The sequence below is a fragment of the Achromobacter aloeverae genome, assembly GCF_004121055.1.
Classification (GTDB): Bacteria; Pseudomonadota; Gammaproteobacteria; order Burkholderiales; family Burkholderiaceae_B; genus Bordetella_C; species Bordetella_C aloeverae.
The window spans coordinates 399,355-455,647 of the sequence record NZ_PYAL01000002.1; the positions used below are offsets into that span (position 1 = coordinate 399,355).

At 65.5% G+C, this 56,293-nt stretch carries 52 protein-coding genes (2 of these 52 running past the window's edge); 19 read left to right on the plus strand and 33 right to left on the minus strand.

Annotated features, from left to right (window positions below):
* On the minus strand, positions 1-1,193 hold the 5' portion of the coding sequence (locus tag C7R54_RS08725) for an MATE family efflux transporter (protein ID WP_129150407.1). Its footprint begins 139 nt before the window's first position; only the first 1,193 of its 1,332 coding nucleotides appear in the window; its start codon is at positions 1,191-1,193; its stop codon lies off the left edge, out of view.
* Positions 1,194-1,401: 208 nt separating this feature from the next.
* Here C7R54_RS08725 and C7R54_RS08730 point away from each other — a divergent pair, with 208 nt between their 5' ends.
* Together C7R54_RS08730 and C7R54_RS08735 are read left to right on the plus strand one after the other, a co-directional pair.
* A complete protein-coding gene (locus C7R54_RS08730) occupies positions 1,402-1,869 on the plus strand; it encodes a MarR family winged helix-turn-helix transcriptional regulator (protein ID WP_129149806.1) in 468 nt (155 codons plus the stop codon).
* A 29-nt stretch (positions 1,870-1,898) separates the two neighbouring features.
* Complete coding sequence (locus tag C7R54_RS08735; protein WP_129149807.1) at positions 1,899-2,858, plus strand: LysR family transcriptional regulator; 960 nt, start codon at positions 1,899-1,901, stop codon at positions 2,856-2,858.
* Positions 2,859-2,887: 29 nt separating this feature from the next.
* Here C7R54_RS08735 and C7R54_RS08740 read toward each other — a convergent pair whose 3' ends face one another.
* From C7R54_RS08740 to proC, 5 genes are all read right to left on the minus strand, one after another.
* Complete coding sequence (locus tag C7R54_RS08740) at positions 2,888-3,766, minus strand: isocitrate lyase/PEP mutase family protein (RefSeq protein ID WP_129149808.1); 879 nt, start codon at positions 3,764-3,766, stop codon at positions 2,888-2,890.
* Positions 3,767-3,833: 67 nt separating this feature from the next.
* Positions 3,834-5,150, minus strand: coding sequence for an MFS transporter (locus C7R54_RS08745; protein ID WP_129149809.1), 1,317 nt, complete (start codon positions 5,148-5,150; stop codon positions 3,834-3,836).
* 23 nt (positions 5,151-5,173) lie between these two features.
* Positions 5,174-6,019: an amidohydrolase family protein gene (locus C7R54_RS08750; protein ID WP_129149810.1), complete on the minus strand. Its 846-nt coding sequence runs from the start codon at positions 6,017-6,019 to the stop codon at positions 5,174-5,176.
* Between the two features lie 281 nt (positions 6,020-6,300).
* A complete protein-coding gene (locus C7R54_RS08755) occupies positions 6,301-6,855 on the minus strand; it encodes a DUF924 family protein (protein WP_129149811.1) in 555 nt (184 codons plus the stop codon).
* 165 nt (positions 6,856-7,020) lie between these two features.
* Positions 7,021-7,872, minus strand: coding sequence for a pyrroline-5-carboxylate reductase (gene proC, locus C7R54_RS08760; protein ID WP_377814266.1), 852 nt, complete (start codon positions 7,870-7,872; stop codon positions 7,021-7,023).
* Between the two features lie 141 nt (positions 7,873-8,013).
* Here proC and C7R54_RS08765 point away from each other — a divergent pair, with 141 nt between their 5' ends.
* Complete coding sequence (locus tag C7R54_RS08765; protein ID WP_129149812.1) at positions 8,014-8,667, plus strand: GntR family transcriptional regulator; 654 nt, start codon at positions 8,014-8,016, stop codon at positions 8,665-8,667.
* Positions 8,668-8,720: 53 nt separating this feature from the next.
* Here the strand turns inward: C7R54_RS08765 and C7R54_RS08770 are convergent, their stop codons facing one another.
* The 7 genes from C7R54_RS08770 to C7R54_RS29415 all read right to left on the minus strand — a co-directional run bounded on the left by C7R54_RS08770 (position 8,721) and on the right by C7R54_RS29415 (position 15,982).
* The gene (locus C7R54_RS08770) at positions 8,721-10,247 is read right to left on the minus strand and encodes an efflux transporter outer membrane subunit (protein WP_129149813.1); all 1,527 of its coding nucleotides are present in this window, start codon (positions 10,245-10,247) and stop codon (positions 8,721-8,723) included.
* Between the two features lie 8 nt (positions 10,248-10,255).
* Positions 10,256-11,185 (minus strand): HlyD family secretion protein, encoded by a 930-nt coding sequence (locus tag C7R54_RS08775; RefSeq protein ID WP_129149814.1) that lies wholly within the window; start codon positions 11,183-11,185, stop codon positions 10,256-10,258.
* Positions 11,178-11,372: a DUF1656 domain-containing protein gene (locus C7R54_RS08780; RefSeq protein ID WP_129149815.1), complete on the minus strand. Its 195-nt coding sequence runs from the start codon at positions 11,370-11,372 to the stop codon at positions 11,178-11,180. Before C7R54_RS08780 ends, C7R54_RS08775 begins: the two co-directional genes overlap by 8 nt.
* Entirely contained in the window at positions 11,362-13,494 is a 2,133-nt protein-coding gene (locus tag C7R54_RS08785) for an FUSC family protein (protein ID WP_240039440.1), read from the minus strand. The genes C7R54_RS08780 and C7R54_RS08785 overlap by 11 nt, the downstream gene beginning before the upstream one ends.
* A 121-nt stretch (positions 13,495-13,615) precedes the next feature.
* On the minus strand, positions 13,616-14,554 hold the full coding sequence (locus tag C7R54_RS08790) for a LysR family transcriptional regulator (RefSeq protein WP_129149816.1): 939 nt from the start codon (positions 14,552-14,554) through the stop codon (positions 13,616-13,618).
* Between the two features lie 145 nt (positions 14,555-14,699).
* The gene (locus tag C7R54_RS08795; RefSeq protein WP_129149817.1) at positions 14,700-15,719 is read right to left on the minus strand and encodes an EthD domain-containing protein; all 1,020 of its coding nucleotides are present in this window, start codon (positions 15,717-15,719) and stop codon (positions 14,700-14,702) included.
* Complete coding sequence (locus tag C7R54_RS29415) at positions 15,716-15,982, minus strand: hypothetical protein (protein ID WP_338026139.1); 267 nt, start codon at positions 15,980-15,982, stop codon at positions 15,716-15,718. Before C7R54_RS29415 ends, C7R54_RS08795 begins: the two co-directional genes overlap by 4 nt.
* A gap of 127 nt (positions 15,983-16,109) precedes the next feature.
* Here C7R54_RS29415 and C7R54_RS08805 point away from each other — a divergent pair, with 127 nt between their 5' ends.
* The gene (locus tag C7R54_RS08805; protein ID WP_129149818.1) at positions 16,110-17,096 is read left to right on the plus strand and encodes a LysR family transcriptional regulator; all 987 of its coding nucleotides are present in this window, start codon (positions 16,110-16,112) and stop codon (positions 17,094-17,096) included.
* Here C7R54_RS08805 and C7R54_RS08810 read toward each other — a convergent pair.
* Complete coding sequence (locus C7R54_RS08810; RefSeq protein WP_129149819.1) at positions 17,054-18,193, minus strand: alkene reductase; 1,140 nt, start codon at positions 18,191-18,193, stop codon at positions 17,054-17,056. The genes C7R54_RS08805 and C7R54_RS08810 overlap by 43 nt on opposite strands.
* Positions 18,194-18,196: 3 nt before the next feature.
* The gene (locus C7R54_RS08815; RefSeq protein ID WP_129150412.1) at positions 18,197-19,534 is read right to left on the minus strand and encodes an SGNH/GDSL hydrolase family protein; all 1,338 of its coding nucleotides are present in this window, start codon (positions 19,532-19,534) and stop codon (positions 18,197-18,199) included.
* A 111-nt stretch (positions 19,535-19,645) separates the two neighbouring features.
* On the opposite strand from C7R54_RS08815, the gene C7R54_RS08820 reads away from it, so the two are divergent.
* Entirely contained in the window at positions 19,646-20,584 is a 939-nt protein-coding gene (locus tag C7R54_RS08820) for a LysR family transcriptional regulator (protein WP_129149820.1), read from the plus strand.
* 85 nt (positions 20,585-20,669) lie between these two features.
* On the opposite strand, the gene C7R54_RS08825 is transcribed toward C7R54_RS08820, so the two are convergent.
* From C7R54_RS08825 to C7R54_RS08835, 3 genes are all read right to left on the minus strand, one after another.
* Positions 20,670-21,308 (minus strand): arylsulfatase, encoded by a 639-nt coding sequence (locus tag C7R54_RS08825; protein ID WP_129149821.1) that lies wholly within the window; start codon positions 21,306-21,308, stop codon positions 20,670-20,672.
* Positions 21,309-21,483: 175 nt separating this feature from the next.
* A complete protein-coding gene (locus C7R54_RS08830; RefSeq protein ID WP_129149822.1) occupies positions 21,484-21,987 on the minus strand; it encodes an NUDIX hydrolase in 504 nt (167 codons plus the stop codon).
* 189 nt (positions 21,988-22,176) lie between these two features.
* Positions 22,177-23,106 carry a LysR family transcriptional regulator gene (locus tag C7R54_RS08835; protein ID WP_129149823.1) on the minus strand — a complete coding sequence of 310 codons (930 nt, stop codon included), beginning with the start codon at positions 23,104-23,106 and terminating at the stop codon, positions 22,177-22,179.
* 206 nt (positions 23,107-23,312) lie between these two features.
* Between C7R54_RS08835 and C7R54_RS08840 the strand changes: the two genes are divergently transcribed.
* The 3 genes from C7R54_RS08840 to C7R54_RS08850 are packed head-to-tail and all read left to right on the plus strand — an operon-like array spanning position 23,313 to position 25,648.
* Positions 23,313-24,017, plus strand: a complete 705-nt coding sequence (locus C7R54_RS08840) for a haloacid dehalogenase type II (protein WP_129149824.1) — start codon at positions 23,313-23,315, stop codon at positions 24,015-24,017.
* A 2-nt stretch (positions 24,018-24,019) separates the two neighbouring features.
* Complete coding sequence (locus C7R54_RS08845) at positions 24,020-25,216, plus strand: CaiB/BaiF CoA transferase family protein (RefSeq protein WP_129149825.1); 1,197 nt, start codon at positions 24,020-24,022, stop codon at positions 25,214-25,216.
* Between the two features lie 9 nt (positions 25,217-25,225).
* Positions 25,226-25,648 carry a PaaI family thioesterase gene (locus tag C7R54_RS08850; RefSeq protein WP_129149826.1) on the plus strand — a complete coding sequence of 141 codons (423 nt, stop codon included), beginning with the start codon at positions 25,226-25,228 and terminating at the stop codon, positions 25,646-25,648.
* Between the two features lie 12 nt (positions 25,649-25,660).
* On the opposite strand, the gene C7R54_RS08855 is transcribed toward C7R54_RS08850, so the two are convergent.
* Positions 25,661-27,325, minus strand: coding sequence for an MFS transporter (locus C7R54_RS08855; RefSeq protein ID WP_129149827.1), 1,665 nt, complete (start codon positions 27,323-27,325; stop codon positions 25,661-25,663).
* A gap of 494 nt (positions 27,326-27,819) precedes the next feature.
* Positions 27,820-30,915, minus strand: a complete 3,096-nt coding sequence (gene ydiJ, locus C7R54_RS08860) for a D-2-hydroxyglutarate dehydrogenase YdiJ (protein ID WP_240039441.1) — start codon at positions 30,913-30,915, stop codon at positions 27,820-27,822.
* 96 nt (positions 30,916-31,011) lie between these two features.
* On the opposite strand from ydiJ, the gene C7R54_RS08865 reads away from it, so the two are divergent.
* Positions 31,012-31,911 carry a LysR substrate-binding domain-containing protein gene (locus C7R54_RS08865; protein WP_129149828.1) on the plus strand — a complete coding sequence of 300 codons (900 nt, stop codon included), beginning with the start codon at positions 31,012-31,014 and terminating at the stop codon, positions 31,909-31,911.
* Here the strand turns inward: C7R54_RS08865 and C7R54_RS08870 are convergent.
* From C7R54_RS08870 to C7R54_RS08900, 7 genes are all read right to left on the minus strand, one after another.
* A complete protein-coding gene (locus tag C7R54_RS08870) occupies positions 31,871-32,716 on the minus strand; it encodes a helix-turn-helix transcriptional regulator (RefSeq protein WP_129149829.1) in 846 nt (281 codons plus the stop codon). The two genes, C7R54_RS08865 and C7R54_RS08870, sit on opposite strands and share 41 nt — an antisense overlap.
* Complete coding sequence (locus tag C7R54_RS08875) at positions 32,713-33,963, minus strand: low temperature requirement protein A (RefSeq protein ID WP_204524303.1); 1,251 nt, start codon at positions 33,961-33,963, stop codon at positions 32,713-32,715. The genes C7R54_RS08870 and C7R54_RS08875 overlap by 4 nt, the downstream gene beginning before the upstream one ends.
* 190 nt (positions 33,964-34,153) lie before the next feature.
* A complete protein-coding gene (locus tag C7R54_RS08880; protein ID WP_129149830.1) occupies positions 34,154-34,987 on the minus strand; it encodes a sulfite exporter TauE/SafE family protein in 834 nt (277 codons plus the stop codon).
* Positions 34,988-35,102: 115 nt separating this feature from the next.
* Complete coding sequence (locus C7R54_RS08885; RefSeq protein WP_129149831.1) at positions 35,103-36,107, minus strand: Bug family tripartite tricarboxylate transporter substrate binding protein; 1,005 nt, start codon at positions 36,105-36,107, stop codon at positions 35,103-35,105.
* Between the two features lie 138 nt (positions 36,108-36,245).
* Positions 36,246-37,580 (minus strand): NAD(P)/FAD-dependent oxidoreductase, encoded by a 1,335-nt coding sequence (locus tag C7R54_RS08890; protein WP_129149832.1) that lies wholly within the window; start codon positions 37,578-37,580, stop codon positions 36,246-36,248.
* 57 nt (positions 37,581-37,637) lie between these two features.
* Positions 37,638-39,644, minus strand: coding sequence for a hydantoinase B/oxoprolinase family protein (locus tag C7R54_RS08895; protein ID WP_129149833.1), 2,007 nt, complete (start codon positions 39,642-39,644; stop codon positions 37,638-37,640).
* A complete protein-coding gene (locus C7R54_RS08900) occupies positions 39,641-41,692 on the minus strand; it encodes a hydantoinase/oxoprolinase family protein (protein WP_129149834.1) in 2,052 nt (683 codons plus the stop codon). The genes C7R54_RS08895 and C7R54_RS08900 overlap by 4 nt, the downstream gene beginning before the upstream one ends.
* 112 nt (positions 41,693-41,804) lie before the next feature.
* Here C7R54_RS08900 and C7R54_RS08905 point away from each other — a divergent pair, with 112 nt between their 5' ends.
* Positions 41,805-42,452, plus strand: coding sequence for a helix-turn-helix domain-containing protein (locus tag C7R54_RS08905; RefSeq protein ID WP_129149835.1), 648 nt, complete (start codon positions 41,805-41,807; stop codon positions 42,450-42,452).
* Positions 42,453-42,548: 96 nt separating this feature from the next.
* Positions 42,549-42,800, plus strand: a complete 252-nt coding sequence (locus tag C7R54_RS08910) for a hypothetical protein (protein ID WP_129149836.1) — start codon at positions 42,549-42,551, stop codon at positions 42,798-42,800.
* Here the strand turns inward: C7R54_RS08910 and C7R54_RS08915 are convergent.
* Positions 42,788-43,678, minus strand: a complete 891-nt coding sequence (locus tag C7R54_RS08915; RefSeq protein WP_129149837.1) for an AraC family transcriptional regulator — start codon at positions 43,676-43,678, stop codon at positions 42,788-42,790. The two genes, C7R54_RS08910 and C7R54_RS08915, sit on opposite strands and share 13 nt — an antisense overlap.
* 199 nt (positions 43,679-43,877) lie before the next feature.
* On the opposite strand from C7R54_RS08915, the gene C7R54_RS08920 reads away from it, so the two are divergent.
* The gene (locus tag C7R54_RS08920) at positions 43,878-45,092 is read left to right on the plus strand and encodes an MFS transporter (protein ID WP_129149838.1); all 1,215 of its coding nucleotides are present in this window, start codon (positions 43,878-43,880) and stop codon (positions 45,090-45,092) included.
* A 95-nt stretch (positions 45,093-45,187) separates the two neighbouring features.
* On the opposite strand, the gene C7R54_RS08925 is transcribed toward C7R54_RS08920, so the two are convergent.
* Both C7R54_RS08925 and C7R54_RS08930 read right to left on the minus strand, forming a co-directional pair.
* Positions 45,188-46,579, minus strand: coding sequence for an MmgE/PrpD family protein (locus tag C7R54_RS08925; protein ID WP_129149839.1), 1,392 nt, complete (start codon positions 46,577-46,579; stop codon positions 45,188-45,190).
* 34 nt (positions 46,580-46,613) lie between these two features.
* Positions 46,614-47,606, minus strand: coding sequence for a Bug family tripartite tricarboxylate transporter substrate binding protein (locus C7R54_RS08930; RefSeq protein WP_129149840.1), 993 nt, complete (start codon positions 47,604-47,606; stop codon positions 46,614-46,616).
* Between the two features lie 203 nt (positions 47,607-47,809).
* On the opposite strand from C7R54_RS08930, the gene C7R54_RS08935 reads away from it, so the two are divergent.
* The 4 genes from C7R54_RS08935 (at position 47,810) to C7R54_RS08950 (ending at position 51,072) form a co-directional block, all read left to right on the plus strand.
* On the plus strand, positions 47,810-49,000 hold the full coding sequence (locus C7R54_RS08935; RefSeq protein WP_129149841.1) for an MFS transporter: 1,191 nt from the start codon (positions 47,810-47,812) through the stop codon (positions 48,998-49,000).
* A 39-nt stretch (positions 49,001-49,039) separates the two neighbouring features.
* Entirely contained in the window at positions 49,040-49,519 is a 480-nt protein-coding gene (locus C7R54_RS08940) for a VOC family protein (RefSeq protein ID WP_129149842.1), read from the plus strand.
* 10 nt (positions 49,520-49,529) lie between these two features.
* Positions 49,530-50,444 (plus strand): LysR family transcriptional regulator, encoded by a 915-nt coding sequence (locus C7R54_RS08945; RefSeq protein WP_129149843.1) that lies wholly within the window; start codon positions 49,530-49,532, stop codon positions 50,442-50,444.
* 211 nt (positions 50,445-50,655) lie between these two features.
* Positions 50,656-51,072: a hypothetical protein gene (locus C7R54_RS08950; protein WP_240039442.1), complete on the plus strand. Its 417-nt coding sequence runs from the start codon at positions 50,656-50,658 to the stop codon at positions 51,070-51,072.
* A 22-nt stretch (positions 51,073-51,094) separates the two neighbouring features.
* Here the strand turns inward: C7R54_RS08950 and C7R54_RS08955 are convergent, their stop codons facing one another.
* Complete coding sequence (locus tag C7R54_RS08955) at positions 51,095-51,853, minus strand: siderophore-interacting protein (RefSeq protein WP_240039443.1); 759 nt, start codon at positions 51,851-51,853, stop codon at positions 51,095-51,097.
* Positions 51,854-52,033: 180 nt separating this feature from the next.
* Here C7R54_RS08955 and C7R54_RS08960 point away from each other — a divergent pair, with 180 nt between their 5' ends.
* Positions 52,034-52,654 (plus strand): TetR/AcrR family transcriptional regulator, encoded by a 621-nt coding sequence (locus C7R54_RS08960; RefSeq protein ID WP_129149844.1) that lies wholly within the window; start codon positions 52,034-52,036, stop codon positions 52,652-52,654.
* Here C7R54_RS08960 and C7R54_RS08965 read toward each other — a convergent pair.
* Positions 52,638-53,492 (minus strand): LysR family transcriptional regulator, encoded by an 855-nt coding sequence (locus tag C7R54_RS08965; protein WP_129149845.1) that lies wholly within the window; start codon positions 53,490-53,492, stop codon positions 52,638-52,640. The two genes, C7R54_RS08960 and C7R54_RS08965, sit on opposite strands and share 17 nt — an antisense overlap.
* A 178-nt stretch (positions 53,493-53,670) precedes the next feature.
* On the opposite strand from C7R54_RS08965, the gene C7R54_RS08970 reads away from it, so the two are divergent.
* Complete coding sequence (locus C7R54_RS08970; protein WP_129149846.1) at positions 53,671-54,786, plus strand: NADH:flavin oxidoreductase/NADH oxidase; 1,116 nt, start codon at positions 53,671-53,673, stop codon at positions 54,784-54,786.
* A 27-nt stretch (positions 54,787-54,813) separates the two neighbouring features.
* Here C7R54_RS08970 and C7R54_RS08975 read toward each other — a convergent pair whose 3' ends face one another.
* Positions 54,814-56,190: an aminotransferase-like domain-containing protein gene (locus C7R54_RS08975; protein ID WP_129149847.1), complete on the minus strand. Its 1,377-nt coding sequence runs from the start codon at positions 56,188-56,190 to the stop codon at positions 54,814-54,816.
* A 97-nt stretch (positions 56,191-56,287) separates the two neighbouring features.
* On the opposite strand from C7R54_RS08975, the gene C7R54_RS08980 reads away from it, so the two are divergent.
* Positions 56,288-56,293, plus strand: the start of a protein-coding gene (locus tag C7R54_RS08980; RefSeq protein WP_129149848.1) for a PaaI family thioesterase. The gene runs 477 nt beyond the window's last position; only the first 6 of its 483 coding nucleotides appear in the window; the start codon lies at positions 56,288-56,290; its stop codon lies off the right edge, out of view.

A 56,293-nucleotide genomic window follows, 5' to 3' on the forward strand; every position in this document is an offset into this window, starting at 1 on the left:
GCGCCGGCATAGAGCGCCAGCCGCAAGGCGCCCGCCAGCAAGGGCCACTTCAGCCGCCGCGCGCCCTGCGAGGCGAAGTACAGGGAGAAGCCCAGCCCGAAGAAGCCGAAAAAGGGGCCCACGATGCGCAGGTAATGCGCGCCGGTTTCCAGCATCAGCGCATCGGTGCCGAACAGGCGCAGCCATGCGTGTGGCCAGATCGCGGCGAGCACGCCGACGATTTCGGCCAGCGCGAAGGCCATCGCGCCGCCGGTCAGCGCGATGCGGCGCGCGCGCTCGGCCTGGCCCGCGCCCAGGTTGGCCCCGACCAGGGCCACCATGGGCGCCCCCAGCCCGAAGCCGATGGGCATGAGCAGGTACTCCAGGCGGGCCGCCGTCGCATAGCCGGCCAGCGCCTGCGTGCCGGCGTAGGCGCTGACGATGGCCGTGCTGATGGCGATGAGGCTGTTGGTCAGGACCGGATTCAGGCAGGCGATGCCGCCGACCGCCAGGATGCCGCGCATGGGCGCCCAGTGCAGCGGGCCGCGTTGCAGTCGCGCCAGGTTGCGGCCGCTGACGCAATACCAGCCCAGCACCAGCGTGCCCACGGCGTAGTAGGCCACCAGCGCCCACGCGCCGCCGGCCACGCCCAGGGCGGGCAGCGGGCCGATGCCGAAGATCAGCGCGCCGGCCGCCGGGATCAACAGGAAGGCGCCGCCGCAGATGACCGCGCCCGGCACCAGCATATTGCCCGTGCCCCGTATCACGCTGGCCAGCGCGTTCATCGTCCACATGAAGGGCAGCCCGGCGAAAAGCACCCGCCCATACGTCCTGGCGTATTCGAGCGCCGCGCCGGTGGCGCCCAGGCGCTGGAACAACGCGCCGCCGAGCGCCAGGAAGATCGCCGTGAAGGCGATGCCCACCAGCGCATTGAGCACCACGGCGTGGCGCGCCTGCGAGTCGGCCAGGGCGCCGTCGCCGGCGCCGAGGGCCCGTGAAATGGCCGAGGAGATGCCGCCGCCCATGGCGCCTTGCGACATGTTCTGCATCAGCATCAGGATGGGAATCACGACCGCCACGCCGGCCAGCGCGTCGGTGCCCAGCTTCGCGAGGAACCACATCTCCACCAGGCCGGTGGAGGACTGCGCCAGCATCATCAGCAGGTTGGGCCAGCCCATGCGCAGCAGCGTCGATGCGATCGGCGCTTCCAGCATGCCGCGCAAGCGGGCGTTGTCGATCCGGGGAGCCGCGGCAAGGGCGGGGGGAGAGCAGCTGGGAGTAGCCGACATGAATGCCTCGTTTGCTGGGGTATGGAAGGCTGGCGCGCGAATTACTGGCGTATGCAAGTATTTCGGCAAATGTACTGGCATATGCCAGTATCGGTCAAGGTGCGGTAAAGTAGGGGCTTGCCTGGAGATACTCATGCCTCGGTCGCCCGCCTCGACCATCAAGGACCCGCTCGTCTGCAATGGCGCCGCGCTGCGCAAGGCCACGCGCCGGCTCACGCAGCTCTATGACGCCGTGCTGGCGCCTTGCGGCCTGACCATCGTCCAGCGCTCGGTGCTCGTGCACATCGACCGGGGCAATGAACCCACGCAGTCGGAACTGGCGCATGCCATGGTGCTGGACCTGTCCGCGCTGGCGCGCAGCCTCAAGCCCCTGGAGCGGGACGGCTACCTGGTGCAGACGCGCGACGAGCGCGACGGCCGCAGCCGCCGCGTCGCGCTGACGCCGCGCGGCAAGGCCAAGCTGGCCGAATCCAATGTGTTGTGGCGCAAGGCGCAGGGCCGTTTCGAGGAGGTCTATGGCGCCGAGCGCGCGGCGGCCTTGCGCCAGTCCCTGGCGGACATTTTTTCGGATGAATTCGCTGAAGCCTTCAGTCGGACCTGAAGCACGGGCGACGCACGGATAACGCACGAATGAAGCACTATACGGTCGCGCAGATGGAGGCCTTCCTGGCCATCGCCGAGTGCGGATCCTTCCGCATCGCGGCGGAGCGCCTGGGCATCACGCAGCCGTCGATCTCCCTGCGCATACGGGACCTGGAGGCCGCGCTGGGATGCGCGCTGTTCGTCCGCGGCAAGGGCGGCGTGCGCCTGTCCGAGGCAGGACAGATCGCCCAGCAGTACGTGCAGCGTGGGTTCGACGTGTTGCAGGAGATGGAGCGACGCCTGAGCAGCGGCGATCCGCTTACGGGATCATTGCGCCTGGGGTCGTCGAACACCTTCGCCCTGAGCTGCCTGCCGGCGCTGTTGGCCGAGCTGGAGCGGCGCCATCCCACGCTGCGCGTGGAACTGACCATCACCAACAGCGCCGCGCTGCGCCAGCAGCTGGACGCCCAGAAGCTCGATATCGCCTTCCTGGTCGACGCGCCGTCCGACCCGCTGCATGTGGTGGAGCCGCTGGCGTTGTGCGAGATCGCATGGTTTTCGCGACCGGCGTCCGCCGGCGCGGCGCGCACGCTGCGCGCGAGCGACTTGCGCGAGCGGCGCATCGTGACGATGCCGCCCGCCTCGCCATTCCATATCATCATCAGCGAGTGGTTCGCACGGGCCAAGGTCCCGCTGCCGACGCTGGATATCTGCAACGACATGGCAACGCTGGTGCGCCTGGTGCGCCTGGGCGTGGCGGCCAGCGTGCTGCCGGTGTGCCTGGTGGAGCAGGATGTGTCCCTGGGCGGCATCGTGCGGCACAAGACCGTGCCGGCGCTGGCGCCGCTGGTTATCTACGCGGCGCATCGGGCCAAGGCGCGCGGGCGCGCGGCCCGCGTCATCATCGACATCGCGCGGGATGTCGTGGCCAATGCGGGGCCGTACGTCACTCCGATTACGGTAACTCCGATTGCGGCGCCCCAGGCTACGCCGGTCGCCGCGACCTAGGCGGCGACCCGCGCAACCTCGGCGTCCCCTCAGGACCCCGCGTACTGCTTTTCCAACTGGTCGTAGTACGGCTTGTCCACCAGGCGCTGGCGCTCGTTGAAGGGAACGACCAGGTTGGGATCCTCTTCCAGCATGCCGGTCCTGGACAACGCGCCGAAGGCTTTCTGCATGCCCAGCACCGCGCCCTGCAGGGCGGCGTTGGCGTACAACACGATGCCATAGCCCAGTTCGCCCAGGCGATCGCGCGACAGGGCTGGGGTCTTGCCCCCGATGACGATGTTCATCAGCAGGGGGCGCGGCAGCAGCTTGGGCAGTTTTTCGACCTGTTCCAGCGTGGTGACGGCTTCGACGAACAGCACGTCGGCGCCGGCCTCGGCGAACGCATGCGCGCGCTCGATGGTGGCTTCGAAGCCATGCACGGCGCAGGCGTCGGTGCGTGCCACGACCAGCAGGTTGGGATCGTGGCGGGCGTCGACGGCGGCGCGGATCTTGCCCACCATCTCCGCGGTCTCGATGACGGCCTTGCCATTGAAGTGCCCGCACTTCTTGGGGCTGACCTGGTCTTCCAGCTGGATGGCATCGGCGCCCGCGCGCTCGAACGCGCGCACGGCGAAGGCCACGTTGACGGCGTTGCCGTAGCCGGTGTCCGCGTCGATCAGCAGGGGCAGGTCGACCGCGTCGCGCACGCGGGCCGTATGGTCGGCCATGTCGGTCAGGCCGATGAAGCCCAGGTCGGGCACGCCCAGGTACATATTGGTGACGCCGGCGCCGCTGAGGTACAGCGACTGGAAGCCGGCATCGGCGGCCACGCGGGCGCTCAGGGCGTTGAAGGCGCCGGGCATCAGCAGGCCCTGGCGGCGCTCGACGAGCGCGCGGAAATCGGCGCGGCGTTTGGCGGAATCGGACATGGTGTTCTCCTCGAAGGTGTACTTGCTTGTTGGTCGTCGGTGGTTGGAAGGATGGCGCGGCCCGATGCTACGACGCCGTGGCGGCGGCGGTCCGCGCCTGCTTGCGGAAGTGATGCAGGGGAAGCACGAGCAGCACGGTAATGACCAGGATCAGCCCCATGACCCCGAGGCCGGTGGAAAAACTGCCCGTCTTTTCCTTGGCCCAGCCGATGACATAGGGGCCGGCGAAGCCGCCCAGCGCGGCGATGCAGTTAATGTAGGCGAAACCCGCCGCCGCGCCCATGCCCGTCATGATGCGGCCGGGAATGGCCCAGAAGATGGCGCGCGCCGCGGTGACGCCGACCAGCGCCACGGTCAGGCTGGCCATCGCGCTTACGCTGCCGTGGGCGAATACCGCGAAGCCCAGGCCGATCGCGCCCACGGCGCAGCTGCAGGCCAGGTTGCCGAGCGAGTTGCCGCTGCGGTCCGAATGGCGAGCCCACAGCAGCATGCCGATGCTGGCGAAGGCGTACGGGATGGCCGATACGAGGCCGATCTGCAGCGGCGTGGAGAGGAACTGCTTGAGTATCAGCGGCAGCCAGATGCCGACGCCATAGGAACCGACAGTGAATCCGAACTGGATCAGGGCCAGCAGATGGACACGCGGGTCGCGCAAGGCGGCGGCGAAGTCCTTGCGCGGCTTTTCGCGTTGCTCGCCGGCCAGCATGTTCTTGATCAGGCCGCGCTCCTGCTTCGTCAGCCAACGGGCGGTGTCGGGGTTGTCGGAAAGCACGAACAGCGCCCAGATGCCGATCAACGCGGTCGGCGTGCCTTCCAGCAGGAACATCCACTTCCATCCGCTCAGCCCCCAGACGCCGTCCAGGTACAGCAGCGAACCGGACAGCGGGCTGCCGATCAGCGACGACAGCGGAATGGCGAGCAGGAACCAGGCCAGTATGCTGGTGCGGTAGCGCGCGGGAAACCAGCTCGACAGGAAGAAGGTGACGCCGGGAAAGAAACCGGCTTCGGACAGGCCCAGCAGCAGGCGCGCGCCGTAGTAGCTGTAGGGGCCGACGACCAGCGCCATGACGGCGGAGCAGATGCCCCAGGTGATCATGATGCGGGCCAGCCACAAGCGTGCGCCGTAGCGGAACAGCAGCATGTTGCTGGGGACTTCGAACAGGCAGTAGGCCAGGAAGAAGATGCCGGCGCCGAAGCCGAAATGGCTTTCGCTCAGGCCGATGTCCTTGTTCATGGTCAGCGCGGCGAAGCCGATGTTGGTGCGGTCCAGGTAGTTCAGCAGGTAGCCGAGGATCAGGACCGGCAGGAAGCGCCAGGCGATTTTCTTGATGACGGCGCGTTCCGCGTCCACGTCGCCGGTGGTGGCGTCGATAGGGGTATGCATGTCTTGTCTCCGGGCCCGCGATCCTAGAAGCCGAACAGGCGGCGCGGCGTGTCGCGCCAGATGACGGCGCGCTGCCTGGCGTCCGGCACCCATAGTTCGAAATCCGCGAGGCATTGTTCGTAGCGCTGGGTGTCCTCGTGCGAAACCCAGGGCCAGTCGCTGCCCCAGAGCAGTTGTCCGGGGCCGCCCGCGCGCAGCAGTTCCAGCGCATAGGGCTGGGGCGCGCGTCCCCCCAGGCGATAAGGCGCGGACAGCTTGACCCAGGTGTCGCCGGCGCGCACGCCTTTGAGCACTTCCTGGAAGCCCGGGCTGGCGATGCCGGCGTCCGGTTCGGGCGAACCGAAATGGTCGACGACCACGTCCGCGCCGCCACGGCGGATGGCGGGCAGGATGGCGGCCATCTTGTGGCCCTCTACATACAGTTCGATGTGCAGGCGGTGGTCGCGTGCGCGGGCGAACAGGCGCTGGTATGCCTCGCCGGCCGGATCGGGCAGGGTGTCGCGCCGCAGCCAGTTCAGGCGCAAGCCGCGTATGCCGGCGCGGTACAGCGCGTCGAGATCGTCGTCCGAAATGTCGGGCGCCACGATCGCCGTGCCGCGCAGGCGGTCGGGATAGCGCCGCAGGGCGTCGAGCAGCAGGGAGTTGTCGGTGCCGTAGAAGCTGGGTTGCGTCAGTACGCCGTGCGAGATGCCGTGCTTGTCCAGCAAGGCAAGGAAGTCCTCGGCGGTGATGTCCTGCCTGGGTTCCGAGTGACGTCCTTCAACCAGCTTGGCGTCGCGGACCATGATGTGGGCGTGGCAATCGACGCGCCGCACGTCGCCGGCCAGGGGACGTGACGTCGCGGCCGAAGCCGGGGTATTGCTTTGCATGGGGCCTGTCTCTTTGTTGTCGCGTATGTCCCATGGCAAGCGCGCTTCGGGGCGGCGCGCGTCCGGTGTCCACGGGGAGTATCGAGGACAGACTGTAAGTACCCATGGCTCATTTGTCCAATTGGTACTTCTTGGAAAAAATCATAGGAAATTTTAATACCTGATCTGCTTCGATGGCTCGGGGCGGGGCCTTGGCGCGGCCCACTCGCGGTCGCCGAGGCGAGCGGGCCAGGGTACGGAGGGGTGTCGTGGTTCGGGCCGCGGGTGCCGGCGACCGGCTTCTAGCCCGCGAAACCGCCGCCATCCAGGAAAGCCTGCTCTTCTTCCGTCGTGACCCGCAGCAGCATCGGATTGCGATGGGGGAAGCGGCCGAAGCGGCGAATGATGTCGCGGTGGCGTTCGGCGTAGGTCCGCTCGCCCTGCGGCAGGGCCGCGTGCAGGGCAACCGACAGCTCCTGGTCCGCGAGGTCTTCGGAGTGCTCGAAAGGCAGGTAGAAGAACAGGCGCAGTCGCGGGTCCACGTGGTCCGGATGCCCTTGGGCCAGGGCCTCGCGGGCGTAATGGCGGGCCAGGGGATCGGTGGCGTACATATGCGCGGTGCCGCGGAAGGCATTGCGTGGGAATTGGTCCAGCAGGATGAGCAAGGCCAGCGCGCCGGTCGGCGTCCGGTTCCAGTCATCGAGGTCGCGCCGCGCGGCGGCCAGGTGCAGGGCGATGTAGCCGTCGTGGAAGCGGCGGTCGAAGTCCGCGTCCTTCCTGAACCAGTAATGGCGGCCGCGGCGCCAGAAATCCACGATGTCGGTGGCGGCTGCGGGAACGGCGGTGGATGTATTCATCGGCGTGGAGGATGCGCGCGGCGTGACGAGGACCGGCCGGAACTGGCCAGCCGGAAATACGCGCGCGGGGCAGGGCACGCGGTCGCGGGCATACAGTCTACCGCGTGTCTAGCTCGTGTCTAACGGGGGTCTAACGCGGGTCTGACGCCTGCCTACCGTGGCCGCTCAGTTTCCGCCCAGCTCGCGTGCCCGGGCCTGTGCCGCGCGCATGGCGGCCTGGAAATCCGCGCCCACGTGGCGATCTTCCAGGACCTCGATGGCGGCCTGCGTGGTGCCGCCCTTGGACGTCACCATTTGCCGCAAGTCCGCCAGCGCTTGACCGTCCCTGTGCCGCGCCAATGCCGCCGCGCCCGCGAAGGTTTCCAGGGCCAGCTTGCGTGCCAGGGCGGGCGCCAGGCCAGCCTGCGCACCGTATGCTTCCATGGCCTCCAGGAAATAGAACACATAGGCGGGCCCGGACCCGGAGATCGCCGTCACGACATCCAGATCGCTTTCCTTGTCCACCCAGGCGTGCGCGCCGATGGCCGACGCCATGGCCTGGGCCAGCAGGCGGTCCGGCATGGACACGGCCGGCGGCGCGTACAAGCCCGTCATCCCTTGCCCGACGAGGGCCGGCGTATTGGGCATGGTGCGCACGACGCGCGGGGTCGACAGCCAGTCCGACAGGGTCCCGCACGTTACCCCGGCCGCCACGCTGATATGCAGGGGATCGTTCCAGGCGGCGCGCGCGGCCGTCGCCGCCTGCGCCATGTATTGCGGCTTGATTGCCCACACGACGATGCCGCTGGACCGCTGTGAGGCACTGGGGCTTTCGTGGCCCTGCACCCCCAGTTCCTGCTGCACGCGCTGGCGGGTCGCCTCGTCGGGATCGATGACCTGGATACGGGCTGCGGGCAGGCCGTCCCGCAGCAGCCCGCGGATGATCGCGGTGGCCATATTGCCGCCGCCCATGAAGGTGGTCATGGGCAGTGCCGCGATGGTCGGGGGCGCGGGAGCGTTGGGGGCGGCGGTTTGCATGGCTGGGGGAGACCTCGAACAGGAAGGCGGATAGGAAGGTGGGCGGCGCCGGCACCTTGCCAACGCAAATTGGATCCAATAATAGATTATTGGATCCAATAGTACAATCCGGGACGAACGAGATGCCAGCGGACCAGGCCCATGCGAGCTAGCAGCAATACCAGCCAAGCACTGCACCAGACCATACGCGACACCTTGCGGGAGGAGATTCTTGCGGGTGCCCTGCCGGGCGGGACGCAACTGCGGCAGGACGCCTTGGCGCAGCGTTTCAACGCCAGCCGCCTGCCCGTCCGGGAAGCGCTCAAGCAATTGGAGTCGGAAGGACTGGTGACTTACCAGATGCACCGGGGCGCGGTGGTCGCCAGCATGGACCTGGAGCAGCTCTGCGAGCTGCTGGACATACGCGTCGCATTGGAGTGCCACGCCGCCAGGCTGGCGGTGCCAAACATGGTCGAACGCGACTTCACCGCGATGGAGCGCATCCTGACGGAATACTCGGCGGCAGCCAGCGTGGCGCAATGGGCGGAGTACAACCGGCAATTCCACCTGGCGCTGTCAGCGCCGGCCAATAATCGACGTTTGCTGCGGCTCATCGAGGAGTACTGCCTGAATACGGATCGCTACATGCATGTCGCGATGTCCCAGGTGATGGGCAAGGAGCAGCCGCAGCGCGACCATTACCGCTTGTTGGAATACTGTCGCAAGCGTGACGCGGCACGCGTGGCGGCCCTGCTGGAGTCGCACATCCTGGACACCAGGCGCGAGCTGATGGCGTCGGTGCGCGGGGCGCGATGACGCACGGACTGCTCACAGCCCATGGTGGACTCCTTGAAACGAAGGGACGATGCTCATAAACCAGCAGCCGTTTCGACTACCGGATGGTGTCCGGGTGGTGCGGAACTGACGGTCGCGTCGGTATCGGAGTCGTCCTGCCAACCCGCGCCCAGCGCCTTGTAGAGTGCGATGGCGCCGCTCACTTCCTTCCCCTGGCTTTGGGCCAGTGCGTCACGTGCTTGATTGGCCGCGCGCTGGGCGGTAAGCACCGGAAGATAGGCGGTCAGGCCATTGCGATAGAGCCGCGTTGCGCGATCGAGCGCCTTTTGGCTGTCAGCCACCGCCGCGGCCAGCGAGGCTTGTCGACCACGTTCGCTGTTCAGCGTCGTCAGGGCGTCTTCCACATCGCGCAGCGCCAGTCGCACGTCGCGCGCATAGGCCAGCCGCGCCTCAGCGGCGCCAGCCTGTGCCGCCGTAACGCCAGCTTTTGCCCGGCCGCCTTCGTAGAGCGCCTGGCTCGCCTCCATACCTGCTGACCACGCCAGGCTCGCGCCAGAAAACAGGTCGTGCAGCAGACTGGCCGTGGTACCGAAATTAAACGGAATGGTGAAGTGTGGAAACCGAGCGGCCTCGGCCACCCCGATCAGCGCCGTAGCGCTGGCTAGCCGCCGTTCGTCTGCTTGCAAGTCGGGACGCTGGCGAATCACCTCCGAAGGCAATGCCAACGGCAGCGCCGGAGCCACGAGCAGCGTCGGCGCGGATTCGATCAGTGTGGCCCGCCAATCACCAGGGAACCCGCCCGCCAGTACCCCGATGGAGTGGCTCAGGCGCGCGATCTCGGCTTCCAATACGGGAGGCTGCGCTTCGACAGCTTCACGCTCGGCACGGGCCTGGGCGACCTCGGCAGACGTACCCAGGCCGCGCTGCAATGCCCGCTCGGTCAATTGCTCGCCCTCGATCAGATAGCGGATATTGTCGCGGACGATGGCGGCACGCGCCTGCGCCGTGCGCAGTTCGGCATAGTCGGCGGCCAGTTCGGCCAGTAAGCTCACCTGAAAGGCATGGCGGTCGTCTGCCAAGGCATCGACACCTGCATCGGCCGCCTCGACTGCCCGCCGGGTGCCCCCGAATACGTCCAGTTCCCAGCTCGCATCCAAGCCGGCACGCCAGGTGCGGGACCGGCCGATGCCCGGCGGCCAGTCCAGTGCCTTGCTGGAACGCAGAGCCTGCGCTGTCCCTCCCGCTGAAACGGTCGGTCCGAGCTCGGCCGCGACCTGGATGCGCTCGGCGCGCGCCTGTTGCAGCCGCGCTTGTGCAATGCCGAGATCCTGGTTGTTGGCTAACGCCTGTTCGACCAGCCGATCCAGCACCGGGTCCTTGAATGACTGCCACCATGTTTGCAGGCGCTCACGGTCCGCCGACGCGAAATTGCCGTGAGCTTCGTTCCATTGGGACGGCGTACTGACCTTCAGGGGGCGGTAATCGGGACCGACCGTCGTGCAACCGGACAGCCAGGTTGCCAGGAGCGCCGCCGCAAGGGTAGCCGACCGGCTGCTGCCCGGACCTGTATGGCGGGAAAAATGAGGGAATGTGCGTGCCATAACCGGGATTACATCCAGCGATGCAAAAGCGAGGTCAAGCGCCCTTGGGGAACGGTGCTTTGTCCGGACTGGCCGACCTCAATGCTGCATGTCATACCGGCCACTAGCACGATACTGGCAGGCACTTGATCGATTTCGACCCGGACCGGGATACGCTGGGCTAGACGCACCCAACTGAAACTCGGCTCGACGCTGGGCAAGCCTTGAGCATCAGCCTGTTCGTTGGCGTCGGTGATGCCGCGCCCGATACTGGCAACACGCCCGTGTATCAGTTCTTCAAAACCCATCAAGCGAACCTGCGCTGGCGCTCCGGGATGGATGCCATGAAGCTTGGTTTCTTCGAAATATCCAGTGATCCAGAAGCTATGTGCGTCAAGCAAGGCGATGTTCGGATGTCCGGCCCCTGCATAGTCGCCCCGGCGTAGCCGTAAATGCGTCACATAGCCGTCCACGGGTGCCCGCAAGGTAGTGCGCTCCAGATCCAGATGCGCAACGTCCAGCGCGACCTGTGCGCGGCGTTGCTCGGCTTGGGCGATGGCGACGGCCTGGTTTGCACGATGAATGTCTTCGCGTGGCACCAGATCGTCCATGCCCTTGCGGCGCTGTGCGTCGTCGCGCTTCTGACCCAGCGCAGCCGTTGCTGCCGCGAGTTGCGCCTCGGCTTGGGCCACGGCGAGTTGGAAGCGCTCGGGGTCGATGCGATAGAGCACGTCTCCGCGGTTGACGTATTGGTCATCGACCACCGGGACGTCGATCACGGTTCCGTTGACTTCGGGAGCGATGCCTACGACCTGCGCGCTTACGCGGCCGTCGCGGGTCCAAGGCGCGAGCACGTAAGCCCGCCAGAGCGCACTGACCAGCATCCCCGCAGCGGTGACTGCCAACAGTGTCAAGGCCGCCTTCGCGGCAGGTTTCAAGAAGGAGATAGTGCTAGACATACAGGATGAGGATCGAAATCAGGCAAAGGGAAAGAGCAAACTCAAACAGGGCGGGATGCCAGATCCAGCGCAGAAGACCGCTGCGGGCGAGCAGGAAACGCAGCCACAGAAAAAGCGGTACGGTGATGCAGGCATAGACAAAGAACGGCGGCAGATAGACGCCGGCCAGGGCGACTTCACTGAGCATGGGCAGAACTCCGAGGCAGCGTGGAAAAATAGCCTGCGTGGCCTTCGAGCACCTTGGCTACGTCGACCAGCGCGGCGGCTAAACGGTGCGGCTCGCTGCTACGGGCGTCGTCGGTCACGAACTGTCCAAGGCTGCGTGCGGCGCGGCGTGCATGCCCAGCGGCCCGGTCAGGGGAATCGGCCCTGCGAGCCATCCTGTGCAATGCGATCACCACCACCAGACGCAGGGGCGATGCGGAAGGTGTGCGCCGCAGCCATTGGTGCAGGCGCAATAGTTCGCGGCCCAGGTGCAAACTTGCCAGCGCTTCGTCGAGCGCATGGTCCATCGCGGCGGGCCTGGATTTGAGCAGGGCACCGAGCTGTGCCAAGCGATGTTGCTGGCGTAGCTGCCAGAGGCGATGGCCGGTCTTGCCACCGCGCAACACGGCAAGCGCTTCGTCGCGGATTCGGCGGCGCAACCGTTCAATGTCACGAACCGGATTGCGCGGCCAGAAAAGCTTGAACCCTAGAAATGTCAGCGCGGTGCCGGCCAACCATGCCAACGACCAGTTCAGGAATAGCGTAAGGTCATAATGCATTGGGTTGTCCGCGGCGATTAACGTATTAAGCCCAACGAGATAGGCAAGCCCCGCCAAGGTATGGGCGGGAATGCTCGTGGCATAGATGCCAGGTAGCCAGAACAGGGCCAGTGTGATCAATAGCAGCGGCATTCCCTCGATATGAGGCAGCACGAAAAATGCGCACAGGAACGCAGTGGGAATGGCGTAGAGCGTTCCTTTCAAGAATTGAAATGCGCCCGCAGCGGGATTTGGCGAAGGAGAAAGCAATGCACAATAAGGAGCGGCGATCAGCAGCATGATGTCGCCGGCGGGCCAACCGCTCGCGATCCACAGTGCACCGGCTGCGACGATCACCAGCATCGCCCGCGAGCCATTCTGTAGCGCCGTTGCCGTGTCTCGATGAAAGTGCACAGGGGAGCTTCCAGCACCTCGACGTGATTGATGCAGCGAGGCGATGCCTTCCAGTGCGGTCAAATAGTCGTCGATCTGTTCGACCAGCCGGTCACCGGTAATGAGAAGCGCGGCTTCTCCGGCCGGTTCGTCCAGGGGCAACTCGGCAAGCGTCTGACTCACTTGCATGCGGGCATGGCGCAGTTGTCGTATCGCCGTCTCGATGCCTTGCACGCCACCGGCGACCTCCTGTTCTACTTTGTTCCATGCATTTTGCAGTGTCGGCTGCAAGGCACGAAGCGCTTGCATAGTTGCGCTGTGCGGCCGTAGCCGCGGTGCGCCGCCAACCACCGCGGCGAATAGGGATGCCATCGCATGTCGCACGGCTGCGGCGCGCTGCGCCAAGTCGGCCGACTCGGCTTTACCCAGGGCCAGCAAGTCATCCACGTCATAGATTTCGGCCATGAGGCCGCGTTGCGCTGGCGCGACCCGTGGCGGTGCGCTGGTGCCGTTATCGCCTTCCGATGTTCTCCACTGTGACGCGATAAAACTCGCTGTCGCGGCGGCAAGTCGATTAAGCAGCGATTCGAGCTTGCCGCGCACGCTGCGTCGACTGAATAGTGCGGACACCAAACTCACGCAGATAACTCCGATCGCCACGGTGGAGGCTCTACCCACAGCCTGCTCGAAAGCATGTTCTGGATGTTGCATGACGCCAAGGGTCGCCAAGCCGATCGTGTAACCCGCTACAGCTGCGCCGTAGGTCCGGAAGTGACGCAGCAGACTCATGGCCGCAACGCAAATGCCGAGCCAAAAGCCGTCGGCCAGCACGAATAACCATGGCATCTGCGCGAATGCGGCAGTCAGGGCCAAAGCCGCGAACATTCCAATAAGTGTTCCGAACAACCTCCATCGGCCCTTACCGATAATCGCTCCTTGTACCGGGTTTAGTACGAGCAGAACGGTAGTCGCCGCGGAATACGGCATGTCCAACTCAAGTAAATAGGCTATCGTCAGCGCCAGCCAGGCCGCCAGAATAGAGCGCAGGACATAGGTCGCCCGCGGGGTGAGGAGGTCCAGCCGCGCGGGTCCGTGGGCAAGCCCGGCGAGCAGCCGCTTACGGGTCGATATAGGGGCGTCCGGGGACGCCGGCGGCACTGTTTCCGGACGCACGTAAGCTCTTTTCTGAAGTGATGGTCCGCCTACTTTAGGCCGGGCACTTCGTTCAGAAAAGTGACTTTATTTGAATCGATGATTGCATATCACGCACTGGTCGGACACGGTGGGTGCCACGCTATGTTTGCGCCGTACTGCACATCGAATCCATGGGCTCGCCGTCGTCGCACAGTTCCCGGATCTTCCGGCGCAGCCACTGATGCGCGGGATCGTTCTGAAAGCGCGGATGCCACGCCTGGGTGAATAGCACCGTTTCCAGCGGTACCGGCAGATCAAACAATCGGACCCGGAGGCCAGCCGCGACCGCGCTGTGCGCCAAATGCCCGGGTAGCGGCAACAGCAGGTCGGAATCCTGCAAGGCGAAGAGGGCCGTAAAAGGCGCGGATACGACCAGAGCAACATGGCGGCGCAACCCCTGGGCTTCCAGGGCGGCGTCGATCGGGCCTGCCGACTTGCCGCGCCGGGATACGCCGATGTGGCCCCATCGGGTCAGCCGCTCGGCCGTGATGTCGTCGTCGAAGATAGGATGATTCTCGCGGGCGATGCCGACGAAGGTGGTGGTGAACAATGGCTGTACACGGATTTCCGGCCCAAGCTTGCGCGACGCACTGATGAAGAGGTCGATGCGCCCGCTGCGTAACGCCTCATTGTCAACATCATCTTTCTCAGGCGAAAAGCGCAGCATGGCGCGCGGCATGTCAGTCGCCACCGCTTCCAGTAATCGCCCCGAGTGAATACCCACGAACACGTCGTTGGCGCGCACGTTGAAGCGACGCTCAAGTGTCTTCAAATCAACGTCGGCGGTGGGCCTGAGCACCTGGCTAGCCTGTTCGACCGCTGCTCGGACTTGTTCACGCAGCGCCAGGGCCCGGGGAGTGGGCACCAGTTTGCGCCCTGCCTGCACGAACACGGGATCACCGAGTGTTTCACGAATACGGCCCAAGGTACGGCTCATGGCCGGCGGACTCAGGTTCATGCGTCGGGCCGCGCCGACTACGCTGCCTTCTTCCAGCAGGGTGTCCAGCGCAAGCAGCAGGTTCAGATCGGGGTGATCCATCGCGCGCCTTGTTTGGATTGCACAGAATAGAATCCTCTCTCTTTACCAGTGCCGTGATTGGTAGTCAAACATGCCGTGTGGCCCAGGCTTTGGGCGTGTTACTACGTTGCTATGGTTGGTTGGGGAAAGTCAGTATCGCCTTCGGTTAATCGGTGCTTAGACGTGTCGCCGACTCCAGCGCAATCCGGTTGACCAAAACGATGCCGATGGTTGTCCACCATTCGCCAGCCGCCAGGTCCATCATTCGCGCTTCGTCCTTGGCAATGGTCGTTTGTTCGGAACTGCGCAAGAAATCCTCCAAGTCACCTACGCTGGCGAAGTTCATTAGCGTCACGCCGTCGATGGCGCTTGCCTGCGGGTGATACAGCGGCTGACCCGGTTCGGTCGGTCCAATGTTGTGCAGCTGCACGTAGCGCCTGGCCCAACGCCCGGATTGCGCCGCTGCAAGTGGTGCATGATCGTGCAGCCACCATCTCTGGAAATCCTGGCGGCTGATCGATTGGTCGCGCACATGCAGTTTGACCAGCGTGATGGCCTCATTGCCCATGGCACTGGGCGCGATCACGTACTGGCGCGACAGCACTGGGGCAATGTCGCGGAAGATGGCCTGGTCTTCGGGCAGGATTTTCTCGCGCACGCGGGCGGTGCCCAGGACCACGGCAACATCCTCTGGACTGGCGAAATTCAGATAGGCGATGCCATCCCAGCGCGGACGGCGGTAGGCTTCGATCCGGCCAATAACAGTAGGCCACAGCTTGCCTTGTGCATCGACGGGCGCGCGGTATGGTGGCGCGTCGGTATGACTGGGCCCTGGTGCAAAGCGGTGTAGTTGGTCATAACGCAGCAAACGATCCAGGCTTCGGTCGTCCGGCGCTTCGGCATGGACGAAGCGCACGCCATGCACCTTGCGCCAATACTCACCCCAATGCTCGAAGTTGAGGTTCGGGTTCCCCTCGAAGGCATTGTCAGCGGCGTCAGCGGCTGGATCGGCGATGACGTTGCCAGCATGGTCCAGTACATGGCCATCGGCGCGTCGACGTTCGGTCAACGGTGTATTGTCGGCCCGCGAAAGCAGGGAAAACAATACTGTCAGCGGTCGGTCGCCACCAGGCCGCGGTTGAAGATAGGGGGGGCGGAACAATTGCTCCTCGACAGTCTTGGTCATCGGGAATGATCTCCAGAAGGACGATGAAGAAAGGAAACGGCCAGCGCAGTGCCGCCGGCCAGCGCAGAAAATCCATAGAGGCCAGGCGCGCCGGCAAGTGTCCATGTGGTGCTGCCTATGGCGGCACCCGCTGCCATGCCGACCATCGCTCCCGTCATCAGCAAACCGTTGAGCCGGCTGCGTGCTTGTGGATCCAGTCCGTTGGCCAGAAGCCACACGGCACCATTCATGCGGGACGACATTGAGGGAGCCAACAAAGGCATCTAGACACTCGTTTTTATCTCGTGGGCACGACAACCCACTCCAAGCGCATAATATTGGCGAATCACAATCGGATATATGCTCTATTAATCGCAATTGAGTTGAGTAAAAGTCGTCGATGAGTGCGCTATGAAAACGCCTGATCCTTTTCGCGGCATCCGCGTCTTCATGCAGGTGATCCAGGCCGGTAGCTTCACGCTGGCGGCCGAACGGTTGGACATGAGCAAATCGGGGGTCGCCAAAAGCATTGCCCGTCTCGAAGCCGACCTGGGGGTGCGACTTTTCCAGCGCACGACAAGGCGCCTGAGCTTGACTAATGAGGGCCGGCAATTCAGCGATGGTTGCGCGCGGGCGATAGCCGAGCTGGAGAACGCGCAGATGCAGGTCACGACGCGACAGCAGGAACTGGCGGGACGCTTGCGTGTCGACTTGCCTGTGGTTTTTGGCCGGCGCTGGGTACTGCCAGCGCTGCTGGAAATCGCCGCTGCCTATCCGGCACTCGAACTCGACGTGACCTTGAGCGATCGCCGGGTCGATCCGGTCGAGAATGGCATTGACTTGGTGATCCGCATTGGATCATTGCAAGACAGCGCCACGCTGATCGCCAAGCCGCTGGGCGTGCAACAGGCCGTTTTGGTGGCGCATCCCGACTATCTAGACCGGCACGGCCGGCCGCAAACCCTGGACGATCTGCACCATCACGCCTGCATCACCTTTGGCAGCGGCGGGCAGGCGCGGCCTTGGCACTTTCTGGATCGCCACGGCCATAGTCTGTCGTTGACCGTCCATGGGCGGCTGGGCCTGAACCATAGTGAAGCCATCTTGGACGCAGCCCTGGCTGGGCATGGAATCGCGCTGCTGTCGGACTGGCTGGTGGCCGAGCACTTGTCCGCGGCGCGATTGAGGCGAGTTTTGCCCCTGGTAAGTACCCAAGGCTTCCCGATTCATGCGGTATGGCAGAAAAACCAACTTCTGTCGGCTAGAGTGCGCCATGTTGTCGATTTGCTGGAAAAGCGGTTTGTACCCAAAGCGCCTTGGCATGTCGGAGCGCTTGTAGATGGCGTCGCTCTGCCTCAGCGCACTTCCTCTCTCGTAGCGGGTGGCTCGCCGCCTTGAATTGCGATCGGATAGTCGGTATAGCCTGCGGCGGCACCGCCGAAGAAGCGCCCCGAGTCGGGCGTTGCAAGAGACCAGCCGTGGCGCAGGCGTGCAGGTAGATCAGGGTTGGCGACGAAGGGCCGGCCGAAACCGATCAAATCTGCCCAACCATTGCGCAGTGCGATCTGCGCGCGCTCCAGCGTGTATTTGCCTGCATAGATAAGCGTGCCACCGTAGATGAGTCGTAGCGCCTCCTTGAAGGCCGCGGGCATGTCGGGAGCATCCTCCCAATCGGCCTCGGCGATGTGGAGGTACGCGACACCGATGTCATTGAGTATCTTTGCCGCCCCCAGGTAGGTGGATTGCGGCGTGTTGTCCACGGCGCCCTGCAGCGTGGTCAGCGGCGCCAGCCGGACGCCAACGCGATTACGCCCGACGACCTCAACCACTGCCTCGGTGACTTCTTGCAGGAAGCGCAGCCGATTGACTAACGAGCCGCCGTACCCATCCGTGCGCGTATTCGCCTCGGAGTCGATGAATTGGTTGATGAGGTAGCCATTGGCCCCGTGCAGTTCCACGCCATCGAAGCCCGCCTCCAAGGCATTGCGTCCGGCGACAGCAAAATCCTGAACGACTTGGGCAATCTCCGCTTCGGGCAGCGCACGGGGAGCTGAATGTTGCACCATACCGCCGATGCCCAATCGCGGCCCTTTCCGTTCGGGGTCGATGAACACCTTGACGCCGTCGGCCACCAGCGGCGAGGATGACACCGGCGCCGCGCCGCCGGGTTGCAGCGAGGTGTGAGAAATGCGGCCGACATGCCAGAGCTGGGCGAACATGCGTCCGCCGGCGGCATGGACGGCGTCAGTGACGCCGCGCCAGCCCGCCACTTGCTCTGGCGTATGGATGCCTGGCGTCCAAGCGTAGCCCTGGCCCTGCTGACTGATCTGCGTGCCCTCGCTGACGATCAGGCCGGCCGAGGCGCGCTGGGCGTAATACGCCGCCATCAGCGCGGTGGGCACATTGCCCGCTCCCGACCGCGAACGGGTCATAGGCGGCATGACGATGCGGTTGGGTAGTTCCAGGTGTCCCAGGCGATAAGGCGTGAATAGCATGGTTCAACGCTCCCGTGGGATCTTGGGAACAACATCGCCGCGCGAGGTGTCGAGTCCCGGCAACAAGGCAGCGAGATCGACGGCTTCGGCCATCGCGCGGTTGCCTTCGTCGCCGGGGTGTAGATGGTCGCCGGAATCGTAGCGCGCAGCGATCCTGGCTGGATGGAGGGGATCGCGCAGTACCGCATCGAAGTCGATTACTGCATCGAATACGCCGCTATGGCGTATCCAATCGTTCACTTGCCGACGCAGGGCGTCCTTGTCGGGACGGTAGTAGTTGTCCAGCGGCGTGCCAGGCAATGCTCCCTCGAACGGTGTCAGCGTTGTGCCGATCACGCGTACACCATGACTGTGGGCTTGCTCGACCAATTGCCGATACCCCGCGGTCAAATCGTCCAGTGTCGGCCGGCGCGCTTCTCGTGCAAAAGCGGTTCCCGGCCATGAAATATCGTTGATGCCGAGCATCACGATCACGCTGCGGACACCAGGTTGTCCAAGAACGTCTCGGTCCAACCGTGCCAGCGCATTGACGCCCATGCCGTCGGACAGTAGGCGCGCGCCGGAGATGCCGGCATTGACGACGGCAACGCCGTGCGGAGCTAATCGAGCGGCCAGGAAGTCCGGCCAGCGGCTGTCTTTGTCGAGGGTGGCGGTCGCGCCATCGGTGATCGAGTCACCGATTACCGCGACCGCCCGAGCGGACTGCTCGGTTTCGACCTGAATGCCAGTCAGTAGCGGCCGGGCCGTGGTGCTCTGTATGGCGGCGTCATCCCTCTGCGTCAGCGCCAAGGTCGTGCTCTGGTCACCGGGCGCGATCCAGCCGGTTTGTCGGCCATCCCAATGAAATGTGCTCATTGGTGTCGCATTCGGCAAATAGAGACTTACCGCCACTTGTGCCAACGCTGGCATAGGCAAGGCTACGGCATCGCTGACCAGTGACGCGCCGGGAAAAATGCTCGCACCCTCCCGGCCGCCAAACGTCACGGTACGCAAGCTGCCGGCCACCACTTCGCCTCCTTGCTTGGGCTGTGCGACCGTAGCCTTGCCCACGGTAAGCGGCTGGCTGCCGTAGGTGTTGGACAACACGATACGCAGGCGTTGTCCGCCCAAGCTGATGCGCGCTACCTGACGCACGGTCTGGTTGTGCAATACCGGTGGGACATTTACGGGAAACAGGAAATCCGCTCCCCAGATCGGTTGCGGGCTGGCTTGCCAGGTGGCTACCCAGGCTGGGGGGCCCGCTATTGCGGATGTGGCGGCCATGGCGCTGCCGCCTGCCAAGGCCAAGGCCAAGGTCAGAACTGCCGAGGTGGTTGGTGCCGGCGTCGTATATTTCGTCATTACAGTGAATTCATAGTCCGTTAATGTAGAAATGATGAATTCAAAGACTAGATTGGGATAGACTTCCGATAGGAACATCATCTGTGAATCGAACTCATCGAGGAGACGGTCATCGCCCGCCTGGAAGTCAACCGATCAGGTGAACTGGAAGTGTTCGTGCGTGTCATCGAGCTGGGCGGCTTCTCTGCTGCCGCCCGAGCCTGTGGCATGACGCCCTCGGCCGTCAGCAAGTTGGTGGCACGCTTGGAGCAACGCTTGGGCACGCGCCTGGTGAACCGCTCCACTCGACAGCTTCAACTCACGCCAGAAGGTTGTGCGTTCTACGAGCGCGGCGTGCGTATCCTGGCCGACCTGGACGAAGCTGAACGCTGCGCGAGCGAACGCACGGCACCCCGCGGTCGCTTGCGTGTGAACGCCAACGTACCCTTCGGGCATCACTTCTTGCTGCCGTTAGCGACCGAGTTCCTGGAGCGTCATCCTGATGTGACACTGGACATCGTGCTGACCGACGACGTCATCGACATTCTGGAGCAACGTACCGATGTCGCTGTTCGTGCCGGCCCGCTGAAAAGCTCGAACCTGGTTGCACGCAGGCTAGGCGGGACGCGCATGATGATCGTAGGCGCACCAAGCTACCTTGCTCGGCACGGCATGCCAGCCACACCAGAAGAACTGCTTTCACACAATCGCTTGGGTGCAAACTACGTGCGAGCGCAATCCGGCTGGCCGCTTCGATATGCGGGTGAGGAAGTCTCGCTTCCAGTGACGGGCAATGCGCAGGCCAGCGATGGCGAAGCATTGCGCCATCTAGCTCTGGCTGGTCTAGGGCTGGTACGTCTGGCCGCCTTCCAGGTGCGCGACGATATTGCAGCCGGACGGCTGCTGCCAGTGCTCGAAGATTGCAACCCAGGCGATGTCGAGGAAATCCACGCAGTCTATGTTGGCCAAGGTGGCTACCTGCCGCTGCGCGTGCGTGCCTTTTTGGATTTTTTAGCCGAGCGGGTAAGTATCAGCCGGCAAAAGTCCATGCCATCGTCGAGCAGCGCGTAGCGCCCGCCAGCGCCACAGGCTGTGCCGGTAGTGGCGGGTCACGCGCTGCGTGTCGCGCTGGCCCCTCAACGACAGATCCTGCGCGCTACGCCCCAGCGGTGCGGACTGCATCCAGCGCGGCCTTTGCGCCATGCATCGGCCGACACTCGTTCCCTGCCAGACCTTCAGCTCCCGCCATCCAGGGGTGGGCATAGATCACCACATCATAGCCATCGGCATGGGCTTGCCCCGCCGCCTGCGCGCATGTCGACATGCAGGCGGCGTGTTTTCCCTCCTGATAAAGAGCCCAGGCTCCGGGGACCAGCTGGACTGTCACACTGGCGCCAGTGTTGGCCGCGTAGCGCTCGAAGAGTGTCCGGTTCGGTGCAATGCTCGATTCGACCGCACACAAAACGGCAAGTTTTTTCCCGGAACGCGACGCAGCCTCTGCCAACGCAGCGTCTGCCCGGATAAAGCGGCACGGGGATGCAGCCATGGTGTCGACCGCGGGACCAAGCGTCGCGCAGGTCACGATTACCGCATCGGCGTCGCTCGCCAGCTCCCGCAGAACGCCATGGACCAATTTGTGCGCGCCGCCGCTCGACGGTGCCTGCTGCTCCATCGCCTGTCGCAGGTCCGCGCGAACGACATGACGAATTTGATCTGGCGACCACCCGGCCTTTGATGCTGCAAGTCCAAAGACCGCTTCGTTACTTTCCATCGTATGCAAAAAAGATATTCTCACGGGAGCTATCCTCTCGAAGTAGGTTTCAGCGCGGATATTTCCATTGTCTCCGTGTCGCATCAAGGCCATTGACCATACTGGTATCTTCAGTTCCTACCATGTTTGGGATGCGGCAACGCCTGGACGGCCAAAATGAGTCAATACGCCGCGTTTGACCGCAGCATTGCTCTATTCCTCATGGGAGTTTTTTGGGCGGCGCGATTGCACCCTGCGAAGTGACCATCCGTTGGAGGCGCGCACCTTCGTGCGCGACTCGCGCCACGTCCAGGCTGAGGGCCAGGTTCGTGGAATCCAACGAGTCGAGTGGAAACCAGCGGGCATCGAGCGCGTCGTCGCCTGCGAGCGGCTCGCCGCTTACGTAGCGGCACAATGCCGCGATGAGCAGGTAGTGCTTGCGCAGCTTTCCAGAAGCGTCGTGGTCGAAGACGTCGACTGCCGTGTAGATGCGCGGTCGGTCCGCGTGTATGCCGGTTTCTTCCAGAAGCTCGCGTACCGCGGCCGCCTCGATGGTTTCGCCGAAATCGATCTTCCCGCCCGGAAAGCCCCAGCGTCCTGCGTCGGGTGGATTGGCGCGTCGCACCAGCAGGACGCTGTCCGAACGGAGAACCACCGCGATCGTGGCGGCAATCGGACGGGCAACCTGGGCGGGCAGGGCAGGGGGAGAATCAGGTGTAGTCATCACGATCTCGCTCGCCAGTTGTGGCGCGGCCTTTAATGCTACACGTCCGCCGCTAGTCAGGAGTCAGGCGATGCCAGATGATCTGCCGGTCGCCGATGGGCCCATGTCGTTGCTGGCGCGAGTACATACCGACAATCGGCGGGCGAGCGCTTTTGTGCTGATGCGTGCGCAAATTCGTTCGTATCGACGTTATTGCCGGATCCGGGCCGCCACATCCAGAATGACTTGCTTCATCCAGATATGGACCTTGCTGTAAGCATAGCGATGTTGGGAGTAGATTCGCCATTCGAATTCGGGCGCCTCGAAAGGCAACGGCCGGCAAACGATACCGTGCTTCGTCAACTTCTCGCCAAAGCGTTCAGAGACAACACCCAGCAGATCTGTCTCGCGGAGCATCTCTGGAACCAGGAGCCACTGGGGGACGTTGACGGTAATGTTCCGGCTCAAGCCTTGGGCCGCAAGTTTACTGTCCACGAAACGCAGGTCGGTCGGGCTCATGGCAACCCGAAGATGGCTCGCCTCCAGAAAACGCTTGAGTGTCAATCGACCTGCGCTTAAGGGATGTCCCTTGCGCATGGCGCAGACCATGCGGTCCGGTAGCAATGGCTCGGAGACAATGGACCGGTCATGCGCGAGTTCGAAACTGACGGCGAAGTCCAGCTGATCTTCCGAAAGTGCACGAATGGAACGCTCTGGAGCCATATGAAGCACATCCAGAACGACTTTTGGCGCTTCATCGGCGAGGCGGCGCATGCAGCCGGGCAGCAGGAGAGTTCCCACCAGGTCGGACATTCGAATCGTGAATGACCGTTCCGACGTCGCTGGTTCGAAGAACGCGTCGCTCTGCATGAGTCGCTCGGTCTGCATCAGGATCTGGTGCACGGATTCGCGCAGTTCCAGTGCCCGATCCGTCGGTTCCATCCCATGCGGTGTCCGAACCAGCAGTTCGTCCTTGAAAAGGGTCCGAAGCCGATTCAGTGCATTGCTCATCGCTGGCTGACTCATGGCCACGCGGGCGGCGGCGCGCGTTACGTGACGTTCTGTTATCAAGGCGTCGAACATCACGAGCAAATTCAGATCGACGGAGCGCAGGTTTATTCGCACGTCGCCACCATTCATATCATCAATGATGCATATGACTATAGCATCGGCCGGACACGGCGACCATGCGCCGGACGGGCTGGCAAGTCGACCGCGGTGCGACAGGCCGCCTCATTGGCGCCGCGAATAGCGGCATTCCAATCATCCATTGGACCGATGGTGACGGGGATCCTAAAGTTGGATCCGAGCAATGCAGCTCCCCATTCATATTTCGGAGTACATCAATGGCAACCGTGGACGCTCTCAAGAAGAAGATCAAGGTAGTGATGTTCGACCAGTACGGGACCGTGGTCGATATGCAGAAGGGATTGACCGAAATTGCCACGCCATTTCTCAAGGGGAAGGGCTGGACGGGCAATCCGGGTTCCTTCGTCACCTGGTGGCGCCGTACACATTTCGAAAACTCCATGATCGATGCGCTGCTGCACAAAGAGCACACGCCGTATCGCGAAATCGGGCACCGCGCTGTTGCGTACACCTTGGATCGCGCGGGAATTTCCTACACCGACGATGAGGTCCGGTACTTGGTTGGCTGCATTGAAAAGCTGAAGTGTTTCCCGGACGTGCCGGAGGCCCTGGCGCGATTACAGACCAGATACAAGATTGTGGTGCTGTCCAACGGCGATCCTGACATGCTGGAAGCGGCCAAGGCCTACCACGGCGTTCCCTTCGATAACGTCATCTCGGTAGCGGAGGCAAACTCCTTCAAACCTCATGTCGCGACTTATACGAAAGCGGCGGAAATCATTGGGGTTCGCATGGACGAAGTGCTGTTTGTCGCAAATCACGCATTCGATTGTCTGGGTGCGAAAGCTGCCGGCATGCACAGCGCCTTCATCGATCGACGCAAGCGGCCCTTTGGCGGCACGCCGCATCAGCCCGACCTTTGGGTCGATGACATGAAGTCGCTCGCCGATCGGATGGTTTAATCATGGGGCCGCTCGCTGGAGTTCGCGTCCTTGACCTGACGCGCGTAGTGTCCGGCCCCTTCTGCAGCATGCTGCTTGGAGATCTGGGCGCGGACGTGATCAAAGTCGAGGAGCCCGAGCGTGGCGATGACAGCCGCGCATTTGGTCCGCCGTTTATCGGCGGGGAAAGCGCGTATTTCCTTTCCGTCAATCGCAACAAGCGCAGCTGCGCCGTGAACCTGCGGGACGAGGAAGGACAACGCATCGTTCAGCAACTCGCCGAACACTGCGATGTGTTGATCGACAATTTTCGCCCAGGCACGATGGAGAGGCTGGGGCTCGATCATCACCGCCTGCGCGTACGCAACCCACGGCTGGTCAGCTGCTCCATTACGGGCTTCGGCCGCACAGGGCCGGACGCCCAACGACCCGGCTATGACCTGATCATTCAGGGTGAGTCCGGCATCATGGATATCACGGGCGCCGCAAGTGGTCCGCCGACCAAGGTCGGTACGTCCATTGGAGATCTCTTGACGGGCCAGTTTGCGGCTCAAGGAATCCTGGCGGCTTTGTTGGAAAGGACGCGGACCGGCAAGGGACGACATGTCGATGTGTCCATGCTGGATAGCATGGCGTCGTTATTGACGTTCAACGCAGGGATATACTTCGCGACGGGACGCAGTCCCACGCGCCGGGGGAATTCCCATGCCACGATTGCTCCCTACGAGACGTTCGAGACCTCGGATGGCTGGCTCAACATCGGCGTCGCGAATGACAAGTTCTGGCAGTTGTTTTGCGGCGTGATCGCTCGCCCTGACCTGGCCACGGATCCCAGGTTCGCGAAGGCGGCAGACCGGGTCACTCTTCGAGACGAGTTGGTCCCCCTTGTTGCCGACATCATCAAACAGCGAACGCGGGAGGCTTGGATCACGGATCTTGCGGCAGCAGGCGTTCCGTATGGTGACATTCGTTCGGTACAGGAAGTCTGCGAAGCCGAGCAGATGACGTCGCGAGGCATGATTCTCGACATGCCGCATCCGACCGCGGGCCTGGTCAAGAATATCGCCAGTCCCTTCCGATTCGATGATCGCGCCGGCGCCGACCATGTGGCGCCTCCTCTGCTTGGTCAACATACGGCGGAAGTGTTGCGTGAGTTTCTAGGCCTTGCCGAGGCGAAGATCTCCGATCTAATCGATCGCGGCGTCATACGCTGCCAATAGGAGCTCGGGATGAATGAACACGCCGCCCGGCGATCTTTTGAAATCGCCCTGTCAAAACAGCGTCCGGCGTTCGAGGAGTTCTTCCTTGCCCGCTTCCTCGATCTGAAATTCGAGTATCGAGACGCGCAGTGTGTAGTTACGTTTGAGCTTGAGGATTTCATGTTCAACCCACAGGGTTCCTTGCATGGCGGAATCATTGCTATGGTCATGGACATCTCCATGGGACACCTGTTGAACCATGCCCAAGGTCCGGGCCTTACCCTGGAAATGAAGATCCAATATATCAAGGCGGCACGGACGGGGAGCCTGCGATGTGTCGGTGAGTTCATTCGGCTGGGGCGGGGCGTTTCCTATCTGAAATCGACGCTCCGGGATGCAGAGGGAGACGTTGTTGCCTTCGCCACGTCGACATGGAAAAGACTGAACATATAGGCCGGTAAAAATTCAGTCTTCCAGCGCGATATCTTGATTGCGTCGCTCGCGAATGAACAGGGCGCCAATTGCGGTACTTGCCAGGGCGACGATGACGGGATACCACAACCCGAAATAGATATCTCCGCTTTGCGTGACAAGAGCAAAGCAAATCGTTGGCAAGAAGCCGCCGAAATAGCCATTGCCGATGTGATAGGGCAGCGACATTGCGGTATATCGGATGCGGGTGGGGAACATCTCGACCAGGATCGCGGCCATCGGGGCGAGTGTCATTGCGCCGAAGGCCATCAGTATGACCAGCAAAAGCAAAAGCATAGGAAGGTTGACAGCCGCCGGGTCGGCCTTCGAGGGGTAGCCGGCTGTGGCCAGCGCCTTGGCGACATCGCGCTGAAACCGCGCTTCCGCGGCCTTTGCGGCCACCGGCGTCAAGTCACGCACGGTGGGCGCCTCGATGTCCGTGGCGCCAATGCGAATACGCGTCGTCGCGCCGGCGGCAAGCCTCTCACTGTCGTAGTTCGCGGAGAGCGCGGAGAGCGCACGTCGAGCGATGTCGCACGAGCTACTAAATGACGCTGTGCCGGTCGGATTGAACTGGAAGGCACAATCGGCAGGGTCGCTCGCGATGACGATCGGGGCGGACCGTTGTGCCGCCGCGAGTGCCGGATTCGCGTACATGGTGAAGCCACGGAAGATCGGGAATAGCGTCAGGGCCGCCAGGAGGCATCCCGCAAGGATGACAGGTTTGCGTCCGATCCGGTCCGAGAGCTTTCCGAACAGGATGTAGAGCGGTGTGCTGATGACCAGTGCCATGCCGACCAGCATATTGGTGGTGACCGGATTGAGCTTGAGCGTCTGTGTCAGGAAGAACATCGCATAAAACAGCGCCGTGAACCAGACAACCGCCTGCCCCGCCAGTAGGCCGAACAGCGCCTGGAGCGACAGCTTCAGGTAGCGCCACTGGCCGAAGGCCTCGCTGATCGGTGCGGGAGAGGTTTTTCCCTGCGATTTAATCCGCTGGAATGCAGGAGATTCGTGCATGGACATGCGGACGTAGACCGAAGTCGCGAGCAGCACACCTGAAAACAGGAACGGCACCCGCCAACCCCAGCTCTCGAATGCGGGTCCGGTCAGGGCCCGAACGGAAATGACGACTACCAGCGACAACAGTAGGCCGATTGTCGAGGTGGTTTGTACCCACGCGGTCCAAGCACCCCGGCGGTCAGAGGGCGCGTGTTCCGCGACATACGTCGCGGCTGCACCATATTCGCCGCCGAGGGCAAGGCCTTGCAACATTCGGAGAAGAACCAGAATGATGGGCGCGGCTACGCCAATATCGTTATAGCTCGGCAGCAAGCCAACGCAGAGCGTGGATGTGCCCATGATCACGATCGTCAGGAGGAAAGTCTTCTTTCTTCCCGCGAGGTCGCCAAGGCGGCCGAAGACCAGCGCACCGATCGGGCGCACGACAAAGCCGGCGGCGAAAATAAGCAGGGCAAAGATAAAGGCGGTGGTCGTGTTCAAGCTACTGAAGAACTGTGCGGCGATGACAGCCGCCAGCGATCCATACAGGAAGAAGTCGTACCATTCGAAGACGGTTCCCAGGGAGGCAGCGACGATGATTCTCCGTTCATCCGATGCAATGGCGCTCACAGGTACCGCCAGCGATTCTTGTTGCATTCCTGTCTCCGGTTTCTTTTGTTTGAGCGGCGCGTTGCCGGCTCCAGTCGCACCGTTACTGGCGCGCTATGGCTACTCTATGTCCGGGTGGAGCGCTTTTAGAAATGGAAAAAACATATCTGCCCATTCAACGCGTCAATAACGCTGCACATCACGGCTAACGGCTGTGACGCAGCACCAAGGCCGTGAGCGCCCCGCGTTGCAAGCGACGCTGGAGGGCAGCGATTTACCGGGCTGATTTACTGAACTTATAGGCAGCGGCGCTGCCCGGCAGGGGACAGTAGCCGTAAGGAGGGGATGGCGATGGCGCTGTAAGCCCGAGGTGTCACGGATGATGGCCCCGCCGGGGGAGCACATCCCGGATACCGAGCGGGAGGCGATGGCGTCGGCGCGCGACGACGACCGGTTCATGGGGGTTGCGGGTCCTGACGTACGACCGCGTCAGGTGGGGCCGGAGCTCGTCCCGGCCGCTTGATGGCGCGCTCGGCGACGGCTTACAGCCGCGCCAGCAGCACCGACACCGGATGCGGCAAGGCCGCGCCGTCCATCAGCTTGGCCTGGCTGCGGCAGGAATAGCCGGTGGCCATCAGCCGGCCGCCGGCGCCATGCCGCGCCACGCTGCCGGCCCAGCCCTGCCGATAGATCGTTTCGGATGTCGCGCGATTCGTGGCTTCGTGGCCGAAGGTGCCGGACATGCCGCAGCATCCGCTGGGCAGTACCTGCATCGCCATGCCCAATGCCTCGAATACCTTGCGCCATTGCGTCATCGCGTTCGGCGCATTTGTCTTCTCGGTGCAGTGGGGCAGCAAAAGATAAGGTGTGTCCCGCGCCGTCCCGGTCTCGTCCGGCGGCGGCGCCGATACCCGCGGCGGCTCGGCTTCGAAGGCGCGCGCCAGCCATTCCTGCAGGAGCCAGACCTTGGGGCCGTCCTTGGCTTCAGGGACGTCCTGGTATTCGCTGCGATAGACCAGCGTCATCGCCGGATCGATGCCCACCAGGTCCGCGCCGGTGGCGGCCAGGTCGCGCAAGCGCGCCGTATTGCGCCGCGCCACCCGCGCGAAACGCCCAAGGAAGCCGTGCACGTGCAGCGGCTTGCCGTTGGGATGATAGGGCGCCAGCAAGGGCCGGAATCCCAGCTTGCGCAGCAGCGCGAACGTGTCCAGCACCAGTTGCGCTTCGAAGTGGGTCGTGAAGGCGTCCTGCACGACGATGACGGACTTCTCCCCCCGTTGCCGTGCCGCCTCGACCGTCGCGGCGCAGGCCACCGCATGGCCGGCCGCCTTCAGCTCGCGGCCCACGTCCAGCGTGCTTAGCGACGGAATGGCGACCAGGTTCAGCCGACGCAGCGCCCTGCGCGTCACCGGCAGCGCAAGGATGCGGTTGAACCAGCCGGGCGCCTTCGCCATCCAGGGCAGCATGGGCTCCAGGGCGCACAGCAAGGTGTCCTTGGCCGGCCGCACGTACCGTGTGTAGTACAGCGACAGAAAGCGGGCCCGGAACGCCGGCACGTCCACCTTGATCGGACATTGCCCCGCACAGGACTTGCATGCCAGGCAGGTGTCCATCGCGTCCTTCACCTCGTGCGAAAAGTCGTACTCTCCCCGCGCTTTCGCGCGCTGGTTGCGCCAGCGCCGCGGCAGGGACTTCAAGGCGCCGGGCAAGGTCGATGCGGCGCCCGCCGTGCCTGCGCCGGATGCGTCGAGCATGTCGGCCTGCCCCGCGAGCGTGACCAGCCGCAGCCATTCCCGCAGCAGGCCCGCCCGGCCCTTGGGCGAATAGCGCCGGTCGCGCGTCGCTTTCCACGACGGGCACATGGCATCGTCCTGGTCGAAGTTGAAGCAGGCCCCATTGCCATTGCAGTGCAAGGCGTCCTCGAATTGCCGCCGCGCCGCGATGGGAATGACGCGGTCATGCTGACCCCGGGTCGGGACCGCATCGATGCGCAGCAATTCCGTGCCGGGCACCGTGGCGATCTTGCCGGGGTTCAACTGCTCCCGCGGATCGAACGCGGCCTTGATCTCTTGCAGGCGTGGATAGAGCGGCCCGAAGAACGTAGGCGAGTACTCGGACCGCATACCCTTGCCATGCTCGCCCCACAGCACGCCGCCATATTTCTTCGTCAAGGCGGCGACGCCGTCCGTCACGGCGCGGATCAAGGGTTCCTGCGCCGGGTCCTTCATGTCGATGGCGGGCCGCACGTGCAGCACGCCCGCGTCGGCATGACCGAACATGCCGTAGACCAGGCCGTGGCGATCGAGCAACTGGCGAAACTCCGCGATGTAGTCGGCCAGGTGCTCGGGCGGGACGGCGGTGTCTTCCACGAAGGGAATGGGGCGCTTGTCCCCCTTCATCCGGCCCAGCAGGCCCACCGATCGCTTGCGCATGGACCAGACGTCCTCGACGGCGGCATGGCCTTCGACGATGGCGTGGCTGAGCACGCCACGGTCGCTGCCGGCGCCGTCGAATGTGGCGATGGCACGTTGCAGGGCCGCCCGCAGCGCCGCCGGATCGTCGCTGGTGAACTCGACCAGGTTCACGCCATCGAAATGCTCGCTCGCGGGGGGGAAGTAGCGGGCAATGGCCGGCCAGGCATTGTCCTCGCGAGCCAGCCGTATGACTGTCGGGTCGATGGCCTCGATGGACGCCGCATCCAGGGCCAGCAGCCGCGGCGAGTCGCGCAGGGCCGCATCGAAGGATCCGTAGCTGACGACCAGCAGCGCCGCGTGCTTGGGGATAGGCAGCAGGTTGACCTTCGCCTCGACCAGGAAACCCAGCGTGCCCTCGGACCCGCACAGGATGTTGTTCAGGTTGAAGCGCCCGTCATCGTCGCGGATATGCGCCAGGTCGTAGCCGGTCAGGCAGCGGTTCAGCGGCGGGAAATGCGCCTTGATCCGCGCGGCGTCGCTGCGATGGATCGCATCGATGCAGCGATGCACCGCGCCGGCCAGGTCGTCCCGTGCGCTGATCTCCTGGAACTCGGCTTCGTGCAGCGGACGGGAGCGCCAGGTTTCGCCATCGAGCAGCACGGTCGTCAGTTCCAGCACGTGGTCCCGTGTCTTTCCATAGCGACAGGACCCCTGGCCGCTGGCATCGGTGCTGACCATGCCGCCGATGGTCGCCCGGTTGGAGGTCGACAGTTCCGGCGCGAAGAACAGGCCGTGCGCGCGCACGGCGGCCTCCAGCTGGTCCTTGACGACACCCGCCTGCACGCGCGCCCACCGTTCCTCGACATTGATTTCGAGAATGCGGTTCATGTGGCGCGAGAGATCCACGATCATGCCGCCGCCCAGGGACTGCCCGTTGGTCCCCGTGCCGCCGCCGCGCGGATAGGCCTTGATGCCGGAGAACCGGGGATCGCCCAGCAGTTTCGCGATGCGCGTGACATCCAGCGTCGAGCGCGGGAACACCGCCAGTTGCGGCAGTACCTGGTAGATCGAGTTGTCGGTCGCCATGACCGTGCGGGTCGCGTAGCCGTCCTCGATATCGCCTTCGAAGCCGTGCAGCCGCAGCGCCGCCGCGAAGGAGGCATGGGCGTCGTTCGTCAGGGGCACGCGGTCAAGGCGGGGGATCATGCGGGGCAGGGCGGACATGGTCGTAAACCAGGGAGGAATTCGTTTTTTGAAGTCTATCCATTTGCTTTAAACGGATAAAATGGTTTTTTCTCAGGTAACGCATGAGTTTTATGAATGAATCCACGCACGCTGACACCGTCCATGTCCCTGCTGCTGGCCTTCGAGTCGTCGGCCCGCCACCTGAGCTACACCAAGGCGGCGGCCGAGCTGTCCCTGACGCAAAGCGCCGTCAGCCGCCAGGTGCAGGCCCTGGAAGACCTGCTGCAGCGTCAGTTGTTCGAACGCAAGGGGCGCGCCATCGCGCTGACCGACGCTGGGCGCATCTATATGCGTGAAGTGGGCCTGGCCATCGGGCGGATACGCAATGCGACCTTGCAGGTGACGGCCATGGCGGCGGGCGGCGGCAGCATCAACCTGGCCTTGCTGCCCACCTTCGGCGCCCGATGGCTGATGCCGCGGTTGCACGGCTTCTATGCCGCCCACCCCAAGGTGCTGGTGCACCTGCATTCGCGCATCGGCGAGTTCGACCTGGATGCGGCGGGGATGGATGCCGTGATCCGGGTGGACGAAGGCGCGGCGCCAGGCCTGGTCTCGCACCGGCTGCTGGAAGAACAACTGGTGCTGGTGGCCAGTCCCGGGCTGCTGGAGCAACATCCCATCGCCGGTCCGGACGACTTGCGCGACGTGCTGCTGCTGCGCGTTGCCAGCCGGGCCAATGTCTGGTCGGAGTGGTTCGACGCTCAGGGCGGCACCCCGCGCCAGCTATGCTTCGGACCGACGTTCGAGGTCACGTCCCACCTGATCCAGGCGGTGGCCACGGGAATAGGCGTGGGCCTGGTGCCCGACGTCCTGGTGGAAGAGGAATTGGCGTCGGGCAAGCTGGTCGCGCCCATCGGCTATCGCTACGCCAGCGGCAAGCATTATCAATTCGCCTACCCGGCGCACAAGTCCTCGTACGCGCCCCTGGTGGCGTTCAGGGACTGGCTGCTGGCTGCGCCTGCAGCAGGGTCCTGACCCGCTGGGCGTCGGCCGGCGTGGCGGGGTTGTACACGATCATGTTCAGGTCCGACCGGCCGTCGACCGCGAAGGCCGAATATTCCAGCGCCAGCGGGCCCAGCACGGGATGGCGCAGGCGCTTGACGCCGCCGCCATGGGCGCTCACGTCGTTGTCGCCCCACATGCGCGCGAATTCCGGGCTGAGGCGGCTGAGCTCCTCGACCAGGGGCTGTACCTCCAGCGCGGCGCCCACGCGCGCCGTCGTCGCGCGGAAGACGCCGAGGACAAAGCGCGCCACGCTTTCCCAGTCCTCTTGCGCCGCGCGCACCGCGGGATTGAGAAAGACGAAGCGCAGCACGTTGCGTTCTTGCGGCGGCAGGGCGGCGTAGTCGGTGAACAATATCGTCGCCGCGCGGTTCCAGCCAACGATCTGCCAGGTTGCCGTGTAGACCAGGGCGGGGCTGGGGTCCAGTGCGTCCAGCACGCGTTGCAGGCGCGGCGTGATGCCTTCGTCCTTGCGATAGCGGGCTTCCGGCGGCCGGCCCAGGGCCAGCAGGAACAGGTGTTCGCGTTCCGCGTCCGTCAGCATCAGGGCGCCGGCGATGCGTTCCAGCACGTCCGCGGACGGCGCGCCGCCGCGGCCTTGTTCCAGCCAGGTGTACCAGGTCGGGCTGATGTTGGCCCGCAAGGCGACTTCCTCGCGCCGCAGGCCAGGGGTACGGCGGCGCTCGGCCGGCAGGCCGAAGGCGGTGGGGTCGAGCTTGGCGCGCCGATGCTTGAGATAGGCGCCGAGTCGGTTGGACGGATCGGTGGGATCGCTCATGGGTTCAGGCTCGCAACCTCGCCGCGCCTTCCCGAGAACTCGACGCCGAGGATCGTCAGGGTCGGCGCCAGCATGAGTATCACCAGGCAGATGGCGATGCCGGCGCCGGCCGCCGCCGCGCCGACCGCCACGGCGATCAGCGCTGCGCTGCCGGCCAGCAATGTCCCGCGCCGCACTTCCGAACGCGGCACCAGGTAGCGATGCAGTCCATGAACGAGGACGAGGAAGAGTCCGACCGGCACGGCGCTGCACAGGACGGTGGCCAGCTGCCCGATATGGGCTTCGTGCTCGATGGCATAGGCGGCCACATGCAGGCCGGCGCCGGTGGCGACGATGGCCGCGACGATGAAAATCTGCCCGTACCCCCAGACGAAGGACCGGTCGCGGTGCGCGTGCAGGACCTCGGCGGAGGGCAGCATGTAATAGATCCACCACATGCCGAAAGTGAGGCCGATGCCGGCCAGGCAGACCAGGGCGGCATCCAGGCTCCAGCCCTGGATTTCGACGACGGCGGCCAGGCCGGCGATGGTGCCTACCACGCCTTCGCCCAGCGCGATGAGCGCGAACAGGCTGTAGCGCTCGGCGATGTGATGGGCGTGCCAGGGCGTGCCGTCGCCGATGCGTTCGGCGATGACCGGGCCGGCCAGTTCGATCGCGGCGAGGACGGCGGCGCACAGCAGCGTGCTGGCCACCGAGGTGTCGAGGAAGATCTGGATGATCCAGCCGATCTGCGCGATGGAGATGGCGGTCGCATAGGTCAGGCAGGCGCGGCGGCGTCCCGGATCCTGGCGGGCGGCGCGCAGCCATTGCGTCACCATGGCGATGCGCATGATGACATAGCCGAGCACGATGATGCTGTTGTCGACCTGGGCGCCCTTGTCTATGGTCTCGAACAGGCGCGGCAGGCCCGTGGCCAGCACCAGCACGCCTATCATCTGCACCATGGTCACCAGGCGGAAGATCCAGTCGTCGGTGTCATAGGCCGAGGAGAACCACGAGAAGTTGATCCAGGCCCAGCAGATGGCGAAACTGGCGAAGCCGAAGCCGATCAGCGCCGTGGCGAAATGCCCTTGCGCCAGCGCATGCGCGAGCTGCGATGCCGCCAGGCCGAAGCAGGTGGCGAAGGTCAGGTCGAACAGGCCTTCCAGGGGCGTGGCGGTGCGATGTCGTTCCTGCGGATCATGGCCCGCCATGCGGCGCAGGCGATGGCGCGGGGGAGCGGACGGGGCGGGGGCGTCGGTATCCATGTCGGTGTCCATGTTCGACCTTGGGGGGAAGGGTGGCCCATTGTACGGATGGGCTGCCGTATCGTCAGGCATCGTGGCCATCCAGGCCATCCAGGCCATCCAGGTCATCAGGCCATCCGGGTCATCATGCCATCCAGGCCCAGGTCGTCGTGCCCTCGGTGCCGCGCCCCCTGTCGGCGAACACCGGCCGTCAGCCTCGCACGCGCCACAGCAGGACGCCCGCCACCACGATGCACACCAGCGCGAATACTTTTTGCAAGGCCGCCTGCGGCACCCGCGGCGCGCAAGTGCGACCCGCCGCCATGCCGGCGACGGCCGCGCCGATGAAGGTCCATTGCAGTGGGGTCAGGCTCAGGCCGTGCGCCGCGGCCGACGCCACGGTGGCCGCCGACACCAGCGCGATGACCATCAGGGAGGTGGAAACGATGCTGTGCATGCGGGCGTCGCTGTAGCGGGTGAGGGCGGGCACGATGATGAAGCCGCCGCCGACGCCCAGCAGGCCGGTGCAGATCCCGGACAAGGCTCCTATGGAGCCCAGCGTCAATGCCGCGCGTCCGGTCCAGATGAACTTGCCGGTGACGGGGGACAGGCGGCAGGGCTTGCTCCGCGCCGGGGCTTGCATGGCGCCGTCCATGGGGCCTGTTGCCGCCGTCGCGGTTGCCGTCGACTGTCCGCGCGCCTGCCGAGCCATGCGCGCCGCGACGAGCAGCATCACGGCCGCGAAGCCGGCGCTCAGCCACGCAGCGGGCAGTTGCTTGGCCAGCAGCAGGCCGGCCGGGGCCGCGATCCCGCCCGCGAGGGCCATCAACGCGGCCGCCTTGTAGCGCACCAGCCCGTGTCGCAAGCCCTGCACGGCGCCTAGCGCGGCCGCCGAGCCCACGGCGATGAGGGCCACCGGGGCGGCCTCGGCCAGTCCGAGGTGCAGCCCGAGCATCAGCGCCGGGACGGCAAGAATGCCGCCGCCCGCGCCGGTCAATCCAAGAAGGGTACCGATAGCCAGGCCGAGGACAGTCGCAGTGAACACACTAAATTACCTAATTGAATAAGCTTATTATCATAAGTCATTAAATAGGATTTGTGCACCCACACCACACCCCCACCCACACCCGCGCCGGCAGCCTCCGACCTCCGCCCCCCGCTCACGACGGCGTGATCCCCGCCGCCTCCACATAACCTTTCCACCGCGCCTTGTCCTGCAGCACGAACGCTTCCACTTCCTTGGGCGTGGCGGGCGGATACAGCAGGAACCCCTGGTCCGCATAGATCTGCCGCACCTTGGGCTTGTCGATCGACTTCTGGAATTCCTGGTTCAGCAGCGTGACGATGCTGTCCGGCGTCTTGCGCGGCGCGAAGACGGCATGCCACGTGACGATCTCGTAATCCGTCCGTGTGACGCTGGCGATGGTGGGCAGTTGCGGCGCCCACGGCAGCGCTTCCTTGCTGGACACCGCCAGCGCGACCAGCTTGCCCGACCTAACCAGCGGATCCACCGCCGACCAGGCATCGATATGAAACGTATTGCGTCCGGCGGCCAGGTCGGACATGGCCGTCATGTCCTTGTACGGCACATGCAGGACGCCCGGCGCGCCGATGGCGCGGGCGAACGTCGCGCCCGCGATGTGGCTGGACGCGCCCACCCCATAGGAACTGAAGCTGCGTTGCGTCGGGTCCTTGCGCAGGTAGGCGATGAAATCCTGGATATTGGTGATCCCCAGCGACGTCGGCGCCACCAGAACCAGCGGCAGCTTCGCCGTGCGGGAAATCGCCGCGAAGTCATGGTCCGGATCGAAGGGCAGCGTCTTGTAGACGTAGGGATTGATGCAGAAAGGCGTCGCCGTGGAATACAGCAGCGTCGCCCCGTCTGGCCGCGACACGGCTACCTGGCGTGTGCCGATGTTGCCGGCCGCCCCGGCCTTGTTCTCGACGATGAAGTTGCCATGCAGGCGGTCGCTGACATCGTTCACCAGCAGGCGGGCCAGGATATCGGTGCTGCCGCCGGACCCGTAGGGCACGATGACGTTGACCGGGCCGGACGGATAGGATGGACCGGCACCCAGGGCCGGCCGGAAGGAGGAAAGCGGAAGCGCGGCGGCCCCGACCAGGCCGGACAGCGTTTTCAAGACATTGCGACGCGGATGGTTCACGGATCACTCCTGATTCTCTTGTTTCCGTCCGGTCCCTTGTTCACGGCGACGGCTTGCTGCCCGTCGTCCGCACCGGACGGTCCGACATTTCAAGCTTGGTTGCGGGGTTGCCGCCTCTGCCTGCCTCGCGCCCGCGCTTCAGCGGGCTCTCCAGTGGTCATAGGCATCACGGGCCTGGTACCAGCTGCCGATGGCGAAGAGGAACCAGGTGTTGCCGGAATAGAAAGGATGGCCGGGTATGTCTCCCATATCGAAGGCGTTGATGGGGTCGCGCGATTGCGCGGCGATCTTGCGTCCCAGGCTATGGCCCAGGTAGCTCATCATGGCCACGCCGCTGCCGTTGCAGCCGAGCGCGTAGTGCAGGCCGTCCGCGCCGCCGATGTGCGGCATGGCGTCCAGCGTCATCGCCACCTTGCCGCCCCAGCTGTGCGTGATGCGCGCTCCCGCCAGTTGCGGAAAGCGCTTGAGCATGGCGCGATACAGCAGGCGCGCCGTGGTCTCTTCGCTGGTCGGCGTGAAGCGCGCGCGCCCGCCGAACAGCAGGCGGCGGCCATCGGGCGAGAGCCGGTAGTGATTGACCACGCGGCGCGATTCGGACACCGCGCGATTGGTCGGCAGGATGTCCTCGGCCAGGCCCGGTGCCAGCTCGTCGGTGGCGATCATGTAGGTGGCGATGGGCACCACCCTGCGGTCCAGGCCGGCCATCTCGGGACCCGTGTAGCCGTTGGTGGCGATCACGACCTCCCGCGCGCGTACGGTGCCGCGCCCGCTGGTGACGTCGTAGCCGCCCGGCACCCGCGCGATGCGCGCAACGGGCGCCTGTCCATGGATCTTCGCGCCGGCCGCGCGCGCCGCGGCCAGCATGCCGCCGTAGAGCTGCGCCGGATGCAGGTGCCCGGCCCGCTCGATCAGGGCCGCGCCATGGTAGACGGACGAACCGATTTCCGCGTCCAGCGCCTCGCGCGGGATCATGCGCGCACGCGACTGGGTATTCGCATTGAGCTGCGCCATGCGGCCTTGCCAGGCTTCATAGTGCTGGGGCAGCCACATGGTGGTGAGGCGGCCAGTGGGCCGCCAGCCGCATTGGATGCCATGCTTTTCGATCAGCCCCACCACATAGGTCATGGCCGCGTCGGCGTCGCGCAGCCGCGCGGACAGGCGCTCGGCCCGTTGCGCGTCGTTCTCGCCGACGGCTGCCAGGGCTTTCTTCTGGACGTTGACGCCGCCCGAGACCTGGCCGCCGGAACGGGTGCTGGCGCCGATGCCCGGCCTTCCGGCCTCCAGCACGATCGCCTCGATACCGGCCTCCCGCAGCGTCAGCGCGCAGCAGATGCCCGTGTAGCCGGCGCCGATGATGACGACATCGGCGCTGGCGGGCAGTGCGTCGTCGTCGGTCTCGGGCGGCGCATAGGCCTCCCACCAATAAGGCAGCTTGCGAAAGTCCGAAGAAAAGATCTCGGCGGACGTAGCCATGCGATGCTCCTTGCTAGCCGTGGCTGCGCGTGCAGTGGCTGCCACGCGCCGGTACGTTTACCCGCGCGCCGCGAGGTCCGCCGGCCGGGGCAGGTCGGCGTACCGTTGTGCCAGCGTCGCGTAGATGCGTTCGATATCGGCCGCGCCGCCGTCCGGGGGCGGCGCGGTGTCCTTCAGCGCCTCGAACATCCGGTGCTTCACGAAATGGCGCCAGCTGACCGGGATGGCCGCCATGATGCGCGTCATCGCGTCGTACCGCGCGGGGGTCCAGATGCGCTCGAAGCGGCTGCGGCCCGGCCCGAAATCGAAATGCCCCGGCCGTGGCGGCTGGCCGGACCGCAGGGACTGCGTGGCTGCCACGTCAACCGTCAGGTCGGGACCCAGCGCCACGCCATAGGCGTCGCGCGCGTGCGCGATCGACACGAAGCCGCAGCGCACATCCTCCACCACCTGTTCTATCGGCCGCTCGTACGGATGGCCGTAGCCCCCGCCGGCGGGCCCCTCCAGCCGGATGACGTCGCCGGGCGCGCAATTGACCAGATCGCTATTGCGCAGCTCTTCAGGCTGGGCGGAATCGGGATTCTTGATGAAGCGGGAGTTGGCCCCGGCCTTGCCGCCGACCACGCCCCACGCCGCCAGTTCCGACCGGTTGCGGTTGCGCGCGGTCACCACGCCATTGGGCGCCAGCAGCTTGAATTCCATGGTCGCCGCGTTGCCGCCGCGCAGGCGGCCTGCGCCGCCGGTATCCGGCACCAGACCGTAGCGGATGATCTCGATGGGCACTTCGGCTTCGTTGATTTCGACGGGCGTGTTCTTCAGGAAGGCATTGTTGGCGCCGCAGCCTTCCACGCCGTCGAATTCCGGCCCGGCACCAGCCCCGCCCCCGCAAGGCCCGATGGAAGACAGCACCTGGCGTCCTTCGCGCGTCGCGGTCTTGACGTTGAGCAGCGTCGAGCCGCCGGCGGGGCATGCCGGCAGGCGCTCGGGCAGCGCGCGATTGAAGGCGCCGAACGTGCAGGCCTGGATCACCGCGGCCATCAGGCTGCGCATGCCCACCGCCGCCGGCGCATGGGGATTGACCACGGTGCCCTCGGGCAGCACGGCATGGCAGGGCCGCACGGAGCCGTAGTTCAGCATGTTGCGGGGAGCCAGGGAATGCATGACGTAGATCAGGCCCACCGTGATGACCGAGTGGTGCCCGTCGCCGCCGGTCGGCACGTTCAGCGAGGACGCCACCTGCGGATCGCTGCCGGTGAAGTCCAGCGTCAGTTCATCGCCGCGCACGCGCAAGGTGATGTGGATGCGGCAGGGATACCCGCCCACCGAGTCCTCGTCGGCATATTCGGAGAAGGCATAGTCGCCGTCGGGTATCTCGCGGATCAGCGCGCGGGTCTGTTGCTCCGCGTAGTCGAGGATGGCCTCGGCGCCCTGCATGAATTCCTCGACGCCGAAGCGGTCGATGATTTCATGCACCTTGCGCTCGCCGACGTTGAGCGCGGCGATCTGCGCGTTTAGATCGCCCTGGTTCTGGTCCGGCATTCGGACATTGATGGCCAGGATGCGCAGCAACTTCTCGTCGATGACGCCGTCGCGCATCAGCAGCATGGGCGGAATGCGGATGCCCTCCTGATGCACCTCGGTGAGGGTGCGCGACAGGGAGGCCGGCACCGCGCCGCCCATGTCGGTGTTGTGGATGTGCGTGCCGACGAAGCACACCAGCCGGCCGTCGCGAAAGATCGGCTTCCAGACGTGCATGTCGGGCGTGTGAGTGGAAACGTAGCCGCTGTACGGGTCGTTGGTCAGGTAGATATCGCCTTCGCGGTAATCGTCCGTCATCTGGATCACCCGGCCATAGTCCAGGCCCGTGTACCAGGTGGCGCCGAAGGTCTTGGGCGACGCGAAGGTCTTGCCCGACGGCGTCATCAGCTGCGCCGAGAAGTCTTCCGTTTCCTTGACGAAGGTGGAGTAGGCCGTGCGCATCAGCGTGTAGCCCATGGCCTCGGCGGCCGCGGTGCAGTGGTTGGCCAGCACCTGCAAGCGGAAATTGTCGACGGTATGGCTCACGACGGCTCTCCTTCGGCGGTGATGCGCAGGTTGGCGTACTCATCGACCCGGCAGGCATGGCCTACCGGAATGACCGTGGTGCAATCGTCCTGGGTGACGATGGCCGGGCCCTGGAAGTGCTGGCCGGCGTGCAGCGACGCGCGGCTGTGGAGGTCCACGACGCGGAAGCCGCCGTCCAGCCAGACGCGCACCTGGCGGTCCGGCGTCGGCGTGCCGGGACGCGGCTCGTGGCGCGGAAAGCGCGGCTTGTCGTTGTTGCCGGAGATCACCACCCGCAGGCTGACGACCTGCACCGGCGCACGCTCGTCGGCGTGTCCGTAGAGGCGCCGGTGCATGGCATGGAAGGCCTGTCCCACCGCCACGGCGTCGCCCGCCGCCAGGTGCGCGGGATCCAGTTCCGTGTCGATTTCGTAGGATTGGCCGCGATAGCGCATCTCCGCCGAATAGACCAGCTCGGCCTGGTCGATGTGGCCCTGTTCCTGGCGCAGCCATTGTTCGGCGCGCGTGCGCAAGGCGGCGAATTCGTCGCGAATGGCGGGGAGGCTGGCGGGGGTGAGATCGGTGTAGACGGTCTTGAGGAAATCGCTCTTGAGGTCGGCGATCAGGCCCCCGAGGGCGCTGAGCGTGCCGGGCGAGGGCGGCACGACGATTTCCTTGACCTTGATTTCGCGGGCCAGGAAGCCGCCCAGCATGGGGCCGGCTCCGCCGAAAGCGAGGACGGCATATTCGCGCGGGTCGATGCCGTAGCGCGACACCAGCCCGCTGACTTCCGTGTACATGCCCGAGACGGCGATCTGGATGATGGCTTCGGCGGTTTCCTCGATGCCGCGGCCCAGGCGGATGGCCAGTTCGCCGACCGCCCGGCGCGAGGCATCGGCATCGACTTCCACCGCCTGGTAGCCGAGGTCGGAATGACCCACCAGCCCGCAGCAGACAAAGGCATCGGTGATGGTGGCGCGCGTGCCGCCGCGCCGGTAGCAGGCCGGGCCGGGACGCGAGCCGGCGCTTTCCGGGCCGACCTTGAGCACGCCCAGCGGATCGACCCACGCGATGGACCCGCCTCCCTCGCCGACCGAGGACACGGAGACCGACGGAATGTAGATCTGGAAATCGCCGATCAGTTCGCCGACGCCGTATTGGGGCTTGCCGTCGATGATCACGGCGATGTCGGCGCTGGTGCCGCCGATGTCCAGGCTGAGGCAGCGCGCGATGCCGGCGGTGGCGGCGACGTGCGCCGCGCCGATGACGCCGGCGGCCGTGCCGGACAGGATCATTTGCACGCAGTCGCGCTTGCCTTGCTCGGCCGTCATCACCCCGCCGTTGGACTTGGTCAGGCGCGGCTCGGGCCGCACGCCGGCATTCTTCAGCGCGGCTTGCAGCGAGCCGAGGTAGTGCGCCACGCGCGGCTGGACATACCCGCCGATGACCGCCGTGATGGTGCGCTCGTATTCGCGGATGATGGGCCAGGTTTCGCTGGAGCACGACACGGGCAGGTCGGGCGCGAGGGCGGCGATGATTTCCTTGACCCGCAACTCGTGCGCCGGATTGCGATAGGCATGCAGCAGGGAAATGACGATGCCTTCGGCGCCCGCGTCCTGCGCCGCGCGCACGGCGCGAGTCACGCTGGCCTCGTCCAGCGGCTGGCGCACCGAGCCGTCCGGCGCCATCCGCTCGTCGATGCCGAAGACCATGCTGCGCTTGATGAGCGGCGTGGGACGGCGCGACAGCAGGTGGTACATGTCCGGCGTCTTCAGCCGCGCCAGCTCAAGCACGTCGCAGAAGTTGCGGGTGGCGAACAGCGCCAGCTTCAGGCCCTTGCGCTGGATCACCGTATTGATGCCGACCGTGGTGCCGTGCGTGAAATAGCTGATCTGGCCGGGCTGTATGCCGTAGCGCTCGCCCAGCATGCGCACCCCGGCGATGACTTCCTCCCCCGGCTGGTCGGGGCGGGAGAATACTTTCAGGCTCTTGATTTCGCCGCTGTCTTCATCGAAGACCGCGAAGTCGGTGAACGAGCCGCCGATATCGACGCCTACTCTATACCCCATGAATGCCCCCAACTCTGCTGATGACCGCGAACAGGGAGTAGCCGCTTGCGGGCAGCCGCAAGGTCGGCTATTATTTTTCACTAGATGAACAATAATTTCACCCCGTGATCAAATGAATGATAATAGGTCGGTCCAGCGGTGTCTAGCCATCCTGCGGGCTTTTCGCGGGGGCCCCGGGCAATCCCTTACGGCGCTTTCGCAAGCGGTGGATTTGCCGCACGCCACGGTGCTGCGGCTGCTCAATACGCTGTTGGGGGAGGGCTATGTGCGCAAGGAAGGGACGCGCTGGTCGCTCACGCCGCAATTGCTGGAGATCGGCTTCGCGGCCCTGGCCAATACCGGCGTCGACGATCTCATCCAGGCTTCCCTGCAGGCGCTGGCGGACCGTTGCGACGGCATGGTCAACATCGGCGAGCGCGCGAAGGAGGATGTCGTCATCATCGCGCGCGCCAGCTCGGCATCGGAACGCCGCAAGCTCATCGTGGTCAACCTGCGGGTCGGCAATGCACTGCCGCCGGGCAGCGCGCTGCATTCCGCGCTGGGCCTGTCGCCGGACCAGTGGTCGACGGCCAGCTATCCGGAGCGCCGGGTGACGACGGTGGGCATTGCCCTGTTCACCAGCCCCACGCGCGCCTTGTCGCTGGGCCTGTCGGTCAATGACGACGATTACGACGCGGCCCGCATCAAGGCGGAGGTGTTGCCGCTGATGCGCGCCGAGCGCGACCAGATACTGCGACTAATGCATCTCGGCGCGGTCTGAGACGTAAACCGGCTTCGGGTTACTGACCTGTCGGCGCGATCACGACCGTGATGCGCCGGGACGGTCTTTATAACCTCGTCGCGGATGCCGGAAAAAATGTCTTATCAGTTCAAACTTATCTATAACTTGCAGGATGCCACACGCCTTGAAAACCTGGCCGACGAGTTATTGCGATTGTTGAAGTACAACGGTTGCGAGCAAGTCGAGCTGGCATGGAAGCAGGGCAACCTGGTGGCACTGGCCTTCAATCGCGAGGCCCCCACCATGGACGATGCCGTGGCGCAGGCGGTGTTGGAAGTCAGCCGTGTCGTGCGCGTCGACCAGCTGGTGCGGGTTCAGGCGGGATAGGCGGGCGGCGCCGCGCTGTCTTGGGCATCGTCCCGCCGCGCGATGCCCGCGAAATACTTGCCGGGCGGCTTGCCCAGCGATTTCTTGAACATGCTGATGAACGCCGTGACCGAGTCATAGCCCAGGGCTTCGGCCACGCGTTGCACGGACTGGCCCGCGGACAGTTGGTGCAAGGCCACGATCAAGTGCAGCTGCTGGCGCCAGCGGCCGAAGGTGAGGCCGGTTTCCTGCCTGACCAGTCGCGCCAGCGTGCGTTCGCTGGTGGCCACCACGTGGCCCCATTCGGCCAGCGTGCGGCGGTCGGCGGGATCATCGGACAGCATTTTCGCGATGCGTCGCAGGCGCGGTTCGGCCGATGTGGGCAAATGCAGTTGCTCCCGCGGCATGCGCGCCAATTCTTCCAGCAGGACCCGGGCCAGGCGGCCGGTGGCGCTGTCCGCCTCGTACTCGGACGGCAGGTCCGCCAGGCGCAGCACCAGTTCGCGCGCGAGCGGAGAAATGGCCAAGGTGCAGCAATGGTCGGGCAGGTCGGAGGCGCCTGGCTGGACGAACAGATAGCCCATGCGCGCATTCGCCGTGGCGCGGATGCTGTGCGCAAGCCCGCCCGGCACCCAGACCGCGCACGTCGGCGGCACCATCCAGACGCCGTCGGGAACTTCGCAGACCACGCCGCCGCGCAAGGCCACCACCAATTGGCCTTGCGTGTGGCGGTGGGCCGGCACCTCCGCCCGGTGGTCTGCCGCGCGCACACGCACGCCGAAGACCGGCCCCAGGCGAGGGCTTTCCTCGAAGATATCCAAGGGTCCCAGCAGCACGCCTTCCGGCGCGGCGGTGGGAAAGGAAGCAAGGCGCGGAGCGAGACGGACGCGAGGTGGCATGGGGCGGGGCGCGACGCAGGTGGGGCCGGGGCCATGATGGGCGGGCCGCCCGACGGCTGGGCCGGTATGGAACGATGGGGGCCGATGCCTGGATGGCAGGATTCAGCGATTTCCTGGCATCTTAGCTAAATTCATAACGGCCCATGGGCGTTAAGGTTACGAACCCCCTCGCGCATGGGGCCCAGACCATGTAGATGCCATGACCACACCTGATACCCCGCGCCGGTCGCTTGCCCGGCCCGTCCTGCTGATTGCCGGCCTGTTGCTGATCGCCAGCAACCTGCGCGCTCCCGTTACCGGCCTGGCGCCGATACTCGGCGTTCTGCAGGCACACTACGACCTGTCGCCCGCGCAGGCTGGCATGCTCACCACGCTGCCCTTGCTGGCCTTCGGGCTGATCTCTCCCTTCGCTGCCTTGCTGGCCCGCGAATACGGGTTGGAGCGCACCTTGTTCGGGGCCATGTGGCTGGTGGCGGGCGGCCTGCTGGTGCGTTCGGCGGGTCCGCTGTGGTGCCTGTACCTGGGCACGGCGATATGCGGTTCCAGCATCGCCGTGGGCAACGTGCTGCTGCCCAGCCTGGCGAAGCGGGACTTCCCGGCGCGGGTGCCCATCGTCATGGGGGCGTGCGCGCTGGCCATGGGCGGTATCGCCGCGCTGGTCTCGGCTTGCGTGGTGCCGATGGCGGCGGCGTGGGGATGGCAGGGGGCCCTGGCCGGCACCCTCGTCTTCCCGGTGGCCGCATTGGCCGTCTGGACCAGCCAGCTGGGCGCGCATACGGGCCCGGCCCGGGGCACGGCAAGCCCGCCGCATGGCGGTCCCGTCTGGCATTCCGCGCTGGCCTGGCAGGTGACGCTGTTCATGGGCATCAATTCCTTGCTGTACTACGTTTTGATCAGCTGGCTGCCGACCATCCTCGCCGATGTCGGCTATACGCCGGCCGAGGCGGGAGCGGTGCATGGCGGCATGCAGTTCGCGTCCGCCGTGCCGGGCATCGTGCTGGCGCCCCTGGTGGGACGCATGAAGGACCAGACCCGCGTGGCGGCGGCCATGGCGCTGATGATGGCTATCGGCCTGCTGGGCCTGCTGTTCGTGCCCGCGGGCGCCACCGCGTGGGCCCTGTTGTATGGCTTCGGCTCCGGCGGCGGCATCTTGCTGGCGCTGATCTTCATGGGCTTGCGTGCGTCGAATGCCCGCCAGGCGGCGGCCCTGTCCGGCATGGCGCAGGGCGTGGGCTACACCTTGGCCGCTTGCGGGCCCACCTTGACCGGCAAGCTGCACGACCTGGCCGGCAATTGGACCATCCCCTTGTCGATAGGCGTGGTCCTGTCCCTGGCGATGGCGGCTTTCGGCGCGCTGGCGGGCAGGGCGCGCCAGATCGGGGACCGTCCGGTGGGCGCCAAGCGCATGGCTTGAGCAAGCGTTGGGCTTGAACAAGCGCATGGCTTGAACTGCCTGGCTGGTTCAGCCGCGAACCGCTCGGCCCGCGAACCGCCCAGCGTGCGAACCGCTCAGCGTGCGAATGGCGCGAAGTCCACCTTTGCACTGTCGAACACGTGGTCGATGTGCGCCAGCAGGGCCTCGCTATCGGCCGGCGCCAGGCCGCCATAGGCGCAGTTCGCGTGGAATTTGCGCGTCAGGTCGTCGTCGCTGAGCGGATGATCGACGCCGCCCTTGAAATAGCCCTGCCGGAACTCATGCACCTCGCCATCGGCCATGGTCACTTTCACATGCCCGGTGAACTGCTTCGGATAAGGGTTGGCGGGGTCGACCACGTACTTCACCTTGCGCGCCAGCGCGACGATGGCCGGCGCCTTGACGATTTCGTCGTCGTATTCGCCCAGGCCGGCGTCGCCGCGCAGGATGGCCACCGCGATGGCGTAGGGCACGCTGAACTTGGCGGCGTAGCCGTTGGGCGGGGCCTGCTTCAGGTCCAGGGGTTCCCACAGCCGGTGCAGCACGCCCTCGGCCGCTTCGCATTCGATGGCGGCGATGGCGGCCGGGTCCAGGCCCAGCTTGCCGAACTCACGCGCGCAGTCGATGTAGGGATGGCACATGGTGCCGCAGGCATACGGCTTGAAGGCGATGGTGGGCCAGATCCATTTTTCACCGAAGCCGTCCAGCATGGCGGTGAAATCACCCTCCAGGGTGTTCGCGAAACCATGGAAGACGCCGTGGCTGCCCTCGAATACCGTGCGCGGGCCCTTGAATCCGCCCATGGCCAGGCGCACCGCGCGATAGCCCGATTGCGCGGCCCAGCCGGGATGCAGGCGCTTGGTCCAGGAACCGTCGGCCAGGTATTCGATGATGCCGGACGCCAGGCTGCCGGCGATGCCGAAGGCATCGGTCAGTTGCTGGGCGCTCAGGCGCAGGGCCGCGCCGATGCCCGCCACCGCGCCGAAGACGCCGAACACCGCGGTCGGATGAAAGCCCGCCTTGTGGACCTTGGTCGGCGCGACGGCGCACAGGCGGCACATGACTTCCGCGCCGACGGCCAGGCCGCGCAGGAAATCCTGCCCGCCAAGGCCATGGCGTTCGGCGGCGGCCAGCAGCGCGGGCACGATGACCACGCCGGCGTGCACGGGACCGCCTTCGTAGGTATCGTCGAAATCCTCCCCGTGCGCCGCGGTGCCGTTGACAAAGGCCGCGCCTTCGGCGCCCAGGCGCCGCGCATGGCCGAAGACCGTGCAAGGACCGTCCTGGTCCAGGGCGTCCAGCGCGGCACGCACATAGGGCTGCGCGCGCGCGGCCACCGCGATGCCGGCGATGTCCAGCAGCATGCGGCGGCCGGTGGCGCGCGCATCGCGTGATGATTCAGGTGATGATTCGGGGCGCGCGTTCACGATGACTTGCGCAAGGCGCTGCGACACGGAGACTTCGGGTACGGGGTGCTTATCGGACATGATGGGTTTCCTGCTCGGGGAATGGACGGACGGCTCAGTCCAGGGAAATGTTGTTCTCGTGGGCCACGCGCTTCCACGTATCGATGTCGTGGGCGATGTAGTCGCCGAACTGCTGGGGCGTCATGGCCATGGGATCCACGCCCAGGTTGCGCAGGCGCTGGAGGAAGGCGTCGGATTTCAGCACGTCGTTGACGGTCTCGTTCAGCTTGGCGGTGACGGCCGGCGGCATGCCGGCAGGGCCGACCAGCCCATACCAGGTCAATGCCTGCATCTTCGGATAGCCCTGCTCGGCAAAGGTGGGCACGTCCGGGATGATGGGATTGCGCTTGTCTCCGGTGACCGCCAGGGGCAGGGCCTTGCCGGACTTGATGATGGCCAGTCCGGCGGCGACGCCGGGGAACACCGACTGCACGCGGCCGCCGATCATGTCGGTCTGCGCCTCCGTCATGCTCTTGTAGGGGACCGGCAAGTCCTTGAAGTCCGCCTCGGACTTGAATTCTTCCATGGCCAGGTGGTTGAGCGTGCCGTTGCCCGACGTGCCGTAGCTCACCGTGTCGCCGTGGGCTTTCGCATAGGCGACGAATTCCGGCAAGGTCTTCACCGGGAGCGCGGGGCTGGTGAGCAGCACATTGGCGGTCCCGCCGATCATGGCGATGGGGGTGAAGCTCTTGACCGGGTCATAGGGCGTCTTGCGCACGGCGGGATTGGTGCCGTGGGTGGCCACATAGGCCACCATCAAGGTATAGCCGTCCGGCTTGGCGCGCGCGGTGTCCGTGGCCCCTATGGTCCCGCCGGCGCCGCCCTGGTTGTCCACGTAGAACGTCTGGCCCAGCCGCTTGCTCAATTCCTCGGCCAGCGAGCGCGCCATGATGTCCACGCCGCCGCCCGCGCCTTGCGGCGCGATGACGCGGACCTTGTGGTCGGGGTAAGCGGCCTGCGCCTGGGCCGCCAGCGGCACGATCGCCAGCAAGGCGAGCGTGGACAGGACGCGCGGCAGCCGGCGAGCCGGCGGAAGGGGCTTGTGCATGGGTTGTCTCCTCTGGGTGCTCCATGGGGGGGCGGAGCGTTTTCAAGAAATGCTTCTCCGGTCCTGGAACTTGAAACCGGCCGGAGGTGTTGGTTGAATTGTCTGATCGTATACGAAATACAATTTTCAAAAAAGGGGAGATAACCCGTCCGGTCATGCTTCTGTGACATCATCGACACATTGCAGTCAGCATTTCCTTTTTCATGAAAAGCAGCGAAAACGTCTTGCCGGGCGCTTCGGCGCATGCGGGCGCCCGGGCCGTGCGCCGGGCGACCTGGGCCACCATGGCCCAGTTCTTCGTCAACGGCGCCACCTTCGCCACCTGGGGCGTCTGGATTCCCGTACTGAAGACCGACTTCCAGGTATCCGACGCCGTGCTGTCGCTGGCGATGCTGGCCGTCTCGGCCGGCGCCATCCTGGCGATGAACGGGGTCGGCCGCTGGGTGGGGCGGGCAGGCAGCGCCCGCGTCCTGGCCATCAGCGGCCTGGCCTATTCGATCATGCTGGTCGTCATTCCGTGGGCGGGATATTTCCCCCTGCTACTGGTCATCCTCGTCCTGTTCGGCATGGGCATGGCCGCCTTCGACGTGGCCATGAACGTCCAGGCCGCCACCGTGGAAGCGCGGCTGGGCAAGCCCGTCATGTCCACGCTGCACGGCATGTTCAGCCTGGGCGGCATGGCCGGCGCGGGCCTGGGCGGCCTGTTGATGGGGGCGGGCGTGTCCTTGCAGGTCCACGGCTTCGCCATCGCCGCGATGACGGTGCTGGCCGCGCTGCTGGCGACATCCTATTTGTTGACCGACGCGCCATCGCACGTGGAGGAGGGCGCGGCTGCTACACCCGGCATCCCGCGCGCATTGTGGATCCTGGGCACCGTGGCCTTTCTTGGGCTGGTTTGCGAAGGGGCCATGTACGACTGGGCCGCCGTGTACATGCGCGACGTGGCCGGCGCGACGACCGCGCGCAGTGGTTATGGATACGCGACTTTCGCCACCGGCATGGCGGTCGGCCGCTTCGGCGCGGACCTGTTGCGGCGCCGTTTCAGCGACGAGCGCCTGATGACCGTCAGCGCCTGGGTGGGATGCGCCGGGATGACCCTGGTCATCGCCGCGCCGTGGCCGGTGTCCAGCCTGGTGGGTTTCACCTTGATGGGGCTGGGGGTGGCCAACCTGATGCCTTTCTTTTTCCTGGCCGGCGCCAGGCTGCCGGGCATGAGTCCGGCGGCCGGGGTGGCGGGCGTGGCGCGTTTCGCCTATGTCGGCATGCTGCTGGGGCCGCCGCTGATCGGCGGCATCACCCATGCGATGTCGCTGCGCGTGGCGTTGGCGCTGGTGGCGCTGACGATGGGGTGGATCGCGCTGGCGGGGATACGGCGGGTGTGCCGTCTGGGATGAGGCCGCGCCGCGCGGCTTCTATCAACGAGGAGATGAGAAATGATGGGAAAGAACAAGGTTTGCCTGTGGTTCGACGGCACCGCGCTGGATGCCGCGACGTTTTATGCCAGCACGTTTCCGGATAGCAAGGTAGTCGCCGTGCATCATGCGCCGGGCGATTATCCGTCGGGCGAGCAGGGCAATGTCCTGCTGGTGGAATTCACGGTGCTGGGCATCCCTTGCATCGGCTTGAACGGCGGCCCGGCCTTCAAGCATACCGAGGCGTTCTCGTTCCAGGTGGCGACCGAGGACCAGGCCGAGACCGACCGTTACTGGAACGCCATCGTCGGCAACGGCGGCGAGGAAAGCGACTGCGGCTGGTGCCGGGACAAATGGGGCCTGTCGTGGCAGATCACGCCTCGCGTGCTCATGGAGGCGGTCACCGACCCCGACCGCGACGCGGCCAAGCGCGCGTTCGACGCGATGATGACGATGAGAAAGATCGACATCGCCGCGATCGAGGCGGCGCGCCGTGGCTGATTCGTCCTCCATGCAATTTCCTGACCTGAACCTGCTGTACGCGCTCGATATCCTCCTGGAAGAAGGGTCGGTGACGGCCGCCGCGCGTCGCATGAACTTGAGCACGCCGGCGATGAGCCGCACGCTGGCGCGCATACGCGAGACCGTCGGCGATCCCATCCTGGTGAAGGCGGGGCGGGGCCTGGCGCCCACGCCCCGCGCCGAGGCCTTGCGCGACGAGGTGCGCGATGCCGTCGAACGATCGCGCCAGCTGCTGTGCCAGCGAACCGCCATCGACCCGCGCACGCTGGAGCGCAGCTTCAATCTACGCGCCAGCGATTTCTATACCGGCGCATTCGGCCAAGCCCTGATCGAGCGGGTACAAACCGAGGCCCCTCGCGTGAGCCTGCGTTTCTCGCCGGACAATGACAGCACCGAGCCCGTGCTGCGCGACGGAACGGTGGACATCTATATCACCTCCATGCGCCCGCTGGGGCCGGACATGCATGTCCAGACACTGTTCTCGACGCGGATCGTTGGCGTGGCACGCGAGGGCCATCCTATTTTTTCAGGCGATATCACGCCCGCCCGCGTGGCGGAGTTCGATCACATTGCCGTGTCGCGCATGGGACGCGCCCACGGTCCCATCGATGCCGCGCTGGACGCGCTGGGCCTGTCCCGACGAGTGGCGGTGATCGTGCCGCACGCCATGGGCGGCCTGCTCATGCTGGGTGGCACGGACCTGATCGTGGCCGCACCGGAGCACATGGCCACCGCTGCGCGTCGCCAGGGGCTCAGGGTGCGGACCTTCCCCTTGCCGCTGCCCCTGGATCCGCTGGTCCTCGTGCAAGGCTGGCATCCTCGTTACCAGAACTATGCCGCGCATCGGTGGCTACGGACGCTGGTGCGCGAGATCTGCGAGACCTTGGCGGCGACAGCGCCATGACCTCGCGGCGCGGGCCCGCGGGGCCGGCGCGATCGTTGCGTCCAATGCAAGCCTGGACTGCAAACTTGTCAATTTTCAAATGGATGGGGGTTATTTAAGCTGGGGCCTGCCGTATATGCAGCCGTATCCGTCATGCAGCCGTATCGCAGTCGCGTGGATCGGGACGGCTAGTTGTCGATGGAGGCCTTTTGTGAAGACGTTGGATCACGCTTTGTTTACCGTTCACGATACGTCGCGCTTTCCCGCGGTGGTGGTGCGTCCTACCGCCATAGCACCGGGTTATGCCGCGCAGTGGGCGACGGAGATGGACATGCTGTTGCGCCATGGCGAACGGTTCGCGGTACTTTACCTGGAGACGCCCGTCGAGGAGTCCCACGAGGATTTCAAGCAGCGCGGCATCTGGCTCAAGCAGCATCGCGAGGCGCTGGCGCGCGTTTGCACCGCGCTGGTGGTGATTGAACCCGATGCCCGGCGCCGCGACGTGGCGGCGCAGCGTGGGCAGGGCGCCAGCAAGGCTTTCGGCATTGCCCACCATGCGGTGGCCAGCCTGGACGAGGGCCTGGCCATCGCGCTGGGCCATGCGGCGCGGCAGCCGCCGCAAGACGATCGCGCGGTCGCCTACGGCTGATCCCTGGGCCGGTCGCGATCCGTCACTCCTCGAACTTTTCATGGGCGTCGGCCTGGCCCTTCTTCCAGTATCCGACCACCTTCGTCCAGGCGCGCGGGTGATCGATCTCGTCGCGCAGATATCCGCGTATCGCCTTCGCCACGCCCGCTTCCGCCGCTGCCCAGACGTATCCGTCGCCCGGCGGCAGGGCCACCGACTTCAATGCCTGCATCACCGGCGCCGCATCGTCGGCGTGTTCGGGGGGGCGATGCACCCACAGCGCGGTGTGGTCGGCGCGGGTATCGAAGCGCTGCTCGTCTTCCGCGCCGGGAACGATGCCCACCGTAATGATGCGCGTGCCGGCAGGCGCTTCTTCCACGCGGCGTCCGATGGCGGGCAGGGCGGTCTCGTCCCCGATCAGCAGCCACCAGTCGTACGACCATTCAACCACCATGGAGCCGCGCGGTCCGCCGAATTCCAGGGAGTCTCCGGCCTTGGCCTGCAAGGCCCAGCGCGTGGCGGGGCCGGCATCGTGCAACGCGAAATCGATCGTCAGCGTCCGTGCCGCGGCGTCGTGGCGGCGCGGCGTGTAGTCGCGTCGTTCGACCTCGCCGCCCTCGGGAAAGAAAAGCTTGACATGGTCGTCCGGCGACAAGCTGGCGAAATCCGCCAGGTCCGGGCCGGCAAGCACGATGCGCTGCATGTGCGGCGTAAGCCGTTCGCTGTGCTGGACGACGACGCGGCGGCTCTTCAGTTCGAAACGGACGCGCCGGGTGGGATGGTCCATGGGATGGTGGTCCACTAAGCATCTCCTTGCTTATTTGTTTACCCAAGGATCGGGTATTCGAATACTATACAGTATCCAAATACTGATTAGTATTCGAATTTCATGGAATGGTATTGCAGGGCGTTGCAGGCCGCGCCCGCGGCGTCGATGTCCGGCATGTCCTGCCGCCATCCCCTACAAGGAGTTGACCTCGTCATGACGATGCGTATGTCCCGGGAAGAAAGCCAGGCGGCGACGCGATGTAAGTTGCTGGCCGCGGCCACGAAGATGTTCGCGCGAGAGGGCTATGCGGCCGCTTCGGTAGACCGCATCGCCGCCGCGGCCGGCTACAGCAAGGGGGCGTTCTACTCCAACTTCGAGAGCAAGGAGCAGATTTTCCTGGAGCTGCTCGAGGCGCATGGCGAAGCCAGCCTGGGTAAGTTGCTGGATGCGCTGGATGGCGCCAGCGATGTCCAGGCGGCGATAGAAGCCGTGTCCGCATGGGCCGATGCCAAGGCGTCGGAAGGGAACTGGTCCCTGCTGGTCTTGGAACATCAACGCTATGCCAAGCCCGGCAAGCGCTTCGAGAAGTCGCAGGAAGCCGTCTTCCGGTCGCATTGGCGCCGCTTGGGCGGGCGCCTGGCCGCCTGGGCGCCGGACTGCGGCATCGATGCGGAAAAGCTGGGCGCCGTGGTATTCGAGTTGACCCACGCGCCCGCCATGACGTTCGTGCGGTCCCCGTCGGCGGGGGACCTGGTGCGTTATGCGCTGGACGCGCTGTTGGCGCCTGGTGGCCGGGCCCCCCGGGGACATGGGCCGGCTAAAGAAGGTCGATGAGGCGGCGAGCCCGCGCCGACAGCGGCCACTCGCCGCGCCAGGTCCACCAGAGCGTATCGACCACCGGCGCCCTGCAATCGACGACGTTGATCCTGTCCTGGCGCCTGAATACCTTGCGCGCGTATTGGGGCAGGACGGTGAATCCCAGGCCGCGCGCGACCGGTTCCAGGATCAGGCCGACCTGGTTGGTATAACCGTTGCAAGGCAGGGACCGGATGCCGGGATTGCCGGGAAAATGCCGGCTTAGCAGCCGTGTCGCCATCGCCTGCCCATCGGGATGGTCGATATAGCCCAGCGCCTGCAAGTCGCTCCAGTCGTTCACCTCGACGCCCGCCGGCGTCACCATCTCCAGCGGCTCTTCCGTATAGCGTTGGGACGCCAGGCGCGGATCGTCCGGCCGCAGCGTCACCAGACCCAGTTCGTACTTGCGTTCGAGCACCGCCGCCAGGATCTCCGGGTCGGGAGCGAAGCGGTGGCGAATGATCAGGCCCCGATGGCGCTGTTGCAGGTCCAGCAGGCGCGGATAGAGCGCCAGTCCGACGCTGCCGGGCGTGACCAGGGTGACCTCGCCGGCAGTCGCGTCGGCGTCCGAGAGCCGCGCCCGCAGGCGCTGGTCGGCTTGCTCGATTTCCGCGCAATACGCCAGGAAGGTCGTGCCCGCCGGCGTCAGCTCCAGTTGGCGCGGACGGCGTATCAGCAGCGGTCCCAGCTCGTCTTCCAGGGCGCGCACATGCTGGCTGACCGCGGCCTGGGTCAGTCCCAGCCGTTCGCTGGCGCGGGTGAAGCTGCCCAATTCGGCCACGGCCGTGAACGTGCGCAGCCATTGCGGATTCAGCATAAATATCTCTTATTGATTTGATAATCCGCCATTAGTTTACGCCGGGTCGACGGAAGGGTAGCCTGTTCCTTTTCCCAAGTTTTTTCCCAAGTTTCGTTCAAGGCGCGCCCGGTTCCAGGGTGAAGACTGCCCACGGCGCGGCTTGGTACTCCCATTTCCTGAGATTTACTGGATCAAGATGCCCGCTCTATTCACTCCCTTTTCCTTGAAGGACGTCACCCTGCGCAACCGCATCGCCGTGCCGCCCATGTGCCAATACCGCGCCGTCGACGGCATGGTCAATGAATGGCACGACGCCCACTACGCGGGCCTGGCGCGCGGCGGCGCGGGACTGGTGATCATCGAAGCCACGGCGGTGTCGCCGGAGGGCCGCATTACCCCGGGCTGCACGGGCTTGTGGAACGACGCCCAGGCGCAAGGCATGGCCCGCATCGCCGCGCGCATCAAGGCGGCGGGCGCGACGCCCGGCATCCAGATCGGGCACGCAGGCCGCAAGGCCAGCGCCAATCTGCCCTGGGAAGGCGACGATCACATTGCCGATGGCGACCCGCGCGGCTGGACGACCATTTCGCCATCCGCGCTGGTCTTCGGCGGCGGCCTGTCCAAGATGCCGCGCGAGATGACCCTGGCCGATATCGACCGCGTGCGTGGGGATTTCGTGGCTGCGGCGCGCCGGGCGCGCGATGCCGGTTTCGAGTGGCTGGAATTGCACTTCGCGCACGGTTACCTGGCGCAGAGCTTCTTTTCGGCGCATGCCAACCAGCGTACGGACATGTACGGCGGCAGCGCCGAAAACCGCGGCCGCTTCCTGCTGGAGACGCTCGCCGCCGTGCGTGAGGTGTGGCCGGAGAACCTGCCGCTGACCGCGCGCTTCGGCGTCATCGAGTTCGATGGCCGCGACGAGCAGACCCTGGCCGAGTCGATCGAACTCGTGCGCAAGATGCACGCGGGCGGCCTGGACATGCTGAACGCCAGCATCGGTTTTTCGACCATCGAAGGCCGTACGCCCTGGGGGTCCGGCTTCCTGGCGCCGGTGGCCGCCCGGGTGCGGCAGGAGACCGGCATGCCGGTGGCGTCGGGCTGGTGCATGGACGATCCGCAAGTGGCCGAACGCGCGATCGCCGACGGGCAGATGGACCTGGTCATGATCGCGCGCGCGCACCTGGCCAATCCGCACTATCCGTATGCCTTGGCATTGGCGCTGGGAAAGGAAGATCCGGCCTGGGTGCTGCCGCCGTCCTATGCGCACTGGCTGTCGCGCTACAAGGGGCCGGGCAAGGGCGCGGCGCAGTAAGCGGCGCGGCAAGCGGCGCCGCGCGCCTCAGGGCGGAAACCCTTCTATCGTCTCGCGCACGACGCGCAGCACGCCCGCCAGGTCATCCAAGGGTACCGAGCTCAGTCCCAGGCGCAGCGCGTGCGGGGCGTGGCGGGTGGTGGCATAGGCCTCGCCCTTGGATACCGCGATATCGCGCTGCGCGAGCGCACGGGCGATCCGGTCCATGCGCAACTCCTGCGGCAGCGGCAGCCATAGGAACAGCGACTCCGGATGCGCGACCAGGTCCATGCCCTGGAAGACTTGGCGCGCGTGGTGCTGCCGTTGCCGCGCGTCGCCGCGTTGGCGTTCCTCCATGCGTGCCAGCGTTCCATCGGCGATCCAGCGGGTGCCCAGCGTCGTGATCAGCGTCGGCAGGCTCCAGTGGCTGGCGCGGATATGCGCCTTCACGCGCCCGGCCGCATCCGGCGGCACGCAGACATAGCCGTAGCGCAGGCCGCTGGCCAGGCTCTTGGACAGGCTGGAGACATAGGCCGTGCGCTCCGGCGCAAGCGCCGCCAGGGGCGCGGGCGCGTTCGCGGCCAGATGCGCGTAGACGCCGTCCTCGATGATCAGGCTGTCGTGGCGGCGCGCCAGCGCGACCAGGCGCTGGCGCTGCGCGTCGGTCATGATCCAGCCCAAGGGGTTGTGCAGGGTGGGCATGCTATAGATGGCGCGGATGCGGTGCCGGCGGCAGAGGGCATCGAGCGCGTCCAGGTCGGGCCCGTCGGCCCGCGCCGGTACGGGATGCAGCGACAGCCCGCGCGCCTCGGCGGCCATCTTGAAGCCTGGATACGTCAGCGCGTCGACGGCCACGGCATCGCCGGGCGCCAGCAGGGCGCCTATCACGCAGTCCAGGCCGTGCTGCGCACCGTTGACGAGGAAGAGACTTTCCACATCGGCCTGGATGCGGCGTTCCCGCGCCAGGAAGTCGCGCAGCGCGGCGCGATCATGACGGCGGCCGCCGGGCGGTTGTTGATGCAGCAGGGCGGCGAGGTCGCCGCCGGCGGCCAGGTGGCGCAGGGCGTCGCGCAGCATCTCGCCCTGGCCCGGCCAGTCCGGATGGTTGAAGGACAGGTCCGCGGCGCCGGCATTGCGGCGCGATTCGTCGGCAGGATCCCACTCATGCCGCAGCGGCCGGTCGCGCACGAAGGTGCCGCGGCCGATTTCGCCGACGGCCAGGCCCATGGCCTTGAGCCGCGCATAGGCGCTGGTGGCGGTGGCCACGGCGATCCCGTGGCGCGCGGCCAGGTCGCGATGGGTGGGCAGGCGCGTACCGGGCGCCAGCCTGCCGGCGCGGATGTCGTCAGCCAGGAGCTGGGCAAGGGTATCGGCGCCCGGGGCCGGCGTCTCCGGGGCGGAGGACGCGCTTGCTTGATGAGCCATGGTGCGTACCTGGGACAATTTTTTGATTGTCATAGTTTACGCCGGTAGGCTGGGCGCCATCACGTCATCACCTCATCACCTCGGAGACCGCCCGGCCATGGAC

What these genes read in the sequence shown, in the direction of transcription:
- C7R54_RS08910 (WP_129149836.1), top strand. Translation starts at nt 42,549, where the DNA reads ATGTCTTATCAGTTCAAACTTATCTATAACTTGCAGGATGCCACACGC.
- C7R54_RS08915 (WP_129149837.1), bottom strand. Translation starts at nt 43,678, where the DNA reads ATGCCACCTCGCGTCCGTCTCGCTCCGCGCCTTGCTTCCTTTCCCACC.
- C7R54_RS08900 (WP_129149834.1), bottom strand. Translation starts at nt 41,692, where the DNA reads ATGGGGTATAGAGTAGGCGTCGATATCGGCGGCTCGTTCACCGACTTC.
- C7R54_RS08815 (WP_129150412.1), bottom strand. Translation starts at nt 19,534, where the DNA reads ATGACGAAATATACGACGCCGGCACCAACCACCTCGGCAGTTCTGACC.
- C7R54_RS08780 (WP_129149815.1), bottom strand. Translation starts at nt 11,372, where the DNA reads ATGCTCAGTGAAGTCGCCCTGGCCGGCGTCTATCTGCCGCCGTTCTTT.
- C7R54_RS08750 (WP_129149810.1), bottom strand. Translation starts at nt 6,019, where the DNA reads ATGCAAAGCAATACCCCGGCTTCGGCCGCGACGTCACGTCCCCTGGCC.
- C7R54_RS08865 (WP_129149828.1), top strand. Translation starts at nt 31,012, where the DNA reads ATGAATCCACGCACGCTGACACCGTCCATGTCCCTGCTGCTGGCCTTC.
- C7R54_RS08805 (WP_129149818.1), top strand. Translation starts at nt 16,110, where the DNA reads ATGAAAACGCCTGATCCTTTTCGCGGCATCCGCGTCTTCATGCAGGTG.
- C7R54_RS08765 (WP_129149812.1), top strand. Translation starts at nt 8,014, where the DNA reads ATGCGAGCTAGCAGCAATACCAGCCAAGCACTGCACCAGACCATACGC.
- C7R54_RS08875 (WP_204524303.1), bottom strand. Translation starts at nt 33,963, where the DNA reads ATGGATACCGACGCCCCCGCCCCGTCCGCTCCCCCGCGCCATCGCCTG.
- C7R54_RS08850 (WP_129149826.1), top strand. Translation starts at nt 25,226, where the DNA reads ATGAATGAACACGCCGCCCGGCGATCTTTTGAAATCGCCCTGTCAAAA.
- C7R54_RS08870 (WP_129149829.1), bottom strand. Translation starts at nt 32,716, where the DNA reads ATGAGCGATCCCACCGATCCGTCCAACCGACTCGGCGCCTATCTCAAG.
- C7R54_RS08730 (WP_129149806.1), top strand. Translation starts at nt 1,402, where the DNA reads ATGCCTCGGTCGCCCGCCTCGACCATCAAGGACCCGCTCGTCTGCAAT.
- C7R54_RS08930 (WP_129149840.1), bottom strand. Translation starts at nt 47,606, where the DNA reads ATGCACAAGCCCCTTCCGCCGGCTCGCCGGCTGCCGCGCGTCCTGTCC.
- C7R54_RS08745 (WP_129149809.1), bottom strand. Translation starts at nt 5,150, where the DNA reads ATGCATACCCCTATCGACGCCACCACCGGCGACGTGGACGCGGAACGC.
- C7R54_RS08845 (WP_129149825.1), top strand. Translation starts at nt 24,020, where the DNA reads ATGGGGCCGCTCGCTGGAGTTCGCGTCCTTGACCTGACGCGCGTAGTG.
- ydiJ (WP_240039441.1), bottom strand. Translation starts at nt 30,915, where the DNA reads ATGTCCGCCCTGCCCCGCATGATCCCCCGCCTTGACCGCGTGCCCCTG.
- C7R54_RS08810 (WP_129149819.1), bottom strand. Translation starts at nt 18,193, where the DNA reads ATGCTATTCACGCCTTATCGCCTGGGACACCTGGAACTACCCAACCGC.
- C7R54_RS08920 (WP_129149838.1), top strand. Translation starts at nt 43,878, where the DNA reads ATGACCACACCTGATACCCCGCGCCGGTCGCTTGCCCGGCCCGTCCTG.
- C7R54_RS08940 (WP_129149842.1), top strand. Translation starts at nt 49,040, where the DNA reads ATGATGGGAAAGAACAAGGTTTGCCTGTGGTTCGACGGCACCGCGCTG.
- C7R54_RS08735 (WP_129149807.1), top strand. Translation starts at nt 1,899, where the DNA reads ATGAAGCACTATACGGTCGCGCAGATGGAGGCCTTCCTGGCCATCGCC.
- C7R54_RS08855 (WP_129149827.1), bottom strand. Translation starts at nt 27,325, where the DNA reads ATGCAACAAGAATCGCTGGCGGTACCTGTGAGCGCCATTGCATCGGAT.
- C7R54_RS08835 (WP_129149823.1), bottom strand. Translation starts at nt 23,106, where the DNA reads ATGAATGGTGGCGACGTGCGAATAAACCTGCGCTCCGTCGATCTGAAT.
- C7R54_RS08960 (WP_129149844.1), top strand. Translation starts at nt 52,034, where the DNA reads ATGACGATGCGTATGTCCCGGGAAGAAAGCCAGGCGGCGACGCGATGT.
- C7R54_RS08890 (WP_129149832.1), bottom strand. Translation starts at nt 37,580, where the DNA reads ATGGCTACGTCCGCCGAGATCTTTTCTTCGGACTTTCGCAAGCTGCCT.
- C7R54_RS29415 (WP_338026139.1), bottom strand. Translation starts at nt 15,982, where the DNA reads ATGCCTTTGTTGGCTCCCTCAATGTCGTCCCGCATGAATGGTGCCGTG.
- C7R54_RS08830 (WP_129149822.1), bottom strand. Translation starts at nt 21,987, where the DNA reads ATGACTACACCTGATTCTCCCCCTGCCCTGCCCGCCCAGGTTGCCCGT.
- C7R54_RS08925 (WP_129149839.1), bottom strand. Translation starts at nt 46,579, where the DNA reads ATGTCCGATAAGCACCCCGTACCCGAAGTCTCCGTGTCGCAGCGCCTT.
- C7R54_RS08775 (WP_129149814.1), bottom strand. Translation starts at nt 11,185, where the DNA reads ATGTCTAGCACTATCTCCTTCTTGAAACCTGCCGCGAAGGCGGCCTTG.
- C7R54_RS08795 (WP_129149817.1), bottom strand. Translation starts at nt 15,719, where the DNA reads ATGACCAAGACTGTCGAGGAGCAATTGTTCCGCCCCCCCTATCTTCAA.
- C7R54_RS08840 (WP_129149824.1), top strand. Translation starts at nt 23,313, where the DNA reads ATGGCAACCGTGGACGCTCTCAAGAAGAAGATCAAGGTAGTGATGTTC.
- C7R54_RS08755 (WP_129149811.1), bottom strand. Translation starts at nt 6,855, where the DNA reads ATGAATACATCCACCGCCGTTCCCGCAGCCGCCACCGACATCGTGGAT.
- C7R54_RS08975 (WP_129149847.1), bottom strand. Translation starts at nt 56,190, where the DNA reads ATGGCTCATCAAGCAAGCGCGTCCTCCGCCCCGGAGACGCCGGCCCCG.
- C7R54_RS08905 (WP_129149835.1), top strand. Translation starts at nt 41,805, where the DNA reads ATGAATGATAATAGGTCGGTCCAGCGGTGTCTAGCCATCCTGCGGGCT.
- proC (WP_377814266.1), bottom strand. Translation starts at nt 7,872, where the DNA reads ATGCAAACCGCCGCCCCCAACGCTCCCGCGCCCCCGACCATCGCGGCA.
- C7R54_RS08770 (WP_129149813.1), bottom strand. Translation starts at nt 10,247, where the DNA reads ATGGCACGCACATTCCCTCATTTTTCCCGCCATACAGGTCCGGGCAGC.
- C7R54_RS08740 (WP_129149808.1), bottom strand. Translation starts at nt 3,766, where the DNA reads ATGTCCGATTCCGCCAAACGCCGCGCCGATTTCCGCGCGCTCGTCGAG.
- C7R54_RS08965 (WP_129149845.1), bottom strand. Translation starts at nt 53,492, where the DNA reads ATGCTGAATCCGCAATGGCTGCGCACGTTCACGGCCGTGGCCGAATTG.
- C7R54_RS08935 (WP_129149841.1), top strand. Translation starts at nt 47,810, where the DNA reads ATGAAAAGCAGCGAAAACGTCTTGCCGGGCGCTTCGGCGCATGCGGGC.
- C7R54_RS08970 (WP_129149846.1), top strand. Translation starts at nt 53,671, where the DNA reads ATGCCCGCTCTATTCACTCCCTTTTCCTTGAAGGACGTCACCCTGCGC.
- C7R54_RS08790 (WP_129149816.1), bottom strand. Translation starts at nt 14,554, where the DNA reads ATGGATCACCCCGATCTGAACCTGCTGCTTGCGCTGGACACCCTGCTG.
- C7R54_RS08945 (WP_129149843.1), top strand. Translation starts at nt 49,530, where the DNA reads ATGCAATTTCCTGACCTGAACCTGCTGTACGCGCTCGATATCCTCCTG.